This is a genomic window from Massilia aquatica, assembly GCF_011682045.1.
Taxonomy (GTDB): Bacteria; Pseudomonadota; Gammaproteobacteria; order Burkholderiales; family Burkholderiaceae_D; genus Telluria_A; species Telluria_A aquatica.
Genome location: NZ_VVIW01000031.1, coordinates 1 through 57,671, shown reverse-complemented (window position 1 = coordinate 57,671; position 57,671 = coordinate 1). Strand labels below are relative to the sequence as shown.

Genomic DNA, 57,671 nt, shown 5'->3' with positions numbered 1-57,671 from the left:
GCGTGGCCTCGAACGGCGGCGCGATCGGCCTGGAAGCCGGTAACGGCGGGGTCCTGACAATCGGCCCCAGCGGCAGCGTCGCCTCCGGCGCCGGCAATATTGCCCTGGTGGCGGGATCGATCGTCAACAATGGCAGCGTTGCTGCATCTAGCGGCAATATTTCGGTGAGCGCCGCCTCGCTCAGCGGCAGCGGAACGCTCGCCAGTGCCAGCGGCACGGTGAGCGGCGTACCGTCCACCGTGCCGACCATCGACGCCTGTATCGCCACGCCCACCCTGGCAGGCTGCGCGAGCGTGCTGGCCAATGCGGTCAGCGCCTGCAGCGCCAATCCAACACTGAGCTTTTGCGCTTCGGTGTTGCCGAGCCTGGGCGCTTGCACGGCCAATCCCGGCTTGCCGGGCTGCGCTGTGGTGCTGCCGAGCCTGAGCCAATGCGTCGCGGCGCCATCGACCGCCGGTTGCGCCGTCGTGTTGCCGACGCTGGCGTCCTGCACCGCCGCGCCCGCCACGGCGGGATGCAGCGCCGTGCTGCCAAGCCTGGCGCAGTGCACCAGCCTCCCGGCGAGCGCCGGCTGCAGTGCGGTCCTGCCGACCCTGGCACAGTGCACGAGTGCGCCCGGCACGCCAGGTTGCAGTGTGGTGTTGCCTGGCCTGGCGCAGTGCACCAGCAATCCGGCGAGTGCCGGTTGCAGTGCCGTCCTGCCGACCCTGGCGCAGTGCGCAAGTGCGCCGGGCACGCCCGGTTGCAGCGCGGTCCTGCCGACCCTGGCCCAGTGCAGCGCCAACCCTGCCCAGGCGGGCTGCTCGGCAGTGTTGCCGAGCCTGGCGTCGTGCATTGCCGCGCCGTCCACCAGCGGATGCAGCGCGGTGCTGCCAACCCTGAACGCCTGCCTGGCGACGCCGTCGCGCGCCGGTTGCGCGGTGGTCTTGCCGAGCCTGGCCGTGTGCGTGAGCAATCCGGGCCAGGCCGGTTGCGCCGTCGTGCTGCCTTCGCTGGCCGCTTGCAGCGCCAGCCCGGGCGTGCCGGGTTGCGCGGTGGTGCTGCCGGGCGTGGCCCAATGCGTGGCGGCGCCCACCCAGGCCGGCTGCGCGGTGGTGCTGCCGACCCTGGCGCAGTGCATTTCCTCGGCCAGCCTGCCCGGTTGCGCCGTGGTCTTGCCGAGCGTGGCCCGCTGCCTGGCCAATCCGGCCACCCCCGGCTGCGCGGCGGTGCTGCCGTCGCTGGGCCAGTGCCTGGCCAATCCGGGCGCCAGCGGCTGCGCGGTGGTACTGCCATCGCTTGCGCAATGCGCGGCCAATGCCGCCGTGCCGGGCTGCGCCGTTGTGCTTCCGAGCGTGAACCAGTGCGTCGGCAATGCCAGCCTGCCCGGCTGCGGCGCTGTCTTGCCGAGCTTGCAGGGATGCATAGCAAATCCGGCCGCAGCGGGCTGCTCGGTGGTGTTGCCGACCCTTGGGCAGTGCACAGCCGCGCCAGGCCTGGCCGGTTGCGGCGTGGTCTTGCCGGCCTTGGCCCAGTGCCTTGCCACGCCATCGGCGGCCGGTTGCGCGGTGGTGCTGCCAGGCCTGGGCCAGTGCGTGGCGACGCCGGCGCTGGCCGGATGCGCCGCCGTCTTGCCGACCGTGAGCGAGTGCGTGGCCAGCCCGACCCTGCAGGGCTGCTCCGTGGTACTGCCGCCAGTGAGCGCCTGCGCGGCCGATCCGGGCGCACCCGGCTGCACCGTGGTGGCCCCGCCGCAGCAGGCGAGCGCTGCGCTGCTCAAGGAGGTCATCGTCAACACGGTCAATGCGGTCAACAGCGTCACCCCGGCCAACGAGGAAACAGCGGGCATCAAGGACGACGGCGCCAATACCGTCGCGACAAGGACTGTTCAAGGAGACGCGAGTGAACTGCGCAAAAAGACGTATTGCAATTAAGGCGTTCGCCGCTCTCCTGCTGGCCGCTTCAGGCGCGATGGCGTGGGCGGCCCAGGTGGTCGGCACCATCGTCAACCTGAACGGGCCGCTGATGGTCAGGAAGGCGGACGGCAGCGTGAAGGTGCTGGGCCTCAAGTCGGAAGTGGCGCAGGGCGATACGCTGGTGTCCGAAAAGAACACCTACGCCCGGATCCGCTTCATCGACAACAGCGAAATCACCTTGCGCCCGGGCACAACCTTCAAGATCGAGGCCTTCGCCTATGAAAGCGGCAAGCCGGAAGCCGACAGCGCCAGTTTCAGCCTGCTCCAGGGCGGACTGCGCTCGCTGACCGGGCTGCTGGGCAAGCGCAACAAGGAAAAGTTCGAGCTCAAGACGCCGATTGCCACGATCGGCGTGCGCGGCACGACCTTCGTTGCGCAGTTTGTGCCGCCGCCGGGTGGGGCGCCGCCGGCGCAAGCGGGCGCGGGCGCACTGGCGCCCGGCTTGCATGTGTTCGTCGTTGACGGAACGATCATGGTCAGCAATGCCGGGGGCAGCATGAATTTTTCGGCGGGGCAGTTCGGTTTTACGCCGACCAGGCAGCAGCCGCCGCTGATGGTGCCGAACAATCCGGCACTGAGGTTTACCCCGCCGGTGGCATTTAGCTTGTCGCCAGGATCGCAAACGCTCGCCGGGACCGCCAGGCCGCAGGCGGTCGACTGCGAGGTGCGCTAGGAGCCTGCGCGGCAGAAGCAAGGACATTTAGCATTATCGGATCGTGGCACCAGCCTCCATATAATTTTCTTATTGTTACATTTAGTGAATTTTTGTGTTGTGACTCTGTGTAGAGTTGTTGACACATTCTCGCAAGCGACTGCCTTGAGGAGGAGACTTCCGAATCACAGGTCCGGCGCAACAGTGTCCGGCACTGGCGCTGGCAGGCCATATGCCTTTTACTTGGATGGATTGGTGCTACCACCGGCGCCGTCCAAGGGTGTGAGTGATGCGGACCGGGTGGGCGGTCTGCATGAACTGAGTGTTTTGAATTTTCTTTGCCCTGCTGGCGGGCATTCCGACAACCACGTTATGCAGCTTAACGCTACTAAAGGAATATATATGGAAATCAGAATTACACATCAAGGCCGCGTGTTGCACGAAATCGAAATCACCCCGGATGCGCAATTACACGTTCGCATGCAACAACCACCGCCTGCCGCCCAGTACGTCTGGGGATCACAGATTGGGACGCCGGCACCACCTGCGGCTCAGTATGTATGGGGTTCCCAGGGTGGGGGGCCGTCCAACGCGGGCGATGCCAACGCGCACGGGCCGGCAAACTACGTGTGGGCTGCCGTCAATGACCATGGTAGCGGCCGCAGCCAGCAATCCGTGGCGATCGACCGCTGCGACGCCTCCGCGCGCACAAGTGCGCCAGCGGGCAGGCAAGTCACGGATGGTTTGCTGCCGCCCCGGACCTGGTAACTAGCTTGCCGGGGGCGAAGCCCCTTGCGAGGTGAATTCGCTTGGCCGGGCGCCAGGCGCGGGGCAAGTCCCGCGTTTCCCGCCCGGTTATTCCAGCAGGTGAAACGTCGCCCGCGCAGGGCGCACAACTGGATTCCCACATGAACGATACTCCGATTACCCAGTTAAGGCAGAGTGCCATCGCCGCATTCGAGGCGGACGGCGACGAATTGAACACCGTCAAGAAAAATATCCTGTGGTATGCGTCGATCAATATGATGCACGGCGCGCTACGGCCAGAGCCGCCGCCCCCTTTGCCGAGCACGGCGAATGGTCCGATCGATCCCTCGGCGGCGGAAGCCGAGGACCGTCGGCGCCAGCTCGCAGCAACCAAGGAGGGACCAGTTGCGAATGACCCGGCTGCGCTGTCCGGCCTGGCCACCCTGACGGAGCAAGGCCGTTACGATCCGTTCAACCTGCGCCAGAATATCAACAACCAGATCCAGGCCATCGCTGCCATCACCGGGTGCCTGCCGGTGGCGGCGACCTTCAAGCAAAGTTACATCAACAGCCTGAACGCCATTCAAAACACGTCGATTCCCTGCCAGGACGCGCTGATGGTGTCTTTTGACAATCCGCGCCTCCTGGAAGAACTGTGCAGGGAAGGCTTGATATCGCGCTCGCAACCGCAGTTCTATTCAGCTGCCGAACAACAAACCATTACAGGGAGGATTGGAGACGCATTGGCATTCATTAAGGCCGTCGACGGCGACCTGTACACCGCCATCCACGCGATGATCGGCACCATTGCCTGTGTACGGCGCGAGGGCAGTAGCGGCACCGTGTCGTCGATGGTTGGACTGATCTGGATCAATCCGGATGCATCCTGGACCGTTCTCGATTTTGCCGAAAGCATCGTCCACGAATACATCCATAACACCATTTTCCTGGCCGACCTGGTACGAAAGATCTTCACCACGCCGCACTGGTATGCACCCGAGGATGGGCTGGTTATCTCGGCGATAAAAAAATATCCGCGCGGGGTCAACATCGCCTTCCATTCCGTATTCGTGGCCATCGGCCTGGCCATCTTCATGGACAAGGCCAGGCAGCATGTACGCGCCGGGGAACTCACCGCCGGCCTGCGCGACACGCTGGACGGCCTCAGGGAAAAATCGCCGCGCTTCCTGTCCGACTTTGGCAGCGACATGCTGGAGCGGGTCGATATTCACCAGCCACTGGCAGCGTGATCCACCCGGCCCGCAAACCTCAACCGGGCGGTTTGATCAACCGTCCCGCGCCATGCCGATGATGCGGCTTTACGCCGGGCCGGGTGGATTGCCGGCCTGGTACTCGAAGCTGGGGCCTATGATAATTGCCGGGTTCGGAACCCCGCTTGCCATGGCCTTGGCTTGTCCCTTCAGCGACATCATCAAGCCAACCGCCACGTCCAGCTGGCGCGCCGTTTCTTCCCCTCCAAACAGGCAGTGCAGGCAATTGAGCAGCGCCGTATAGGTATAGTTGAACCTGTCGGACGCGTAACGCTGCGCTGAGCCATCCGGATAATCGGCTGATTTGGGGTTGGTCGGCAGTGCATACACGCCGTCCGGGTCGATCGAGATTGGCGCTCCGGAATAGGAATAGCGCTTCTGCGGGGGATTGACGCCTGGATTCTTGACGAGTGCATGGCCTTTACGTATCTGCATGAACCGGTAATAGTGGGCAAATCCGCCCCCGCCGGTTTCCTCCGGCGATGTGCTGGTGCCCTCGCCCTGCTCGACGATCAGATTGATCGCCGCTTGCGCGCTTTTCAAATCGGTCACCACGATACTGCCTGTAAACAGGTCCGGCCCCACCTGGTTGCGCGGCGTATTGCTGAACACCGAAGGGTCGAGGCGCGCCAGCGATGCCGATATGGCCGCATAGAACTCGCCGATGGTCACCCTGCGGTCGTCTTCTCCTGGCACGTGCTTGAACACCAAGGGATTCTCCGGCTGCTCGATGGTCAGAAAAGCGCTCAGCTGGTCTTGCGAAAATGGCGCGAGATGGACAATCAGTTCGCCCTCCACGTCGCCAGGCAGTGGACCGGGATAACGCGGGATAAAACCAGGCGCGGCGATGTCCGGCTGGCCCCCGATGGCGTTGAGGACATTCGCAACGAGCAGCATGTGCAGCATTTCCTCCATCACCACAGACTCGATGATAGCGGCCACGGCGCCGTTCTTGGACGGGTCCAGCGAATACAGCGCGTAGAGATAAACGGGAATGGTTGCGTGTTCCAGTTCGATGGCATCCTGCAGTACCGCGCGCACGTCGGCCAGTTTGGGGGTGGTCGAGCGCAGGCTGCGCAGCCGTTCGCGTTGGAGATGGATCATGGTGTTCTCCTGTAGGGATCGACAATTACTCTGCTTCGCGTACCACAAGCCGGCGTTTTGACGCGGCCGATTTGCCGCCTTCGCCGTCACCGGGGGGCGGTGAAGCGGGTACCGTTTCAAGGAGCGCCTCCACACGCTTTACGGCGGGTGCGGTACCGGGCAACGGGTTGTCCAGCCAGGCGAGGATCGCGGCGCGCTTGGCCGGTGACAGATCACGCGTGACCGGCATGGCGTTCGGATCGGAGGCGGGCAGCCCGAACGCGAGCTTGAGCAGGCGCGCGTTCGCGACCACGTCCTCGTACCTGGACAAGTCGAGAAAGCGCTTCATCACCGGGTACAGGTTGGCGTATTGCAGGAAGATGGGATAAATCGCATCCCAGGTGAGCGGCGCTGGCGCGGCAAACCCGCTCCAGAGCAGGATGCTGATGAAATTGGACGCGTTGACATTCGCATCGATGGATTGATCAGCCAGCTTCGGCCGAATGGCGTACACCTGGCCGTCGATAGCGCAGTCGGGATGGTCGGGAAAGAAGCGCGGGGTGCCAGGATCGGGCGGCGTCATTCTCAGGATCGCTACCCCGTTGCGGTCCGTCGTTGCAGCCGGGTTGCTTGCCGTTGCCCACAGCGGCGGTAAGCCCACCTGCAAGACCTGGACCTGGGCCTGGAGTTGCTGATTGTCTGCGGGGAAGGTGACTTCGGCGTCCGGGTAGGGCACGCCCCACAGGCTCGCGTGCACCGCGATCTCGGCCTGCTCGTGCGGGCACAGGCGAAACACGAAGCGGTCAGCCCGGACGAACTTGCCGTCCAGCGCTTCGGAGATGAATGCCGCGGCAGGCCCATCGCCCGCCAGGGCAAGCGGGCTGGCCGCCACTGCCCGCAGTTGGGCGGCATCGAGCGCAAGAACGACCACGCCGGCCGTCCGGGCGAACCAGTCGGGTTGCTGATACACCGCCGGCGCGATCGTGCCCAGCACCGTGACGTGCCCGGCCGGCGTCCCCGGTGTCATGAGTGGATCGACGATGCCTACCGACAGGGTGCCGAGCGAGGCCGCAGGTCCTCCCGCGACCACGGTGGGCAACGCATTGCCCAGGTCGAGGAACAGGCAAGCGGCGCTGGTGTCGACGCGCGCGGAAAAATGGTTGATCCCTTGCTTGCCGGGATCAGCGGCAATGAACTGTCGCCCGACTACCAGGTGATCCGGTTCGCCGGCCAGGGCCGGTCCGATCGTTCCATACACGCGGCCATAGCTGAAATCCGGCGCGGTCGGGGTCATGTTGTAACCATCGCAATTAAACTTGATCGACAACTTGCCCGAGCCGGCGGCCTGTTGGAGCGCGGTAAGGAAGCGCGAGTGCGACACGTCGCCCCAGCGCAGCTTGGTCAGCACGGACTGCCACATGGCGCCGGCCCCCATGTCCCCGCTTTTGCCCTGTGACCGGCCAAACCAGATATCGGTAAACGCCGCCGGCGTGAAGTCGCCCACGACAAGCGTATTGCCGTTGGCGTCGGCGATGCGCACCTGCAGGCCCCAGATTTCCGATACCAGCTGCTGCTCGGGATCGAGATCGACGATCTTGGCGCAGACCTGTTCGTTCGAATCGGCAATGCTGTATCCCAGGATGGGGTCGTCCGCGCCGACCGGGCCCGCCGCCGTGAATGCGCAGGTGACCTTGCAACCGGACAAGCGCCATGCCGCATCGCCACCCGGATTCCACAGTTTGTCGGCATCCGCAACGAAGGCGTCGCTGTCGAAGTTGGCCACCGTGTTGTTGACCGTCGAAGGATTGGCCTGGAAGCGGCCGCAGAAGTGCAGGCGCAAAGGGTTCAGGTAGCTCATGTTGTTCTTTCAGCGTTGACAAAAGAGGCAGCAAGATGCGGTACGCGGCCCGGGCAGGGCCGTCCTAACCAAGAAACGATGGCGGCGCCGGCGCGTTCCGCCAGTGGCGCCCGGCAGCGCACTACTGGGTTGCCACTGTCGAGCTTGCGCTGGTCGATCGGCAGCGGGGCGCGCCAGTGTGCGGTTTCTTTGTTACTCAGTGAGAAAGAAACGCGATGCATCCACACGATCGCCGGCACACTCATGACGATGACTATACACATGAACGGCCGAAAAATTCGACATGCCTACCTGTCGAAAAATAAATAGTATTAAGGCTACTTTCTTAACTATTGACCATTCATTTCGGCTAATCTGGAAAGGCGACCCGTGGGGCGCCATCTGGCGCCACGCAAGGTGCGCGTTTCGCCCTGATGGGTGTGGGTATCGGTGACCGGCGGCTGGCCCGGCAACTGTGACCTGCTTGCCGGCGTCACCCGCCTGCGCCGGTCGCCAGCGCAAGCGTGACAGTAAAGGTGACCCGGCCCTGCGCGTGCGCATAGGCCAGGGTGCCGCCGTGCTCCGTGACGATGCGTTCGGCAATGTACAGGCCCAGTCCCATGCCGCCGCGGTTATGCGCGTTGTGCAGGGAGGCTGCCTTGAATGGCTGGTACAGGCTGCGCACGGCGGCTTGGTCGAGTGCCTCGGCAACGTTACTGACCGAGAAAGTCGCTTCCTTGGCACCGGCCGCGACCACGATATCGATCGGTGCCGTGCGCTCGCCATGACTGCGCGCATTGCTCAGCAGGTTGGAGGCCAGCTGCGCCAGGCGGTCGGCGTCGCCCTCGACCAGCGCGCCAGCGTCGGCAACGAGGCGATAGCACACGTCGGGATGGCCGGTCATCGCTTCATCGACCACGTCGCCGATTACCGTTGCCAGGTCGAGCCTGCGCATCTGCGCGCCCAGGCCGACGCCCATCTGGATCTTGCTCATATCGAGCACCTGGCTGATCAGCCGGTTCATGCGGCTGCTCGACCTCTGGATCCGCAGCCCGATGGGCGCCGCGGCGCCGCCTTGTTGCAGCACGGCGGCGGCCATCTGGATCGCCTGCAGCGGCTCGCGCAAGTCGTGTCCCAGCATGGCCATCAGCTGGGCGCGCGCCAGGTCGGTCTCGGTCTGCCTGGCGATGCTGGCGCGGTGCAGCTCATCCTGCATTTGCCGGGCGATCGCCAGGTGCGTGGCGGACCAGCCTTCGGCCCGCCCGCGCACCGTTTCGAGCCACTCGTCGAACGATCCGCGCGGGGTCAGGCGCCCGCCCAGGGGGCCCACCCGGAGAATTTTCTCCGGTTTTCCGGCCCAGCGGATCGAGGCGATCTGCTCCGGGCGCAGGGCCATGATCCAGCCGTCGCGAGGTGGATCGAAACAGATCGCCAGCATGCCGGGCCAGTGCGCGATGTGCGCGCGCGCGGACTCGGGCCAGTCGCTGACCTGGCGCCGCTCCAGCAGCAAGTCGCCCGCCAGCGGATGGGCGCGGGCAATCACCGCCGCCGTCAGCGCATCGATCGCGCCATGCGCGACGTGGCGTCCGGACTGGGTGACGATCAGCGCCGGGCACTGGAGGGCGTCGCACATGGCCCCCGCGTGCACGGCGACGTCGCGCAGCGTGTCTTCGCCCATCAGCAGCGACTGCATCAGGTTCGAGCGCATGTCGGCGGCGAGCGCAATGGTTTCCGTGCGGCGCTGGGCTTCCAGGGTCTGAACCGTGGCCGCCAGCACTTGGGCGATCACATCGGCTGTCATGCGGATGGCGTACGGAACGCGGCGCGCGCTCATGTGGTGACAGGCGATCAGGCCCCACAGGCAACCGTCAACGATGATGGACACGCTCATGGATGCGCCCACGCCCATGTTGTTCAAGTATTCAATATGCACCGGCGAGACGCTGCGCAGCACGCAATGGCTCATGTCGACCGCCGCGCTGCCGTCGCGCCCGAGCACGGGCACCACGGCCGCCTTGACGTCGGGAATCAAGCGCAGGGTATTGATCACATACAAGCGCCGTGCCTGGGCCGGGATGTCGCTGGCCGGGTAGCGCATGCCCAGCAATGGCGCAAGGCTGGCGCTGCGCGACTCGGCAATGACGTCGCCGCTGCCGTCTTGGGCGAAGCGGTAGCCCATTACCCGGTCGAAACCGGTAATCTCCCTTACCTGGTCGGTGGCCATCTGCAGCAAGGAGGTCACTGTGGTCTGGCGCTTCAGGCGGTCCAGTGCACTGTGCGCTTTCAGCGCAAAGATGCCGACCTCGTCGAGCGAGACATCGCGCAGTTCGAATTCGACGATGACGCGGCCCAGATGCGCATGCGCCACGCAATCGAACTCGCGCCCGCCAATGTGCACCGCCAGCATCCACGGTATGGCGTCGCCGGCGCACAGCGCCAGGCATTCCTGGACCATCTGCGCAATCGGCGCAGGCAGGCCGACTGCTTGCAGGGGCATGCCCATGCCGGGCTCCATGAGGAGCAAGGTGCCGACGTTGGCGCTCCACGCTTCCAGGCGCGCGCCGGCGTCGAACACCAGCATCGCGCCATGCGCCTGCACGTTGCCAGGCACATGGATCGGTTCGTCCGCACAATTTTGCAGTGTGACGATGGCCGTCTGCGGCGCCGTGTCGGCGCTCATGCGCGCACACCGGGCGTCAAGCCGGCCTGGCGACCGGCCACACCGCGCTCACTGATTTTTTTCACTGTGTCTTTCGTTCTCTGTGACGGAAATGATGACGAACGCACCTTTCCGCGCCGAAGCCCGAACTGCGGACCGGCGACCTGCAAAGCGGTCGCGGGGAAAGCGCGGAAAGTGGTGCGATGGCGTTTGTGGCGGCAGCTGTGTTCGTCGCAAGATGAATGGCGGTATCGTAACATAGTGCCCGCCGCCGGTCTTGGCGATCGGGGGCGGGTACCTCAGCCTGTATGTCGGGCCAGTTGAACCGCATTGAAAACACGATTACTCGCCAGTTCGGCCGCGTGCAAGCGCCTCGGCCTGGCGCCGTGCCGCGCGCCAGCGCTGTAGCGGCGACGGGTGAGTCGCGCTGCCGATGTGGCTCATGGTGGCGGCCTGCTCGAGTTTCCGAAAATAGGCGGCCAGTTCGCTGGCCCGCCAGCCCGCGCGCCAGGCCATCGCCATTCCCTCCCGGTCGGCCTCGACTTCCTGCTCGCGGTTAAGCTCTGCCAGTTGCCCCATCAGGCGTGCGTCATTGTCGACCGCCGCTTCCAGCGCGGAAAACGGACGCGCCAGCCAGGCCGGATCGAGGCGCACCGCCTCGTGGTATTCCTTCAGGTTGTGCAGCAAGATAGCGTGCTGCATCTCATGACTGAGCACCATCGCCAGTTCGGCATCGGTCAATGCCAATTGCTCGACATAGGGCTGGCTGACCAGGATTTTGCCGCCGGCCATGCATGAGGCATTGTCGTCCGGATCGCTGCTGGTGTGGATTTCCCACGACACCACCTGGGCGGCCGGGTCGTCGTGCCGGGCCTGCTCGCTCAAGCGCTGCGCAATGCGCGCGACCCGCGCCACGAACAATGCGTCGCGGTCGAGCATGCCGGCCTGCGCCAGCGCGTCTATCCGGACGCGATACAGCCTGGCGGCGCCCGCCACCACTTCCTCTTCGGTGACGGCGCTCGCGCCCCCGCTTGACAGCAGGAGGCAAATGGCCAGCAGGGCAGCGATGCAATGGAAGTACATTGCTCCATCATACCAACTGCGCGCGGTGAATCGACCGGGAAAAGGCGATCCTCCGGGGCCTTTGCCGACTGACTCCTGATGAGGCGGCTTACGCCTCGTTGTCCTCGTCTTCTTTCCAGCTCACCATGCTCTCGATGACCTCATCGACCGCGTTGGAAAACAGGCTGTCGAAGCTCGCGCCGCCGGCGTGCGGGGGCGTGAGCATGTCCTCGAACGAGGAGTACGCGTCATCCCAGTCATCCTGGTGGTAGTACAGCGCGCCGCAGCCGCCGTTTTTGTTGAAGTACAAATGCGTGTACGAATTGTCGTCATGGTGAATATGGCCGAAGACGACGTAGTGCGCATTCAAGTAGCCGAGCTCCTCTTCTGAAAAACTGTCGTCGAATTCCGGGCGTCCGCCCCACAGCGAATCGATGCCGTCCATCAGGCCCGACAGCGGCGGCGTGCGCGGCTCGTGCTCGCTGCCGTACACGGCCAGGGTGCCCCACATGCCGTCCTCGCGCATCTGCAAGGCACCGTGTTCCAGATACAACTGGCGCAAGGCGGCGGGGATGGTGCAGGCAAGTTGCAGTTCCAGCTGGCTCAGCGCCGCTTCGGTTTCCGGCGGCGATACCGTCAGCTCGTTGAAGCTGGCCTGGTAGTCATCGAACCCGAGCAGCTCGGCCACGTCGGCGAAGCGCTTGATGGCGTCCTTCCAGGTGTCGCCGGCGTTACGGCGCATGAGTTTTTGCAGCGGCGTATTTTGCTGGTAGGCCAGGAAGTCGGGGTCGGCGAACAGCGCCTTCGGCCTGGCCGACGCCACCGTCCTGTAATGCTCGACTTCCTTCTTTTGCAGGGTGTTCAAGGCGCTGAACAGGCGCTCGCGGTATGTTTCCGGATCGGTGTCGGCGGCCTGGCAATACACCTGGGCGCGGATGTCGTACAGCGCTTCGAACGGATCGAGATACTCGCCCAGGCCGGCCTTGATCTTGAAGGCGGCTTCGATCAGCGCGATGGCGTGGGTTGTGTCCTGGCGCGCCAGGCAATCGAGCGCAAGGATCCCGTGCGCCTGGCGCAGCACCTCGCGAAACGAGACCAGATCGTTGCCGAACAGGGTGTCGTCGGACAAGCGGAACTTGTCGGTCAGCTCGGTCGCCACCGCGATCATGTCGGCCGGCCTGCCGAGTGCCTCCAGCGCCGCCAGTTCCACCTCGAACAGCTTGCCCCAGACGGGATAGTGTGCGACTTTCGCCTCTCCCGCAGTGATGCGGTTCAGCGCCGCGCGCGCCGTGCCGGCCAGCGCCAGGGCTTGCTCGAAATGGTGTTCTTGCTGCTGCTTGTTCGCTGCGTGCAGCAATTCCCACGCCGTCGATTCCGGGGTACTTTTTGCGCTCATGCGGGACTATCCTTGTCAGTGATCATCGTGGTGTTGTCGAATTGTCCACGATGATACACGATGGCGCCGCTACGCCGTGCCTTGCGCCGGCCCGTGCAGGCAGGCCGTCTCGATCCATCCTGGCTCCCCGGCGTTGGCGCCGTCGAGCGCCGCCAGCACCGAGTCGAGCGGGGCCAGCAGGCTTGTCACGATGCGCGCCTGGTTGCGGCCGTTCTCCTTGCCGTGATACAACGCCCAGTCGGCCAGGCGCATGCCGCGTTCCCAGTCGCTGCCATCGTCCGCGGCGCCGGGCAGGGGCAGGGTGACCACGCCGGCGGTCAGCGTGACCGGGATCTTGCCCGCGCCGGCCTCGAGCGGCGTGGCGCCGATGCCGTCCAGCACGCGCGCGACGATGGCGGCCACGTGGGCCGGGTCGGCGTCCGGGGCGTAGATCAGGAATTCTTCGCCGCCCCAGCGCATCACCATGTCGGAATCGCGCACTGCCGCGCACAGGCGCCGCGCCACCTCGACCAGCACCGCGTCGCCCGCGCCGTGACCCCAGCGGTCGTTGATGTGCTTGAAGTGGTCGATGTCGATCAGCATGATGCAATCGACGCCGGGCGGCTCGTCCTTGCGCGGCGCCGGCGTGCCGCGCGCGGCCATCTTGTCGAGGAACGAGCGCCGGTTGTACAGGCCCGTCAGGGCGTCGTGCCGGGAGTGATAGGTGAGCTGGGTGTTGAGCTGGTTCAGGCGCACGTTGGTGCCGGCCGAGCGCCGGTACAGCACCAGCACCACCGCGCCGGCGGCGACGATCAGCAAGGCCCCGACCGTGGTCAGCAGTTGCAGCAGGCGGCGGCTGCGCAGGTCGGCGTCCTTGACCTGGTTTTCGCGGCGCAGCAGGTCGATCTGGCGGGTGCGCTGGCCGGCTTCGTATTCTTCCTGCAAGGCGGCCACGGCGCGGTCGCCGCTGTGCTGCACGGCCTGATGCCGGCGCGCAGTCGCCAGCGCTTCCTTGTACAGGCCGGCCCGCTCCTGCATGCGGCCCTTTTCATCGAGCATGGCGGCCACGTCGGTGCTGGCGCCGGCCTGCTCCATGCTGGCGATCACGGCATCGACATAGGCAAGCCCTTCGGCAACGCGCTGTTGCCCCATCAGCGCGAAGCCGAGGTTGGCCTTGGCCATGAGCACCATGTTCTCGTCCTCGACCCGCTCCGAGGCGTCCAGGGCCAGGCGCGCTTCCTGTTCGGCGCGCCGGTAGTCGTGCTGGCGTAGGAAATAGTCGGCGATGTTGCCGCGCACTTGCGCTTCCAGCCTGCCCAGAGCGCCGCGGGTGGCGGTGTCGAGGGCGTGCTGGAAGGCGGCGATGCCATCCTTGTCGCGCTGTAGCTTGAGCAGGGCGATGCCCTCGGTGAACTGGAGCCGCCCCAAGGTGCGCGCCGGCAGCACGCGCTCGCGTAGCGCCTCGCGGGTGGTCTCGATCGCCTTGGCCGGGTTGTCGATGTTGATGTACACGCGCGCGATCTGCGCCAGCAGCATGGCGCGGCTTTCACCGGCGTCCGGATCGTCCTGTTCCAGCTTGAGTGCCTGCAAATAGGCCGCCAGCGCCTGGTCGAAGCGGGCCCTGGCATTGAAGGCGTCGCCCTCGGCGCGGCCCAGGGCCACGCGCAGCATGCGCGGCGGATGGTCCGGCAAGCCGGCCCGGATTTCCGCCAGCGCCTCCTGGGCTTCGCGCGCGCGGTTCTGGTCAAGCAACTGGTGCACCGCGCCCAGCCTGGCCAGTGCCGCGAACACGGGATCGTTGTTGTCGATCGCCAGCAGCAGCGCCTCGCGTTCGAGCGCATAGGCGCGCTCGAGCTGGCCGGCATCTTCGCGCAGCGCCACTTCGGTGCGCAGCAGGTCGCGCCGCAGCGGGTAGGGCGCGTCCTGGCCGGTGCGCGAGCGCAGCGCCTCCAGCCGGACCAGGGCGTCCACGGTCGAGGTTTGCGACAGGGTGCGGATCGCCGCCAGTTCGGCGGCGGCCGGCGCGCCCGCCGGGGCTGCGGCCAGCAAGGGCGCGCCCGGCAGGCAGGCGCCGAGGGCGAGGCACAGCAGCAGGCGAGAGGAGAGGGGCATGACAATCCGAAGGTCGTGAGTGGCCGGTCCAGCGGGAACGTGTCCGCACGGCTGTCGCGCCCGCCGGACACTGGAGCGTCGATTATGGATCAAATTGCCTGCAAGGCAGGAAGTCCTGTTGCGTGCGTACCCGTGTCGTGATGCTCATTTGCAACAGGCTCGGTCGATCAGGCGAGCACGACGTTGACGCGGGCGAAGCGCAGGTTCTCGTAGACCTTGATACGTCCCTTCAAGGGCCACCAGTCGTACAGGAAGATCTGCACCGGGCGCCACATTGCCACCCAGCCGATGATGGTCAGGCTTTCGTGGGCGATCTTGGCGGCCGGGCCGGGGATCAGGCTGGTAATGGCTTCGGCCAGCAGCAGGCAGGCGGCGACGAAGACCAGGCCGATGACGAGGCTGAGCCGGCCCACGCGCAGTAGCTGGCTGAGCTCGCCTCGTACCAGGCCAATCTTGTAGCTGTAATAGTTGTGGATGGCGTCGGCCACCAGCTCGCCGGCTTCCTTGGCCGCCGTCGGCTCCTCGATATGGATGGTCAGGTGCAGGTGGCAATCGCTCGGCAGCGCCAGCGCCCAGTTCTCGATGTACGCTTCGCAGGCGCGGTCGAGATCCTTGTTCAAGAACGGCGTCGGGTCCAGCGAGTTGAACAGCTGGCGCAATTCGCGCACGCGCAGGTCGAGGTTGTGGGTCGGATGCTGGCTGATGTGCATGGCGCTCGTCTTTCCGCTTGGCGCGTAGTGACATCGTCGGCCCGTGCCGGGGAGCAAGCGCCGTGTCTGTTGCCGCCATTCTAACGCGCCGCCGGTGGCGTGGAGCCCGGTGCGCGCGGTGTGCGCCGATCAACGCCGCCCTGGCCACGCGGATGGTCGGCGCGTTTGCCTCTGCCGCCCGCGCCGGCCGCACCCCGGAAAAATTGCATTCAATGCAAAATGTGGAAATTGACATTGTTGGCAAAATGAATGATGATCCCGGCGCGGTCCACGCTCACTCTTTCTTTCGACCTTGCCATGACGTTGACCAATTTGTCCCGGCTTTTCAGTCCACCAGTATTCGCCGCCATGGCGCTGTGCGGCCAGGCCCATGCGCAGGACGCGCCGCCTGCCGCGCCGCCGGCAACATCAGCAACACCGGCGCCCGTATCAGCCGTGCCGGCAGCGCTGCCGCAGGTCGAGATCGGCGCCAGCCGCGTCGACGAGCGGCGCGCATCGGGCACGTTCCGCCAGACTGTCGGCGCGGCCGAGCTGGTGCGCTATGGGGACGGCAGCGTGCTCGACGTGCTGCGGCGCCAGCCCGGCATTGTCGTCAATGGCGTTCCGGGCCGCAAAGGCGGCGAAGTGAGCATGCGCGGCCTGGGCAGCGGCTATGTGCGCATTCTGCTCGATGGCGAGCCGGCCCCCCCCAATTTCATGCTCGAGAACCTCGCGCCGGACCTGGTCGAACGCATCGAGATCCTCGCCGTTCCCACGGTCGAGATGGGGACGCAGGCGATTGCCGGCACCATCAACATCATCCTCAAACGCAGCAACGGCAAGCAGCAGCGGCAACTGCGCGCCGGCATCTATCACGACAACGACCGCACCAAGCCGCAACTGTCAAGCACTTGGAGCGGCCAGGACGATACGCTCAACTGGCTGGTGACGGCCGCCACGCGCCAGCTGAGCGGCGATGAAACCTACCTGACCCGGACCGAAGGCGCGGACGAGGAGGGGGCGATCCTGCGCGAGATGACGCAGTTCAACGAGGATCGTGGCTGGAACTGGAGCCTGGCGCCGCGCATCAGCAAAAAATTGGGGGGCGACGATTCGCTGGCGCTGCAAAGCTATCTGTCCGGCATCAAGTACGACAGCGCGGGCTTCGGGCGCACCGATTTTTTGCGCGGGGCGCAGACGCCGTTCGCCAACGAGAACTACACCAGCGCCGGTTCGTCGCTGACCATCCGCAACAACCTGACGTGGATCAAGACGCTGGACGCCAGTAGCAAGCTGGAGGCAAAAACCGGCGCGACCTACGCGCGCTCGGAGGCGTCGAGCGGGATCGATTTCGTCGACCGCGAGCAGCGCCTGCGCAACCGCCAGGATACCGCGCGCGACGAGCACAACCGCAGCGTGACGGCCTCGGCCAAGCTGCGCACGGCGTACACCGACAAGCACGCGTTGGTGAGCGGCATCGAGCTCCAGCGCGACCGTAACCAGTCTCAGCGCAGCGACGTGATCGATGGGCGCTCGCGGCTGGACCAGGCCGGCAACAGTTTTCGGGTCGACAGCCGCCGCTATGCCTTGTACGCCCAGGATGAGTGGGACGTCACGGCGCGCGTGGCGCTGTACTTCGGCCTGCGCTGGGAGCGGGTGGAGCTGCACAGTGCCAACAATCTCGGGGAGCGGGTGGATTTTGCCAGGGGCATGTTCAGTCCCGTGCTGCAGAGCGTGTGGCGCCTGCCCGGCAGCAAAGCGGACCAGGTGCGCCTGGGGCTGGCGCGCACCTGGCGCGTGCCGGCGAGCGAGCGCCTGATCGCCGGACGCAGCGTGTCGGTGCTTAACATGGTGACGCGGCCCGATACCAGCGGCAATCCCGGTCTGCGGCCCGAGCGCGCGCTGGGGCTCGACCTGGCCTACGAACATTATCTGAGCCAGGATGGCATGCTCAGCGTGGGCCTGTTCACACGCCGCATCGACGATGTGACCTTGACCCGCACCGTGCGCGATGGCGGGCGCTGGGTGGCGCGCCCGTTCAACAGCGGCCGGGCGCTGGCGCGCGGGATCACGCTCGAGACCAAATTCAAGTTGCCGCAGTTGCTTGCCGGCGCCCCGGCGCTGGAGATGCGCGCCGCGCTCGCGCGCACGTGGTCGACGATCGACGCAGTGCCGGGGCCGGACAACCGGATCGGCAACCAGGCGCCGCTGTCGGTGAATGTTGGCGCCGACTACAACTTCAGCTCGGCGCCGGTATCGGCCGGGGCGACGGTCGGGTTTGTGAAGAACGGGACGGTGCGCCGGTCGGGCTATGAAACAGCCAGCGACTCGAACAAGCGCGTGCTTGAAGGCTATGTGCTGTGGAAGTTCACGCCCAAGGTGCACCTGCGCCTGAGTGCGTCGAACTTGCTGCATGAGGATGATCGCAAGGGGTCAAGCTATGCAGGGGAGGGGCTGTGGCAAACCAAGACCGTGACGGCGCCGACCTACACGGTGCTGCGGGCGATTGCTGAATTGAAGTTTTGATGCTTCAGGCGTGTTGCAGGCGGAGCGCTTCAGACTGCTGTCGCGCTGTTCCTGCATCACCTGCAAGCCATTCCACAGGAATACAGTCAAGCCGAACGCGTCGGTCTTCCTTATCCTGCGTCCCAGCGCGTCGTCATCTAAATCAATTGGCTTTTCACCGATAACCAGCTGGCGGTCGCCAGTGAGGTCCTAATTGTAAATAGCTCCCAGTCGGCACTGCTTGTCGAAGGAATTTGCGCGTCTTCCGATGTTAATTACACTAGTGCTGGTTGCGCGCATTGCTTGAATGCTCCCATTCGCTATATTTTTCGCTGATCATATGGGACACTAAGCCAAAATTTTCCCATGTGTCTTGCACGTGGTAAATTGTGGGCAAACCGACCGCAATATATTTTATATAGTCGGGTAAATACCCGGTTGAAGTATCTTGATAATATGCGTCCGCAAACGCGTTTCCTTCATCGTTCAGATCCTCGCTTGTCAATTTGCCATCGCACATGGCAAAGAGTATCTCCGCTGGAGACATTTTCTGGCTTTCCACGGCATCATTGAACTCATCCATAAATTCCTCAAAAGATTCCCCTCCAAGCCCATTTAGCCAAGCCCATATCAAAAACATGGCGATGTGTGTCCCTCCCGCTTCTGGCGGGAAATTTGCTGGAAAATCGCCTTCGCTGTGCCAGCTGGCATCGTCGTATTTCAGGTTAAATTGATGAGTTTTCATAGCGCATCTTTTCAAGTGATTTATTCAGGATGCTGATGTCGTTTGTGTCTCCGCCACTTTCTACGAAAGACCACCACTTTGCCACCGGCTCGTTTAAAATCGCAACACCCTTTGGAGTAAGGTTTGAAATGCAAGCGACCAAATCATCTTTTAATTCTCCATTTTCCTTAAAAGGATCAATTAGAATAAGTCCATTGTTCGACAAAAACGTCATTAATGCCTTTGCTCTCATTGTGACTGCCTCTCGGTAGGCTGTTTTTTTGCTCCTATTTAGAAAGTCGAAATAGCTATATCTGACGTGGTCAATCATTATTGCTCCTATTTTAGTCTAACTTCTGTCGATAAATTCACTACCTCTATTAACTCCTTTTTTCCTGGGCGCCGTACATAGGTGCCCCCAGCATTTCTGATGTTTGTTTCTTTTTGTATTTGTACTTCCTTGTTTGCTGTTTTGCTGGTGACTTCAAACGCAGTTCCCTTGTTATTCTTGCCAACCACTACGAAATCGACACGGCGCGCCTCATTGTTGCTATCTCTAACGATTTTTCCTTTGGAGTCACGTAAATAGCGTTCCGGCATTACATTCTCTTCTCCGAATTTTCGACGCAATCTATTGCCAAACTTAATCTCCCGCTTAGTTCCATCCACCTTGTTTTGGATGCAGGCCCATGCCCAAGGGTCGATCCACGATATCGGGTTTGGCGCATAAGCCGTCAGGTTGATTCCGCCAGCCAGACGGATCGGATCTGGCGAAACAAACCGCCCAACATCCGGATCGTAAAACCGGAACGTGTTGTAGTGCAGCCCCGTTTCCCGATCGAGATACTGCCCCTGGAAGCGCAGGTTCTGGGGCAACGGGTCAGCGGCGCTCGACGTTGAATCCTGCCGCGCCTGCACCCAGCTTTCGCTGACCGTGTTTCCCCAGATTTTGTACTGCGCCTGCCAGGCAATTTCTCCTGCCGGCCCCGTCAGTTCCTCCGGAAGACCCGATACATCGTTATGAAAATAGTACACGCGGCCCGCGCCGTCGTCACGCGAGCTCGTCCCAATCCATGCGTCGTCGGACACAGCAGTGCGCGTGTCCGCGCCCCTGGCAACGCTGTCGATCCTGGCCAGCGGCACATAGCTGTCCGGTTCATACACATACGTCGCCACATTGCTGCCGCGCTGCTCCTGCATCATCTGCAAGCCGTCCCACAGAAATGCGGTCGACCCGAACGCGTCGGTCTTCCTGATCCTGCGTCCCAGCGCGTCATAGTCAAAATAGACCAGCTGCCGCACGCCCGCGCGCACTGTTTCGACCTTGCGCAGCCGGTGCTCGCCGTCGTACCCGAAATGCTGCTCGGTGTGCGCGCCGATGCACTTGCGTTCCAGCCGTCCGTGCACGTCGTAATCGAAGCGCTTGTCTTCGAACACCAGCAAGCGGTTGTGCCGCACATAGCCGCCAGGCCGCGAACTGTCGACCAGATTGGCCGCCGCGTCCCAACTGAACAGCTCTCGCCGCGCCTCGCTCACGCTGCTCTTGATGCGCCCCAGCGGATCGTACGTGAACTCCGTCACGCCGTGCCGTGAATGACGCTTCTGGCGCACCTCGCCAGCCGCGTCGTACAGCCACGCCTTGCGCAGCACGGGTTCGGTCAGCATCGCGCGCGTCGCGTGTTCTGCAGTCTTGCGACCCAGGCTGTCGTAGTCAAAACGGGTGGATAGCTGCCCCTGGCTGCGCATCACTTCCCGATGCAAATCGTCGCGTTCCATGTCGCTCACAATCGCGCCGTCGATATTGACCTGGTGCAGATGCCCCGAACCGTAATACAGGCTGTTGATGACGCGTCCGTCCGGCAGGGTGGTGGCCACCCGGTTGCCCAGTTCATCGTACTGGTGGCTCAGCATTCCCATATGCCCGGTCTCGCTCAGCACTTCTCCGCGTTTGCTGTAAGCGAACTGCAGGTCGTCGTGGATCGTGCGCGCACCGCCATGGTCTGTGTATTGCTGCGCCTGCAGCAGCTGGCCAACCTGGTCGTATCGATACCCGGTGCTGCGTCCGCGCGCATGCTTTGCGCTCAGGCGCCCGAGGGCGTCGCGCTGCATGCTCAAGGTCAGCGCGTCCGCTTCGCCCACGGCGTCGGTCACGCTCACCGGCAGCCCGCGCGCATCGTGTTCGATGCGCCTGACCACGCCATCGAGCCCGATCTCTTCGACCACGTTGTCGTTGCGGTCGTAGACAAAGCGGTACGCTTCGCCGTTTTCGTTGATCAGGCGCTCCAGCCGGTGCGCGCTGTCGTACGCAAAATGGACCGTGCGCCCGAGCGCGTCGGTGCGGCGCAGCAGCTGTCCGCGGGCGTTGCGCTGGTACCCGGTCCGGTAGCCGGCGGCATCGATGCTCGCGTCCATGCGGCCGCACTGGTCGTACGTGAATGTCTCCACGCCGCCGTCGGCGCGCTCGATCGCCTCGACCCGGCCGGCGGCGTCATGGCGGTACAGCGTATCGTTTCCAAGGGCGTCGGTCAGGCGCGCCAGTTCGCCGCGCGCGTCGTAGCCGATGCTGGTGCGCTTGCCGGAGCAGTCGATGTACGCCACCATCTGCGCGCGCAGATTCCATTCCATGTGCTGGTAGCCGCCGCGCGCATCGCGCACAGTGTGGGGAAGTCCGCGGCTGTCGTAGAACTGCTCGGTGTCGTAGCCTTCGGGATCGGTGACGGTCAGCAGATTGCCACGCTCGTCGTACCGATACGCCCAGCGGTTGCCTGCGGCGTCGGTATCGGCCGTGGGCAGGTCAAGGTCCGCATCCCATTCCGTCTCTTCGATCTGGTCGAGCGCATTGATGGTGGCGCTCAGACGACCCGCCTCGTCGTATTCCCAGCGCGTCACCGCGCCGGCCGGATCGCTCAGCGCCACCAGTTGCCGGTTCTCGTCCCATGCGTAGCACCAGACATGGCCTTCCGGGTCGGTGTAGGCGGTGGGCTGCTTGTCTTCGCTCCAGGTCCACCGGTAAACGCGCCCGGTCTGGTCGGTCACCGTGGTCCGGCGCGCCGCCAGGTCGTAGTCGAACCGGTACGCTTCGCCGTCGTCGGTCCAGTGCCTGATGACGCGCGCAGCGGCGCCTTCGCCGCTCCACTCGTACTGGCAGCGCAGGCCAGCGGGGACGTGGTGCTCGCTCATCAAGCCGTGGCGATAGCCGAACTGGCGGCACGCGCGGCCGCTGCGCTCAAGCACGTGCGCCAGTTCGCCGTGCGCCGTGTAGCGGTAGCGCACCAGCGTCTCGGGCAGTTCGCCGTCGGCCCCTTTGGCCAGGCGCACCTCGGCCACGCGCAGGGGATGGATGGCGTCGTGGACGATCTCCAGGCTGCGCCCGCAACCATCGTTGATCTCGTATAGCCGGCCGGCGTCGTCATAGCGGAACGCCTGCCAGTTGCCGTTGCGGTCTTCCAGGCGCTGCAATCTCAGGATGCCGGCATGGTCGGCACCGGGCACCCCAAAGTCGCGAAACAGCCCGTCGATATCCTGCACCAGATACTGCCCGAGTCGGGTGCGGATCAGGTAGTAGCCCTCGGCCGTGCTGAAATGGCACTCGCCCGGCGCGACCGGCGGAAACGTCATGCCGCGTCCCTGATCATCGCAGTAGTGCAGGCCGCTCACGGCGCCTTGCGCGTCGCGCTCCACTGTCAACTGCACTTCGCACGGCAAACTCCAACCTACGCCCAGCAGGCCGCCGTCGCGCCGGTCATGGCTGCTGTAAAAACGCTCCCATGCAATCGGCAGCGGGCCGGCCAGGATGAAGTCCGGCTCCTCGCGCAGGATTTTGCCGCCCGTGATGACGTTGACCGGGTGGCCCATCGTGGTCCTGATCGAATGCCCCGCCGCGCTGCCCAGCATGGATGCGCCGATACCTGCCAGGCATGGCCAGGCCGACTTGAGCGAGGACAGGTTGATCCTGCCCTTGCCGCACAGTGTCAGCGCCACGCCGATGGCGACGCCGGCCGCGGCTACATACCACGGCCGCTCGTCCTTGATCGCGCGTACCGTTTTGGTGCCGCCGCCAATGAACACGTCGCCCGAGCCCTCGGCGATGGTGCCGCCGCAGGTGGTCATGTCGCCCTTGCGCGCCGCCGGCTGGTCGTTGATGAAGACGTTGTCCGACCCTTGCGCGAGCATCGGCGGCGGCCCCGCGCCGTGCTTGGCGCACGTGACCTGGTCATGGCTGCCGGGTGAAGCGGCGCGTGCCGCCGGGCGCGAGTTGGTCAGTACATTGCGCGAGCCGCTGATGATCATTCCTTCGATCGGCTTGGGTATGAAACTGTCGACCGCATGGCTGACTCCCCGGTCGATGAATGCGTTCGCTCCACTCGCCTCCAGCGCCAGGCTGACGGCGAAGCCGACCGCCAGGTTGATCGCCAGCGCGGCGACCCAGCCGACCGGCCCCGTCACCACCAGGCCCACCACGAGCATCACGCGCGCCGTCAGCGCCGCGCCGACCAGCACGCTCACGATCAGCGAGCTACCCATCTTGGCGATCATGCCGATGAGGGAGGTGTGGGCAATCGGATCATGCAGGCGGGCAGCGGCTGGGCACATGAACAGGCTCCGGCAGGTGAGGGAAGGTGCGGCGCGGGCTTACTGCGCGGGGCCGGACGCCGGCACAAAACTGTCGAGCAGCTGGCGCGCATACGCGTCCTGCTCGGCGTTCAGCGGCGCTGCGCAGGTCATGGTCAGCACCAGCACCGCGCTGCCGGCCAGGCGGATGACGGTCAGGCGCTGGTGCATGCTGGCGCCGTTCTGCTTGAACGAGCTGGCCAGCTGCATTCCCGGCAACTGCGCGCTGCCGACGGTGAGCGCGGCGCGCTCGTGCTCCTTGAAGCCCTTGACCTGCGAGGCCAGCACGCGCAGCTGGCGCGTGACGAAGCCGTCCAGGTCTTCGCCTTGCTGCACCTGGTCGCGCGTGGCGACCAGGGTCAGGCCGCCGGGGCCGAGGTTCAGCAGCAGCATGTTGACGCTGCGGTCTTGCGCATTGGCCGGAATCGTAAAGCTGCCTTCATTGATCTGATAGTCCATGCTGGTCCTGTCATGAAAGTGGAGAGAGGCTTACTTCGCAGGGGGCGGCGGCGCAAACTGGGCGTCGACATCGGCGATGATCGCGCCGCCGCCTTTCGGCTTGGGCGTGACGGCCGCGCCGCCACCGCCCGGATTGAGGTCGACCTTCTTGCCGTTGATTTGCAGCGGGCCGCTCGAGGTGATGTTGATGTTCGCGCCGGTAATGGCGACGTTGCCCTTCTTGTCCATGAAGAAGGTGCCCTTGCCGCAGGTGATCTCGAAGCTGTCGCCCGCTTCGATCTTGAAGTGCTTGCCGACCAGGGTGTGCTTGTTGCCGCCGACCTGTTGCAGGGTGTGGCTCTTGACCGTTTCCGTCAGCGTTTTCTTGACCCGGTTGATTTCGTCCTTGCCCACGAACCTGGTGCGGTCGCCCCCGACCGAAATCGCCTGGTTGTTCCCCACGCTGAGACTCTGGTCGTTGCCCACGGTGCGGGTTTCGTCGTGGCGCACGGTGTAGGTCTGGTCGTTCTTGACCAGCCCATCGAGATTGCGTTCGGCCTGCATCCACAGCTGCTCGGCGCCTTTTTTGTCTTCGAAGCGCATGCCGTTGGCGTTGTCCGGGCCGCCCTTGGGCGTGCTGCGCGAAAGCACGCCGCTCTGGGTTTTGTTGTCGGGCAGCTTCCACGGAGGCATGGTGTCCTGGTTCGGCACCATGCCAGTCACCAGCGGACGGTCCGGGTTCCCGTTCAGGAACTGGACCACGACTTCGGTGCCCACCCGGGGAATCGAAGTCATGCCGAAACCGGGGCCGCTCCAAGCGGTCGCCACGCGGATCCAGGCCGAACTCTTATCGTCGTAGCTGCCGATGCGATCCCAGTGGAACTGCACGCGCACGCGGCCGTATTCGTCGGTGTGGATTTCTTCGCCCGGCGGGCCGGTCACGATCGCCGTCTGCAGGCCGTACACCTTGGTGGCAGTGCTGTTGAAACCGCGCCCCGGCCGCCACGGGATCTTCTTGCGGATGCAGCCGATCCGGTTTTCGTAGTGCGACAACCCCATGTCGCGGTTGACCTGGTAGTTGTTGGTGGCCGTGTGGACCACCTCGATGATGAGGAAGGTGTCGGCCCCGTCGTAGTGTTCGGTCAGCTCGAAGCTGCGTCCCGGCTGGGCGTAGCGGTCGTTGCCGGCGCCTTCGAAGTGCTTGCCGGAGGCTTCGATTTCTTCCAGCCGCAGGCGGGTGTGGGCGTCGCCTTCGCCGGCATCCCTGAAGCCGTACGCGCCGCTGTATTCGTACACTTCCTTTTTTAGAACGTCGCCTTGCTGGTTGGTGGTCGGCAGGTCGACCCTGACTGGCTTGGGCTTCTTGAAGTCGAAGCTGGCCAGCGCCACGTGGGCCGGAACCAGGTTGCGCACCGGCGTCCATTCGCGCAGGCCATCGTCTTCTTCGCTGCCGGCTTCGGCCTGGAACGGAATGTCGCTGCGCCCGTCGATCGGCGCGGCGCTGGTGGAGTCGTCCGCCAGCACCAGGGTGTGGCCGCCGGCCGTGTGCTCGTACCAGTAGAACCAGCCTTTCGCCTCCCAGCGCCGGTGCACGTAGTTGTAGTCGGTTTCGTCGAACTGGCAGGCGTCGGTCATGGCCGGGTCGGGGCCGCCGATGCGCATCTCGCTCTTGCGCACCGCGTACTCGCCGAAGATATCGTCGGTCTGGTCGCGCACGCTCATGTTGTGATACAGGTAGTTGTCGCGGCGCAGGCGCAGGTAGGCCAGCCAGGGCAGCAGGACCATCTCGTAATACACGTAGCCGCCGTCGGCGCGCACGCGCCGGAACTCGAACACGTGACCGTTGAAATAACGCAGGCTGCCGTCTTCGCGCACCAGTTCGACCGTGGCCAGTTTTCCCTGCACATCCTTGAGCGCGATCGACGGATTGTCGGACAAGACCTCGACCGTAAAATTGAAATCGCGCGACAGGCCTTCGACGGCGTCGAGCCGGTTGGCCAGCATCAGGCCGGACGGTCCGCCAGCGGGAAACGTCAGGCGCAGCAGGCGCGTACTCTGGCGCTCGCCGCCGATGGCGTGGGAAGGCACGGTCGGTAAAGTACTCATGCGGATGTCCTTTGACTGGCTGGGGAGGGCATGCAATGTTGATTTATATGCAACAAGAGCTTACCCAGCGTGGATCGCGGGAGCAACCAAACATCGGTCATTTAGATGGACTGGAAAATGCGTTTTGATTTGCCGTAACGTGGCAGGCGAGCGTGAGCTGGATCAATCGGCGCGCGCCGCAGCGCCGCGATGTTTGTCATCAAGCGGTCATATTCCGGCGCTAGAGTGCAACCCATAACAACAACAATCAAGGCGGTCAACATGGCCGGTAACACCACAAAGAACACCACACCGCGCACCCGCACCATGCGCACGCGCCCGGCGCCGGGCAGTCCCCCTTCCGGCGCGCGCAGCTTCACTACCCTGCGCAATATCGATATCAAAAGGCATCCCCTCGGATGCCTTTTTTTTCGTCCCCACTACCTGTCGCAGACACCCGCTTTCCACCAACAAGGAGCCCGCATGAGCATCCCCGACAACAAAGAAACGTTCACGTTCAATCTCAGCGGCCGCCAGCAGGTGTGGGCCTTGCGCGTGGCGGCCGGCGCCGGCGCCGTGGTCACGCTGGGGGCGCTGGCGCCGCTTATCTGGGGCGCGGTCAGCGGCGGACTGGGGCTGCTCGCCCTGATGCTGGTCGGCGCGCTCGGGGTGGGCCTGTTCCAGGCCTTGCCGCTGCTCGGGCAAAAGCTTGAAAACCGCCTGCTGGCGGCGCGCAAGGCCGAAGCGCGCGCCAACCCGATCGAGCAGTTGCAGAACTTCCTGCTGCAAAAGCGCGAGCGGGTGGTGGCCTTCAAGCAGTCGGTGGTGCGCATCGGGGCGCAAATCAAAAGCATGACCGACATGATCGAGGAACGAAAGCGCCAGAAGCCCGGCTACGACGCCAGCCGCCAGGAAAACGCGATCAACGCGATGCGCGAGGCGCACGTGCTGCTGGTGGCCAAGTACAAGAACGCCGAACTGGCGCTGGTGCAGCTGGGCGAGGTGGTCGAGGACAAGAAATTCGAATGGCGCTTCGGCCAGGCCGGCCAGGCCGCGCTGCACAACCTGAACGCCACCAGCGGCCAGGAACTGCTGAACCAGATGCTGGCCGACGAAGCCTTCGACAGCGTGCGCGACAACTTCAACCAGGTGTTCTCGGAGCTCGACATGGAAGCCGAAAAACTCAGCAACGCACAAGCGCTGTCGTTCGACGACGGCATGGCGATCGACCTGGCGTCGATCCGGATGAGCAGCATGGAAAAGGCAAGGAGCTAATCATGTTCTGGAAACTCATACGCTGGGGTGGCACTGCGGCGGTGGTGGTGCTGGTCCTCGCCGCAGGTACTTTATCAATGCAGCACGAATCAACGCAGCACGAGCAAAGCGCCACGCCGGTGCAACCGGCCGACGTGCAGCAGCAGACCAACAAGAACTTCAATTTCTGACCATGCATTCATATAAAAACAAGGAAACCACCATGAAAACCAAGATGATCCCACTGTCGCTGATCCTGGCCCTGGCCTTCTGCGCAGCGTCAACCCACGCCGCCCGCGTCGACGGCGCCCCAGCCCCCGCCTGCGAGGGCCTGAAGGTCGCCACCGGCCCCGCCGGCAAAGGCTACTCCAAGCTCTACGCCGACCTGGTGCGGGTGTCGAAAAACAGCGTGCCGCTGTGCGAAGTGAACACCGAAGGCGGACTCGATAACCTGACCACGCTGTCGATCAAGAAGGCCGACGTCGGCATCGTGCCGATGGATGCGCTCAAGAAAATGGCGGAAGGCGACGCCAGCATCGCTTCGCTGCTGGTGGTCGCTTCGCTCAACAGCAACTACCTGCACATCGTCACCGCCGCCAACGGCTTCACCGTCGAAGGACCGAAAAAATACGGCGTGCTCAAGGGCGACACGCGCACCGTGCGCATCACCAAGATGTCGGAGCTGCGCGGCGCGCCGGTGGTGCTGGTCGGCTCGGCCCAGCTGATGGTGCGTCAGCTCGACAAGGTCCTCGGCTACAACATGCGCTACATCGACGTCGACACCGATGCCGCCGCGTTCCAGAAAGTGCGCTCCGGCGAAGCTTACGCGGCATTCTCGGTGGCCGGCTGGCCGCACGGCCAGATCAGCCGCCTGGCGCAGAACAGCGGCCTGACCCTGGCCAGCTTCGACGTGCCGACCAGCAGCCCGTACAGCGTGCGCCCGTTCAGCTACAAGAATATCGGCGTCTACAACGTGCAGGCGCTGGCGGTGCAGAACGTGCTGGTGACGCGTCCCTTTAGCGGCAGCAAGACCGGCGACGTGGCCGCCCTGCGCCAACTGCTGGACCGTGAACTGCTGGAACTGAAGGATGGCGACTTCGAACCGGGCTGGAACGAGATCAAGTCCTTCGACGGCAACGTCGAGTGGACGCGCTTCGCGGGCGTGGCGGCCAAACGCAAGTGAGCCAGATCATGCCAATGCTGTCAGGCCGCTTCCAGCCCGGCCAGCAGGCGCTGCACGGCCGCGAACTCGACCGGCTTGGACAGGTGATGGTCGAATCCGGCGGCGATGGCGGCATCCACATCCGACGGCTGGCCCCAGCCGGTCAGCGCGATCAGGACCGGCTGTTTTTCGAGCGGCATGGCGCGGATGCGGCGCGCCAGTTCGTAGCCGTCGATGTCGGGCAGGCCGATATCGAGGATGCACGCCTGCGCCGCATGCGCGCGCAGGTAGCCGGTGGCCTGCTCGCCGCAATAGGCGACGGCGGTGCGATAGCCGTTCAGGTCGAGCACCGCGGTGAGCATTTCGGCCGCATCGCGGTTGTCGTCCACCACCAGCACCTGGAGCGGGGCGGCGTTGCGCGGCGCCTGCTCCTGCCCCTGGTGCGCGCTACTGGCCGCGTGCGGCGCCAGCGGCAGGCGCACCGTGAAGGTGCTGCCCTGGCCCGCACCGGCACTGTCGGCGCGCACGCTGCCCTGATGCAGTGCCACCAGGCCCTTGACCAGCGCCAGGCCGATCCCCAGGCCGCCGTGGGCGCGCTTGAGCGCCGGTTCGAGCTGCGAGAACATCTCGAACACGCTTTCCAGCGCCTCGGGCGGAATGCCGATGCCGCTGTCGCTGATCGCGATCACGGCCTCGCCATCTTCCTCGCGCAGCGCGAGCGCGATGCGCCCGCCCGGCGGCGTGTATTTGCAGGCGTTGGTGAGCAGGTTGACCAGCATCTGGGTCAGCCTGGTCGGGTCGCCCCGCACGCTCACGGGCGTGGCCGGCAAGGCCAGCGTGAGCGCATGGCCGGCGGCGCCGATCTGCGCCTGCAAGTCGGCCACCGCCGCCCGCACGATCTCGCCCAGGCACACCGGCTCGATGCGCAGCACCAGCTTGCCCTGGCTGATGCGCGCCACTTCCATCAGGTCGTCGACCAGGTGCGACATCTGGCGCAGCTGGCGGTCGAACATGTCGACGATGCGCTGGTGCGGCGCGTTGGCGCCCATGGTCATCTTGAGCAGGTCGGCGCCGCTGCGCATGGGCGCGAGCGGGTTTCTCAGTTCATGGGCCAGGGTGGCCAGGAATTCGTCCTTGCGCCGGTCCGCCAGCGATAATTGCTGGTTCGCCTCGCGCAGCTTCGCTTCGGCCCCGCTCTGCGCCGCCAGCGCCGCTTCGGCCGCCGCGCGCGCGCGCAGCAGTTCGCGCTCGTAGGCGCGGCGGTCGTTGGCGATGAACACCGCCACCTGGTCCACGAAGCCGACCCCGGCGCGGCGCCGGGCGATATTGAGCAGGGCCGGGACCCGGCTGCGGTCCTTGCACACCAGGTCGACCTGGACCTCGCTGACCGATCCTTGCAGCTGCAATAGCGGCGCGCAATGGGTCTGGTGAAACACGCGCCCGCCCACGCTGAGCAAGTCCTGCAGGCGCATGCCGGCCGTCATCTCGGCTTCGGTGTAGCCGAGCCAAGCCAGGATGGTGCGGTTGGCGCGCAGAATGCGCCCGCCCGTATCGGTTGTCATCAGGCCGCACGCCGCCTCGGCGAACGTGTCTTCCGACGAGGGCAGTGCGAGTGCCGGCATCATGTTCAGCGCAGCGTCCGCGCCAGAAAGGACTTGATCGCGTCCGTGCTGGCGCCCGGCGCGCTCATGTGGGGACAGTGGCCGATATTGTCGATCAGGGCCAACTGTGCCGACGGCAGCGTGCGCTGCATGTATTCACCCACGCTGACCGGCGCGATCATGTCGTCGGTGCACTGCAGGATCAGCGCCGGCGTGGCCGACCTGGGCAGGTCGGCGCGGTGGTCCGACAGGAACGTGACGCGCGCGAAATGGGCGGCGATGTCCGGGTCGTTGCGGCAGAAGCTGTTGGTCAGTTCGTGGCCCAGTTCGGGCTGGTCGGGCGCGCCCATGATGGCCGGCGCCATATTGCTCGACCAGCCGAGATAGTTGTCTTGCAGGGTCTGCAGCAGTTCGTCGATATCGTCGCGGGTAAAACCGCCGACGTAGTCGCCGTCGTTGATGTAGGAGGGCGACGGACTGACCATGACCTGGGCGGCGAACAGCTCGGGCGCCTCGATGGTGGCCAGCACGCCGACCATGGCCGCCACCGAATGGCCGACGAAGACGGCCGGCCCGCGCGCGTATCCGGCGACGATCTCGAGCAGATCCTGGGCATAGCCGTGCAGGCTGTCGTACCTGGCGCGGTCGTACGCTGCCGCGTCCGATGCGCCGCTGCCGACTGAATCGAACAGCACGATCCGGTAGCGGTCTTGGAACGAAGGCACGAGGAAACGCCACATCGACTGGTCACAGCCGAAGCCATGCGCAAACACCAGCGTGGTTTCACCTTGTCCGCATACCTTGACGTTATTGCGGCGTTCAATACCCATGCAAGATCTTTCAGATGGAAGGGCGCCAGCTTGTACAGCGCGAACGCCGATTATAGCAATGACACGCTTATTGCGCGACTGCGCACGCGGCGCTAGCGGACGGCGGGCTGTTCGCGCCAGGCGGCGTCGATGGCGGCCGCCGCGTCGTCCACGCTGTACGGTTTGGCCAGCGCGCGCACGGCGTCGAGGTCGATGCGCTTGTCGGTGTAGCCGCTGGCCAGCACCACCGCCGTGGCCGGAAAGCGCGCGCGCACGATGCGCGCCAGCGCGATGCCGTCGACCGCGCCCGGCATGACGATGTCGGACAGGACCACGTCGAACGCCGTTCCCGTTTCCAGGGCCGCCACGGCGTCGTCGCCGCTGGTGGCCACCCGCACCCGGTAGCCGCGCTCGCTCAGCGCGGGTACCATCATTTCGCGGATCAGGGCGTCGTCGTCGACGAACAGCACGCTGCAGCGGACCGGCGCCGGCGCGTCGCGCTGCGCCATGGCGGCCGGCGGCGCGGCCGCCCGCGCGGACGGTGCCTCGGCGCGCGGCAGGTAGATCGTGACCGTGGTGCCGTGGCCCGGCACGCTGTCGATGTGCAGCAAGCCCTGCGACTGCTCGGCGAATCCGTACGCCTGCGACAAGCCCAGGCCGGAGCCGCTGCCGGGCCCCTTGGTGGTGAAGAACGGCTCGGTGGCGCGCGCCAGCACGTCGGCGCTCATGCCGCTGCCATCGTCGGCGACGCGTACGCGCACGAAGTCGGCGGCGGCGAGCGTGTCCAGCGGCGCGCCGGGCGCCGCGTTGGCAATCGACAGGCGCACCTTGCCGCTGGCGCCGATCGCATCCCTGGCGTTGATCAGCAAGTTGAGCAAGGCCATTTCGAATTGCAGGACGTCGATCCGCACCGGATAGACCGCCTGGTCGATGGCAATGTCGAGCGTAATGCTGTCCGGCAGCGCGCTGGTGAGCAGCGGACTGACCGTGGCCACCACCCGGTTCAGGTCGACCAGTTCCAGGTTCACTTCCTGCACCCGCCCGAACGAGCGCATCTGGGCGGTCAGGGCGGCGGCGCGGTCGATCGCTTTCTGGCAGGTGGCCGCGATCCAGGCCAGGCGCTGCGGATCGCTGGTGCGCTGGAGCAGTTGCACCGCGGCCGACAAGGTTTGCAGCACGTTGTTGAAATCGTGGGCGATGCCGCCCGTCAGGCGTCCCAGCGCTTCGAGCTTCTGGCCTTGCAGCAGGGCGCGCTGGGCCCGTTCGGCACTGGTGACGGCGTCGCGCACGCGGCCTTCGAGCTCGCGTTTGTTGCGCGCGATTTCGGCGCTGGCGTTACTCAGGGCAAGGCCGACCGCATCCGTTTCCATCAGTCCGAACGGGGTGTGCGCTACCGTTTCACCGCGCGCCATGCGCTGCGCCGCCAGCAGCAGGGCTTCGATCGGCGCGGCGGTGCGTTTCGCGTAACGCTGGGCAACGGCGAGCACCACGCCCAGCACCAGTACCAGGATCGCCGCCAGGAAGATCGCGGCATTGACCGCCGGGCGCCGCAGTTCGGCCAGCGGCACGTTGAGCACCACGGTCCAGCCGGACGTGTCGCTGCGCGTGAAATACCCGGCCGTGTGCACGCCGTCGAGCGTGACGCCGAAGTGAATTCCGGTCTTTTGTCGGGCCAGGATGCGCGCCAGAAGCGCCTCGCCAACGGTTTTGCCGACGAACCTGTCGGCATGCTGCGTGCGCGCGATGACCGTTCCGCGCCGGTCGATGATCACGCCGACCCAGCCGGCCGGCAACTGGGTGTTCATCAGCAGCGGTTGCAGGTTGCCGGCGCCCACGCCCATGGCCAGGTACTGGCGCACCTGGCCATCGCGGATCACCGGAACCTGGACCGCGAAATCGTGGCGCTTGCCGATCGGCGCGAAGAACAGGTCGGTGATGACGGTCGCGCGCGCGCCGGCTTGCTGGCGGTAGGCGTGCACCGCGGACGCGGTCCTGGGCAGGTCGGCGCCGAATGGAACGCGGGTGTTCAACGTCCGGATGCCGTCCAGGTCCGACAGCACGATGGTCGAGTTCGGTTTTAGCGGGAGGCTGGCGGCCTGCTGGTGGAACTGCGCCAGGGTCGGCTGGTCCAGCGCGGGCGAGGTCGCCAGGGCGCGCAAGGTGCCTTCGATGGTTTGCAGGTCCTTGTCGATGAGCAAGGACATGACGTGGGCTGCCTCGGCCATGCGCTCACCCTGCTCCACGCGTTGTTTGTCGTAGACGTACCAGACTGCCACGGTGGCGCTGACGAAGGCGGGAATCAGGATCGCCAGGACCAGTTTAAGGAGTCGGTTTCGAATGTTCATCGGTACGAGGGGCCAGAGTGCCATCATGTCCCCGCAAACCGGGCGACACCGGACTTTACCATAACAGGATGTAACAAATCGGCGGCGCTCCTGCTTGCGTGCCGGGGCAAATATTGCATAATTGCAGATTGCTAATGAACGCTATGAATGAACAAGGGGAATCGAGTGAACAAGCGACTTCGACAATGTGGCGCCTTGCTGGCAGTTCTGGTGGCTGGACCGGCATGCGCGGCGAACATGGTGTTGAACTGCGACAGCGGCAAGCCCGGCCTGGAGGCGAAGCGCATCAAGGCCGAGGCCGACGGCGTGGTCAAGCGCCTGTCGAAGCATGTCTTACAGGTGACGGTGGCCGGCAAGACCCACAAGTTTACCGACAAGCCGCCCTACGACGAGCCGCTCGATGGGGTGCGCTACGAATTTTGCCAGCGTAAGGAGGGCTTTATCCTGGTGGCCCATGAAGATGGCGGCGACTTTACGGGCAAGCTGATCAACGAGGCGAACGGCAACATCACGGATGCGGGCGGCACGGTCGAATTTTCGGCCGACCGGCGCGCCTACCTGGCCAGTTCGCAGAGCAATGGTCTGGACGCCACCTCGCTGGCCGTTCATGCGCTCGATGGCCGCGTTTCCTGGGAGGGAAGAGACTACCTGCCGCACCCCACCAAAGCGGATTCGATGGTGGCCACCCTCGGCAAGATACAGTGGGAAGCGAATGGCGAGCTCAGTGCGCAGGCGACCTGCCTGGCCGGCAAGGTGGCGCCGTGGCGCGTCAAGCTGGTCAAGACCGGCGGCGTGTGGGACTGGCAACCCAGGCGCAAGTGTCCGGATGCTTGAACCCGGTTGCCTGGGGCTGCGGGTTCAGCGCGCCAGTTGCGGCTCCGGAACCAGATACACGGCTGGCTGCGCCGTGCTGGCGGCGTCGAGCTCGGCGCACAGGCTGTCGCTGCCGGCGATTAATGCATGCAGGCCGGCGATGGTCGCCTGCGCTGCCAGCAGGCACACCCACGGATCGATGCCGAAGCGCTGGGCCGCATGCCAGTCGACCCAGTCGTATTCCAGGGTCAGCCTGAACAGGTCGCCCGGGCTGGCGTCGGCGCTGATCAGCGGTTCATGGTCGACGATGTACAAGGCCAGCGCCAGCGCCAGCACGCCACCCTCGCGCTGGCGCAGCAGGGTGCATAGCTCGTCGGTCTGAAGCAGCTTGATCGGCTTTGCCTGCGCCGCCCGGACCCGCTGCGCCAGTGGGCTGTGCCCGGATGGCAGGTTTTCCCTGCCGTTGACCGCGTCGAGCGACTGCTCGAGGAAGCTGTCGGGCAGGCAGCGGCTGACGACCGGATAGATGGCCTGGATCATGCCGCCGCCGCGTCTCAGAACGCCAGGCTGCCCGACAGCACCACGGTACGCGGGGTTGCCGCCACCAGGTAGCCGGCATCGAACGAGGAGCCGGTCGAGGCCCAGTAGTTGCGGTTGGCGACATTGTCGATGCGCGCGCGCAGGGTCAGGGTGCGTGCGCCGATGCTGGTCAGGTAGCGCGCACCGAGGTCGAAGCGGGTCCAGGCCGGGACCTGCTTGGTATTGGCCAGGTCGGCATACTGGGTCGAGGTGTACAGCGAGCGCAGATTGACGCTCAGGCCGGACACGCCGGGCACATCCCATTCAAGGCTGGCGTTGAGCTGCGTTTTTGGCGCGCCGATGGCGTGCTTGCCATTGTTGGTGGCGATGCTGGTGTCGCTTTGCTCGGTATCGAGCAGGGTCAGGCCGCCCAGCAGCCGCACGCCGCGCAGCGGGGCGCCGAAGAGCGACAGTTCCACGCCCTGGTTGGTTTGTTCGCCGAACAGGCCGGCCAGTTCGCCCTGGATCGCCAGCAGCGGTTTGGCGGTCGTGAATACCGCCGCGCTCATGCCGAGCTTGCCGCCGTCAACCTTGACGCCGGCTTCTTTCTGTTTCGACTTGTACGGCGAAAACACCTCGCCCAGATTAGCCACCTGGCGTCCGGCTGCGGTATTGCCGCTGGCGACAGGTCCCTTGACCAGTGCTTCGATATAGTTGGCATACACCGACACGCTCTTGTTGACCTTGAACACCACGCCGGCCACCGGCGTGTTGGCGCTGCCGTCGTACTGCGAGCTCTGCTGCGCGCTGCCGTAGGCGAAAGCCGCATCCTTGATGGTCTGGCGGCGCAGGCCGAGGGTGATCATCAACTGCTCGTCCAGCAGCGACACCGTATCGGCCACGGCGTAGCTGGTGAGAATGGTTTTTTGGGTGAGGCGCGGGTCGCTCAGCACGCCGCCGGTAAAGAAATCGGGCGTCGGCGCGGCCGCGTCGACCGGATTGTAGATATTGGTCGGCACGCCGGCGAAATTGCTGATGGCGTAGGCGTTTTTTGCCTCGTTCCAGTGGCCGGACCAGCTGGCGACAAGTGCGTGCGTGAGCGCGCCGGTGCGCACCCTGGCGCGCAGGCCGAGTTCGCCGGTACGGATTTCCTGCTTGCGCGCATTGTCGAAGCGATACACGCTGGCATTGCCGTTGGTCGACGACAGCGCCGGCTCGCCCAGGCTGTTCGATTCCTTGGTGGCGCGGTTGCCGAAGGCCGCCCAGGCGGTCATCTCGTTGCCGAGGTCGATTTCGGCGCGCATGGTGCCGAACACATCGCGCTCCCTGGAAAAGCTCCATGGCTGGCCGAAGTTGCGCTTGGCATCAGGCGCGGACGGAATGCTGGCAACGCCGGCCGTGCCAACGCTCGGACGCGGGGCGTCGAGGTCGAAATCCTGATAGCCCACGTCGGCCGACAGGCGCAGGTCGCGCATGCGGTAGTCCAGGCCCACCGACAGCATGCTCACGCCGTGCTCGTCGCGCGCCACGCTGGTCTCGCCGGCGCGCCTGGCGGCATTGACGCGCACGCCGAACTCCTTGTCCGCGCCGAAGCGGCGGCCCAGGTCAATGGCGGCGTAGCCATGGCCGCCGCTCTCGATGCCGGCTGTCACTTCCGTCAGCGCGCTGTTGCCGGCGCGCTTGGGCATCAGGTTGATGGCGCCGCCATTGCCGCTACCGCCCGGCGCGGCCCCGTTCAGGAAGGCGCTGGCGCCACGGAACACTTCCACCCGTTCCAGCAGTTCGGGCGACACATACTGGCGCGGCAGCACGCCGTACAGGCCGTTGTAGCCGACATCGTCCGAGTCGAGCGCGAAGCCGCGGATCATATAGACTTCCTGGAAATTGCCGTAGCCGCGCGACAGGCGCACCGCCGGGTCGCTCTGGAGCAGGTCGCCGACGCTGCGGGCCTGCTGGTCGGCGATGAACTGCTGGGTGTAACTGGTGCTGCTGAACGCCGAATTCATGATGTCCATATTCCCCAGCAGCCCCATGCGCCCGCCGCGCGCCACCTGGCCGCCCGCATACGCGCGCGACAAGCCTTCCGCCGACGCATCGGCCGAGGCGGTCACGGTAACGGTGGGCATGACGGCGTCGGCGGCGTTGTCGGTAGCGGTGGTCTGCGCTTGCGCGCCGGCACTGGCAAGCAGGAAGGCGGCGAGGGCGAACGGGGTAGGGCAGAAGCGGGGAGTATGCATGGCGGGTAGGCGAGAAGTCAGATGGAAACGATTCTCATTATAATCTGTCCGACCGACAAGGGTTCTGGCAAACGAGAATGATCTGCATTATGATTCGCGTTTATCCAATGCACGAGCCTGCCCGGCGCGCCCCTGTCATGACACCCACCACCGTCCGCCGCTGGGCCTGGATTCACAAGTGGACCAGCCTGGTCTGCACGATCTTCATGCTGCTCTTGTGCCTGACCGGCCTGCCGCTGATCTTCCATCACGAGATCGGGGAGCTGCTGGGCAACGAGATCGTCGCGCCCGAGATGGCGCCCGGCACGCCCAGGGCCAGTGTCGACACCGTCATCGCGGCCGGCCTGGCCATGTACCCGGACCTGGTGATGCAATACATGTCGCAGGAAGCCGGCGACGACAAGATCTGGCATCTCACCGTGGGCAAGACCCGGCTCGATCCGGACTTCAAGTCGATCGCGGTCGATGCGCGCAGCGGCAAGGTGATCCAGGAGAACAAGTTCGAAGGCACCTTCATGAACATCATGCTGCGCCTGCACGCCGACCTGTTCGCCGGGCTGTGGGGCATGCTGTTCCTGGGGTTCATGGGTTTGCTGTTCCTGGTCGCCACCGTGTCCGGCGTGGTGCTGTACGCGCCGTTCATGCGCAAGCTGCAATTCGGCACGGTGCGGCGCGAGCGCGCCAGCCGCCTCAAGTGGCTCGACATGCACAATCTGCTCGGCATCGTCACCCTGGTGTGGGCGCTGGTGGTGGGCGCCACCGGCATGATCAATACCTGGGCCGATCTGCTGCTCAAGTACTGGCAAAACGACCAGCTGGCGGAAATGATCGCTCCCTACAGGGCACTGCCCGCGCCGGCCGCGCTGGGGCTATTGCAGCCGGGCGTGGACGCGTCGCTCAAGCTCGAGCCGGGCATGCAGGTCGGCTTCATCGCGTGGCCGGGGACGGCGTTTTCCAGTCCCCATCACTACGGCATCTTCATGCACGGCAAGGAAGCGCTGACCTCGCGCCTGTACAAGCCGGTGCTGGTTGACGCCGTCACCAGCCGGGTGACCGACAGCCGCGACCTGCCGTGGTACCTGACCGGCTTGCTGATTTCGCAGCCGCTGCATTTTGGCGATTACGGAGGCATCTGGATGCAGCTCTGGTGGGCCTTGCTCGATATCGCCACCATCGTGGTGCTGGGCAGCGGGCTGTATCTGTGGCGCAAACGTGGGCGCACCGGGAGCGTTTCGTGAAAGCGCCGTTCCTGACCCTGTGGGGCTGGCCCATCGTCTTTGGCGTGCTCACCTGCATCGGCCTGATCGCGGCCCTGCTCGGCGATGGCTGGTGGGATCTGGTGTCGGCCGTGACCCTGGGCGCGCCGGTGCTGGCGTGCGGGTGGTATTCGTTCAAGCGCCGGCGCGGATAGTCATCTGGCGGCATTTCGGACATTGACGGTATGATATCGTTTTGTCAGCGGAAAGCGCCCCATGCAGGAAGAAGAGCAGACCCCAAAGCCACGCCGTCACTTGCCGATAAACGTGATGATCGGCCTCTTGAGCATGCTGCCGGCCGTGCTGGTGATATTCGGCGCAGCCCTTTGCGCGGCGGGCGGCTACGTGAGCGGCCTGCTGGTGGCCGCCTTGTCGCGCAGCCATCCCGACTGGTTCGACGGCAGCCGGGCGCCCGAGATCGGCGCCGCGATCGGCGCGGTGTTCTTCGTCTTCGCTTTTACTTTCCAGTACCTGCGTCAGCGGAAGTAACTGCGCGCTCGACCCAGTCCAGGGTGGCGCCATCGGCGTTGTGAATGTACAGGCGCCCGCCGATGCCGGTGGCGCCGGTCGTCAGCGGCGAAGCGCCGCCGGGGTCTTGCAGGTCGTCGATCACCTTGCCGTCTTCGCTGAATGCCATGACGTGCCCGTACGGCTTGGGCTTGGCCCACGAAAAGCGCGGGATGCGCAGCACCATGCTGCGCATGAAGGGTGTGCGCGCCATCTTGTCCAAATCGTTTCTCTGGCCGCCGAAACCCAGCCACAGCGTGCCGTCGGGCGCGCGCGTCAGGTTGTCCGGATAGCCGGGCAGGTTGTCGAACAGGATTTGTGCCTGCGCGGACGGCTGGCCCACATCAAGCCGATCGGCGTCGAGCGCGATCTTCCACACCCGGTAACGCCCGCTTTCGCTGACGAACAGGCTCGCTTCATCGGTACTGAGGGCGATGCCGTTGGCCAGCGAGAAGCCGCGAGCGACTTCGCGTAGCGCCTTGCTCGCCGGGTCGTATTCCAGCACCCGCCCAGTGGCCGACTGCTCCATCACGTCGAGCATGGCCGCTTCCACCGTGCCGCCATGGCGGGCAGGGGTGAAGCGGGTGGACGATTCGGTCACGTAGATCTTGCCGCTGGCGGCAATCGCCACCGCGTTGAGAAAGCGCGCCTGGCCGTCACCCAGGGACGACACCTGGCCGTTTGGCGCGACAGACAGCAAGCCCTTGATGCCGTCGGCCACCACCAGGCTGCCATCGGCGGCAAAGGCCATGCCGAGCGGACGCCCGCCGGTGGCGGCGAACACTTCCTGGCCGCTGCCATCGGGCTGCATGCGCACGATCTTGCCGCTTTTTAGGCCCGTGTACAGCCTGCCATCCGGCCCGGCGACAACGTGTTCCGGGCCGACTTCACCGTGCAGGTCGATGCGCTGCACGCCAGCCAGTTTGTTGTTGGCGGCGTGTACGCCTGTATAGCCGGGCGCGCTGGGCGCGTCCCAGCTGACCGGTGCGATCGGCACCGGCCACAGGCCGAGGTACGAGGCCAGCATCACCGTGCCGGCCACAGGCACCCACAACATCCGCACTTACTTAGCGGAAGGCGTAGTTCACGCTGCCATAAAAGCGCCGTCCGCGCGGGTCGGTGTAGGTCGGGTCGTAGCCGGAGATGAAGAAGTTGGCCTGGTTCGAGTACGGCGGCGCCTTGTCGAACAGGTTTTGCACGCCGGCGCGCAGTTTCAGGCTTTTGCCGAATTCATAGGCCAGCGACATGTCCCACAGCGAGTACGCCTTGACGCGGTTGGCCGCGACCACGGTGCCGTTGTCGACGTTGATGGCCGAGTTCTGGTCGTCGTAGCCGGCCGAAAAACTGTTCGACACGGTGGCCGACAGCGGACCCTGGTCCCAGTCCAGGCTGACGGTATGGCGCCAGCGCTGCACCACGCTGTCGGTGACGAACTTGCCCAGGTTGCTGATGTAGGGATCGCCGTTGCCGGTCTGGATCTTGGAATCGAGCACGTAGGTGCCGTTCAGGCGCGCACCGAAGCGGCCGAGGCTGGTATTGGCGCTGCGCAGGTTCATCACCAGGTCCAGGCCGCTGGCGATCTGGGCGCCACGGTTTTCCTTGTGCAGTTCGATGTACTCGATCACGCCGTCTTCATCACGGTGCACCAGCTCGCCATACTTGCCCAGGTTGCCGAGGATGATGTCGTCGCCGATTTCGCTGATCAGGTCGGTGCGCTTGATCTTCCAGTAGTCCAGGCTGGCGTTCCAGTGCTTGCTCGGCTCGAGCACGATGCCGGCCGAGACCTGGCGGCTGCTCTCCGGTTTCAGGTTGACGTTGCTGTAGCGGCGCGTGTCCCAGTTGGTGGCGCAGTCCGAATAGTTGTTATCCACGGTGGCGCAGTAGACCGGGTCGGGCAGGGTGGCGGTGCTGCTGTAGACGGTCGGGCGGTACAGGTCGGACATCGACGGCGCGCGGAAACCCTTGCCGGCCGACGCGCGTACGGTGAGCGACTTGTTCGGGGTGAACGCCAGGCCGATTTTCGGGCTCAGGGCGCCGCCGACCTTCTGGTAGCGGTCGTAGCGCGCCGAAAACTGGCCCTGCCATTCTTTGGTGAAAGGTGCCAGCACTTCGCCGAACACCGCGTACACCTTGCGCTGGTCGCTGGTGGCCTTGCCGCCTTCCGGCGCGGCATCGTTGTTGATGTTGTCGCTCATGAGCAGGGCGGACGGATTGAAATCGGTGCGCTCGCGCCGCGCTTCGGCACCCACCGCCACGCCCAGGTCGCCGCCGGCCAGGGTCATCAAGGAACGCGAGGCCTTGAAGTCGAGTGAGTCCATGGTGCCGCGCGCGCGCCGCACCACATCGTTGACCTGAATGCTGTCGAGCAGCGCCAGGCCTTCGGCGCCGGAAGGGCCGAACGGGTTGATCCTGCCGTCCGCCACGGCGGCCAGCAACTTGTCGAGCAGCACGTAACCGTGGGTATCCTTGTCCTTGACCGTGTTCACGCTGTGGTTAAAGCCCACGTCGTAATCCCAGCCGGCCGCGATGCCGGTCACGCCGGCCACGTAACGCTGGCTTTCGCTGGTCAGTTCGCTGGTGCGCATGCCGGCTTCATTGAGACGCATGCGCAGCTGGAGTTCGCCCGGCGTGTCGTCGTCGAGCTGGTCCAGGCCGCTGTTGGCCAAGGCCGGAATCTTGCGGTAATCGATGTAGGCGGTCACGCGCGCCGACGAGCCGACGTAGTTGGTGCGCGAGCGGCTCAGGGCCACTTCGGCGTAGGCCTGGGTGTCGGCGCCGAGCTTGAACACGCCGCGGCTGAGCAGGTTCTGCTTGTTCGACTTGGGGTACAGCTCGGTGTCGCCCATGTAGTTGTAGGTGCAGGCATCGACGCCGCCGGTGCCGTCCGGCAGGTACAGATTGGCCGGCGCCGCACAGGTCGGGATCGACAGGTTGATCTGGCGGTTGGTGATGGTGCGGCCGTCCAGCAGGAAGCCGGTTTCCTGCAGGTAGTCGCGCTGGCTTGACGAGAGGCGGATGTTGGCCGGGCTGGTGTAGCTCGACAGCAAATGGCCGAGGCGCTGTGGAATCCGCAGGTCGTTGATGAAGCTGCGCTGCGAGGTGTTCAGTCGCTCGGTGGTTTGCAGGTCGAGCACGGCGAACACGTTGTAGCCGTCCTTTTCCAGTTCGCCCGTTCCCATGCTGAGGGACGCGGCGCGTTTGCCGGCGCCGCCTTCCCTGGTGCCGAGCGCGTAGGCGTTCAATTCCACGCCGCGGAAATCCTTGCGCGTAATGAAGTTGATCACGCCGCCGACCGCATCGGTGCCGTACAGGGCCGAGGCGCCGTCAAGCAGCACTTCAACGCGCGCAATCGCCGCCGCCGGAATATTGTTCAGGTCCACGCCGGAATCGTCGCCGGGCGAGGCGAAGTTGGCCATGCGCCGGCCGTTGAGCAGCACCAGGGTCGACGAGGTGCCGATGCCGCGCAGGTTGGCGCTGTTGAAGCCGCGCTGGTCGCCGCCGACGTTGATGCTGGCGCCGTCGGTCAGGCCGCCCACGTTCGACGAGATGCGCGCCATCAGTTCGGCGGCGGTGGTCACGCCGGTCTTTTCGATTTCTTCACGCGTGACGATCTGCACCGGCAGCGGGGTTTCGGTGACGATGCGCTTGATGGCCGAACCGGTGATCTCCACCTTCGGCATCGGCGCATCAACGGACTGGGCCGAGGCGGCGCCATGGGCCAGCAGGCCGGCGCAGGCGCTCGCGTGCAGCGCCCCGCGAACGGCGCGGGTCAGGCGCGAAACAGGGAGGAATTGGGGATTCAGACGGTCTTGCTTGCGCATGCTGGTGGCTCCGTGGGGATGAGGAAAGTGCGGTGACGCCAATGGCGTTGATGGAAGCCATGTCGGCCACGATATCCGAAACCGTCTCTGCTGCCGACGGCAGGAAGTTGTTCTTGCGGAGCAGGAAAAGAAGGTTTGTTGGTCAAGGTGATGGCTGTCTGACGCGCATGTGAGTATTTAACAAGCTTTCCACTGTACGCAGTTCGTGGCGAAAGCTCAATAGTTTCATTGGCCAGCTGCCGGCAAGAGGGACTGACGTGCAGGATGGCGCGGCGCCCTGCTGGCGGCGCTTGCATCGCAGCGCGCCCGCAACAGCAGGTGCATGCGCGCTGCATGCGGCGGTCCGCGCGGCTCGCGGCAGGCAAGCGCCGGCGCATCGTACCTGTTGCGTTTTTGCCCGGTATGCATGCGCAGTCAACTTGTCAAATGTGTGGAAAAGCTATCTTATTAGCAGGATTGCAACTATAATTGACTTCCATTTAAAGTAGCAAGGAACCTAACTCATGTTAATGACGAATATCGAAACCATCCCGGGCAAAAACATCATGACCTGCCACGGCGTCGTCTCGGGCAGCACCGTGCGTGCCAAGCACGTGGGGCGCGACATCATGGCCGGCCTGAAGAACATCGTTGGTGGCGAGCTCAAAGGTTACACCGAGCTGCTCAACGAATCGCGCGACAGTGCCATCGAGCGCATGCAGTCCCAGGCCAAGCAGATGGGCGCCAACGCGATCGTCAATGTGCGCTTTTCGACCTCCTCGGTGGCCGCTGGTGCTGCCGAAATCTACGTGTACGGCACCGCCGTCACCGTGGGCTGAGACGATGGCTGAGTTAGCCATCCTCGGGTTCTGGCTGTTGTTGGTCGTGGTCGGCTATTTTTTCGGCCGCGCCGCCGAAACCAAGCATTACGCCTCGATCCACAGCCGCGAAAAAACCTGGCTGCATCTGCCGTCCACCTCGCTCAAGACCTTGCTCGATCCGGCCCGTCCGGTTGAACGCAGTGAACTGGTGTACGGCAACGTGGTCGTCTCGATCGATTACTTCAAGCAGGCTGTGCTGGGCTTGCGCTCGTTCATCGGCGGCGCCGTCACCTCGCACGAAACGCTGATCGACCGGGCCCGCCGCGAAGCCGTGCTGCGCCTGAAGGAAAGCTGCCCGAACGCGCACGAGATCATCAACCTGCGTCTGGAAGCGATGTCGATTTCCGGCAAGCGGCCCGGCAGCGTGACCTCGGTCGAAGTGCTGGCCTACGGCACCGCCATCTACTTCGCCAAGTAACAGCGCGCCATGAAATACCAGCCCTCACTGCCCGAACATAACGACAATATCTCCGACCAGCATCCGCTCAAGGATTTTTTCGTGATCGGGCTGTGGCTGCTGGCGGGCGCGGCCCTGCTGTTCTGGGTGCTGGCGCTGGCGGTCGACACGGCGGTCGAGCACCTCGATCACGACAGCGAAGCGCGCCTGTACGCGCTGTTGCCGTCCAAGCCGATGCCCACCGAACCGGCCGAGCGCGCCCGCCAGGAGCAGGTGCAGGCGCTGGTCGAGAGCATGCGCGCCTGCGCCGGGCTGCGCCTGCCGGCCAATGTGAGCTTGCACAAGTCCGACACGCCCAACGCGGCGGTTCTGCCGGGCGGCAACATCATCGTCTTCACCGGCCTGCTCGACGAAGTGAAATCCGAAAACGGCCTGGCCTTCGTGCTGGCGCATGAGTTGTCGCACATCACCCAGCGCGACCATTTGCGCGCGCTCGGGCGCGGCATTGTGCTGTACGGCATGGCGGCGCTGCTGACCGGCAGCGATTCGGGCTTGAGCGACCTGGTCGCGCCAGTCGGAAAACTGGGCGACGCCACCTATTCGCGCGCGCGCGAAGCGGCGGCCGATGCGGCGGCCTTGCGCATCCTGAACTGCCGCTACGGCCATGCGGGCGGGGCCACCGAGCTGTTTGTTTCGCTGAAAGAAGGCGACGCCGATCCCAGCGGCTTGTCCCATTACGTCGCCTCGCATCCGGCCATGCAGCAGCGCATCGATGCGATCAACGCCGCGATCCGCGCCGGCGCCATGAAAGTGGGGCCGGTCACGCCGCTGGCGCCGGTACCTTGATCACTTTGGGAGATGTGCGATGGTGGCAATCAGAATCGACGTTGACGGAACCGTTCTGGCGACTGTGAACGTGGATGGCATGCATCTGCTTCACGTCAGTGTCCATAGTTCACTGGACGCAGAGACGCCAGCATCGCTTGAGATTCACGGTGGCACCTATGGTGAGCAGGTAAGCGGACATCGGATCTGGGTCAGCGACAACCCGCTCGCAGCGGGACAGTCCGTCAAGGTCAGCTTGATCGAATGCGATGGACCGTTCGATCAGGGCCGGACGCCGGCCGACATGTTCCCGGAAGACGATTCATCGGAAGAATTCGACTTCACCATGACCGAGGCCCGGGCCGCCGAATTGCGGGCAAGACCGCGCCTGAAAGACGCGTTCTCGATGGAAGTCGAAACGAGTTCCGGCGCAAGGTGTTCGGTCAACAGCGATCCTCAGAACGATCGTTTCACCTTCATGGTCCTGTGGGACTTTACGCGCCCATTGCAGGCACGGCTGTCAGTCCGAACGTATTGCGCGGAAGACGTCATTCTACGCAGAGGCGGTACCGATCATCTGCAAGAAACCATGCTGCCTGGCGGATTCGCAAGGTGTCTGATTGGCTGAACAAGCGTTCCAAAACGCTTCATACCTGCTGCCCGAAAAGCACGCAGGTGCACTTTTGTGTTTAGAAGCAAGGACTTAGCACGCGAGCGGCTGGCTTGTTAACAAACTTATCCACAGATTCTGTTTGCAACTTCAGTCTGACCGGCAACTGTCCACAGTGCCCTAAAATCAGGCAGTGCCATTTTCTCCTTTAAAAGCAAGCACTTGCCGACGTCCCGCATGGCTTGTTAACATACTTATCCACAGAATTTGTTTACAACTGTGGACATCATGGCCAACATCGCCCCGGCCCGACGCAAAACTCTTTACAAATACGCCCAGTTCGCTAGACTTCGAGTTCGGATGTTAGCGCTAACTTTTGGGGGCAGGATGGTCGATCAGGGTGACAAGATTCGCTGGGTGGTGATGGGGGTGTCGGGCTGCGGCAAGAGTACGGTGGGGCAAGCCCTTGCACAGGAGCTCGGCGTGCCGTTCGTGGAAGGCGACCAGTTTCACCCGCCCGCCAACGTGGCCAAGATGTCGGCCGGCATGCCGCTCGACGATGACGACCGGGCCGGCTGGCTGCTGGCCCTGCAAGCGCGGATACGGGAGGCGCGCGCAGGCGGGGCCGGCCTGGTGCTGTCGTGCTCGGCGCTCAAGCGGCGCTACCGCGACCTGCTGCGCGAAGGCGATCCGGCGCTGCGCTTCGCCCACCTGGACGGCCCGCGCGAACTGATCGCGGCGCGCATGCAGGCGCGCGCCGGCCACTACATGCCGCCGTCGCTGCTCGAGAGCCAGCTGCGCGACCTCGAAGCGCTTCAGAGCGACGAAGCTGGCGTGCTGCTCGACATCGGCAGCGCGCCCGGCCAACAGGTGGCGCGCATCCTCGGCGCCTGAACATGCTTGCCATTTCCGGCGTCCAGCAGCGGCGCCTTGCCAGTCATCCGCTTCTGTTCGCTATAAATGGCAAGCATTGCTCCGCACTTGCCGCGCACATGCCCGCTCATGTATCATTTTTCCAACTTTACGGGGACATGATGAACAAACTGACACTACTACCAATCATCCTGGCCCTGGCTGCCTGCGGCAAGCCGGCCGTTTCGGACACCCCGCTCGAGGCGGCGGCGCGCCGCACCTGCATGGGCACCATAGAAGCGCGCGCCACCAATCCCAAGTCGATCGCCTATTTCACCGACATGCCCAGCCCTGTCACGCACGGCGCGGGCGGGCAGATGGAGGTCGCGATCAAACTCTCGGCCAAGAATGAAGCTGGCAGCGCGGTAACCATGCTGACCACCTGCAAGGTCAGTGCCGACGGTAAGACACTGGTCGACATCGCGGTCAAGGATAGTCGCTGAGCGGCGGCGCTGCCGGCTCAGTGCAGCGCCGTCAGCCCTGCGCGATGGCCTCGAGTGCCGGCGTGCGCAGCCACAGTGGTCTTCGCCGTCGCCAATGCCGCCGCTCCAGTGCAGCCCGAGCCACAAACGGTTCGCTTGCGGCGCCGCTGCCCGGCACCGCCGCCAGGCCATCGGAACAGTGCTGCCCGCCGGTCCAGCGCGGTGCGATCGCCATGCCGCCGTCAAGGTTCATGTACCCCAGCAGCCCGTCCTTGCGGAACCCCGACAGGCCATCGTGGAAGGGGTGGGTCTTTTCCAGGCCGGGCGCCACCAGCCAGCGGCCGTGCGCATCGATGTAGCCGGCGCCGCCATCGAGTGTGCGGGCGGGGGCGATCAGGCCGCCCTTGCCGTCGTCGCAGAAGGGGCCGGCGGAAAGCAGGGCGGGCGAGGTCGGCATCACGCGGCCTTGGTGAACCAGGAGCACTTCGCGCGGGCCGTCGCCGGCCTGCAGGTGATTGCGGATCAGGATGGGATGGTGGACATGGTCGGAGCTTCTTTCAATCGATCGGTGTTAGTACCCGGCCAAGGTGCACGGTTCGGCCGTTTTCAGTTTTCTCGGGACGAAGTCGAGCGCGTCCGGCGATGCCGTCACGGCGACCTCGGCCATCGCCTGGGTGATGCGGTGCTGCGCAATTCCCGATCTGCGCCGTGCGCCCCGGCGCGCCTGGAGCGTGCCCGCAGCGCCAGCTCCAGCGTCTCGATGGATGGGGCGCAGGTCAGCCACAGGCTGCCCCATTCGTCGCCGTCACCCCGGCCGCCGCTTTGGCTCATGGCGATCCACAGGCGCTTCGCCTCCGGCGCTACGCCAGCGTCGTCCGTCAGCGGGGTCTTCAGCTCGAATGGCCAGGCGGTGTGAAATGTGTTGTCCGTGCGGCCGATGAAGTCCGGATCGGACTCGCCGTCGCCGAACTGTGTGTACAGTTTGCCTTGCAGGTCCTCCCTCACCTCATACAGGTGTTCGTTACGTAACCAACCGAGGCAGCCGTAGCGGTCTCCGGCTTCCTTGTCGTAGTAGAAATGGACGATGCGGCGCCTGGTGCGGATGAATTTTGCGATCCGCAGGTCCGCATCGTCATCTTCATCGTCGGCGTGTTCGTAGTCGTCGTGCGCGCGCTCGGGTTCAGCCTGGTCCTGCCGCGCGCAGGCGTCGATGCCGAACTGCGCATCGTGCGCCAGCCGCTGCAATTTCTGTTCGGTGTCGAACAGCATGGCACGGACTACCTCTGCCAGGTGGCCGGCCGGGCCGAGTTCGTCGTACAAGAACCCGGCGGCAGGATAGAAAAAGCGCTCGGGCGCCTTTAACGTGGCGCTCACGGGACTGGTCCACAGCAGGCGCGCCTGGTCGTCGTACAGCGCGCTGTACTGGCCATCGCCCCCTTGCTCGATGCACAGGCGAAAGGCGATGCGGGCATCGCGGTCGAGCATGAGCAGCTTGTCGTCGTGGCTGACAAAGACGGCCAGCGGCGTGTTCGCCTGCGGGGCCAGGAAGCTGCCATGGCGCGGGTCCAGCGGAAATGGCTCCATGCTTTCCGGCGGCGCGAGCGTGAACCGGCCATCCGTGCGCAGGATGCCCCAACCGGGCATTTCCTGCCCCTCGCGGTCGAGCATGTGCCCGTCCTCCAACGTCAACGCGAGAGCCATGCCATGCTCGTTGAATTCGGTGCCCCAGCCGATGCCGGCCGTTGCCGCAAGTACGCCGTGGCGCGTGAGGTACGTGTCCGCGCCGGCGCGCACCACCCCGTTGACCATGTGACGGGAAAGCCCGGTGCGCAGCGCGAAAACCTGATTGCCGTTGGTGTCGAGGTACGTGTCGCCGTGCGCGCCGGTGCACCACGCAAGGCCGTCGGCATTGAATGGGGCAATGTACCGATGGACCGGCTGCGCAAGCCATGCGCCGGCCGCGTCGATCAGGCCGAACCGGTCGTACTCGCGGGCGGCCGGCGCGACCGGATGCCCGGCAAACGGCATGGCTGCGGCGAAGCACGGTTCGATGACCCAGGCACCGTGGCGGTTCAGGTAACCGAATTTTTCGCTCGAGGCGGGGCGGGCCGCCGCCATGCCGTTGGCACTGAACGCGGTGGCGTTGGCCAATTCGCCGGCGAAGGCGAATTGGCCGCGTTGGTCGATGTAGCGCCAGGTGTCCGGGCCGGTCAGGACGGCGGCCAGGCCGTGCTGGAAATCTTGCGCCAGGCGCCAGCGCGGCGCGATCGCCGGTGTGCCGTAGAGGCCCATGTAGCCCCACAGCCCGTCCTCGCAATAGCGGGCCAGTGTGCCGGCGCCGAAGGAGCGGGCGTCGGCCAGGTCGGGCGCGACCAGCCAGTCGCCGCTGGCGTTGATGTAGCCGGCCCCGCCACCCTGGGTCCTGGCGGCGGCGATCAGGCCGCCCCGGCCGTCCTCGCAAAACGCGCCGGTCACGGTCGCCAGTGGCGGCGAATACGTGATGACGCGGCCCTCGTGGACCATCAGCAGGCCGTAGGAAGAAGGCCCGGTTTCGAGGTGATTTTCGATCAGGATGGGTTGCTTTGGCATGACGCTGGTTGTCTGGTCGGGGGCATTGACGATTAATCAGCGCGCGGCGAGGGCGCGCAGTTCGGGCCTCATCAGCTTTTTCGGCACGAACTCCAGCGCCTCCGATGACGCCATGACGGCCACCTCGGCCATGGCGGGCGTGATGCGGCGCTGCGGGATCTTCGATAGCGCCAGCGGATGCGTGTGCAGGCCGCGCAGCAGGTCGGCCTCGTCCGCTTCTGCCAGGGTGGTCCGGGACTCGGGGCCGAGCCAGCTGGTGTCGACCGCGAACTCGGGCGTGAGGTGGCCCATCTGCAGGACGGTGGCCGCTTCCAGCGCACTGTCGAAGGCATTGCCCAAAGCGCGATGGGCCCAGGCCAGCAGGAAGCGCGCCTGGATCGGATACATCACGTGCTCGCGCGCTGCCGTGGCGTCGGCCAGGGCGCCGCTGAAGTCGTTCGCGTGCATGCGCAGCCAGGCGCGCAAGGCGTGCCAGGAGGTGCCGGTGAGCGCCCGGCCGGCATCGGCGGCCGCTGCCATGGAGTCGTCGATGAGATGCGTGCAGACCTTTTCCTGATAGTGCTCCGGCACCGAGGCGATGGCTTTCCAGTCGTTGCCGACAGCGGCCACGCACATCTCGAACGTGCGCAGCACTGGATGGACAAAGGCAAGTGCCTGTCCGTTGTGCTTTACCGCAGCCAGGCATAACGCGGGCGTGACAAGATGGGGCGGAATTGCGCCCAGCAGACGCGGTGAACCCTCGGACACGGCGCGCGCGGCAATCTCGGCGGTGATCAGTTCCCTGGACACGTAGGGCAGGTTATCGATGTCGGCCCGCAGGGCCAGCGCTTCCATCTGCGCTGTGCGCAGCCATAGCGGAACGTCGAAGATCCTGGCGCCGGCATGCAGGGCGCGCTCGCAAAAGCTGGTATCGATCAGGGCCGCCCAGCGCATCGACAGGGCGTTACGGTCCCAGTCGGTGCATGGCATGGAGTAGAACTCGTCGTGATCGGCCCATTCTTCATCGTCTTTGTAGAGCGAGCGGGCCAGTGCCAGGCCTTGTGCGCTCATGCAGATGGCGGGAATGTCGCTCGCGCAGGAAGCGCTTTGACGGATCAGCGCTTCCAGCCGTTGCGGGGTCTGGAAACGCGCCGGCAGGTATCTCAGCGCGCCGGTATCGGCCGCCACCGCCGCATCGGCCAGTTCATCGGTCACCTGGTCTTGAGGGAGGCGGGCGATGGCGTCGTCGCTCTCGGTTACCATGGCCAGGAGGTCGCCGTGCTCGTGCTCGCCCAGGTCCTCCTCACCCCCTGCATCCTCTTCTTCTTCTTCTTCTTCCTGGCTGTCAGCCGGATCGAGCGCCTCGCGCGCGAGCATCGCCAGTTCCAGCGTTTCAATGCTCGGCGCACAGGTCAGCCACACATTGCCCCATTCGTCGCCGTCGCCGGTGTTGCCGCTCCAGCTGATGGCAAGCCACAGGCGCTTCGCCTCTGGCGCGACGGCGGCATCGTCCGTCAAGGGAGTGTCCAGCGCGACCGACCAGGCGGTGTAATCCATGCCGGGCGGCTGGCCGACGAAGTCGGGCGCGTCGTCGGCGGGGCCGAACAGCGCGCCCATGCGCTCTTCCAGATCGCTTTGGACGTCGCACAGGAGGTCGTGGCGCATGGAACCGAGGCAGCCATACAGGTACGTGACCTCCTCGTCGTTGTAGAAATGGGCGAGGCGGCGCCGGGTGCGGATGAATTTGGCGATCCGCATGTCTTCATCGTCATCGTCGTCGTAGCGCTCATAGTCGTCGTGCTCGCGCTCTGGTTCGTCATCGTCGTCCCCGGCATCGATGTCGAACTGCGGATCGCGGGCCAGCGTGCGCAATTTCTGTTCGGTTTCGCGCAGCATGGCGCGGGCCACGTCAGCCAGTTGGTCGGCCGAGTCGAGTTCGTCGTAGACCCAGTCGGGGTCGGGGAAGAAGAAGCGTTCGGGCGCCCGCAGCGTGTCGCTCACGGGGCCGGTCCACAGCAAGCGCGCCTGGGCGTCGTACAGCGCACTGTACCGGCCTTGGCTGCCTTGCTCGATGCGCAGGCGGAAGGCCACGCGCGCGTCGCGATCGAGCATGAGCAGGTCGTCGTCGTTGCCGATGAATACCGTCAGCGGGGTGTTCGGTTCGGGGGCCAGAAAATCGCCGTGTTGCGGGAAATCCCCGAGCGGCTCGACGGCGTTTTCGGGGGCCACCGTCAACTGGCCATCTGTGCGCAGGATGCCCCAGCCGGGGGGCTGCTCGCCGCGCTGGTTGACCGTGTGCCCATTCGACCAGGTCAATGCCAGGGCGACGCCGTGCTCGGTCCATTCGCCGCCCCAGCAGATGCCGGCCGAGATTTTCAGATTCCCATCGCGCGTCATGTAAGTCTCTTCGCTGGCGCGCACCGCGCCGTCGACCATGAGATGGGAAAACCCATCCCGGCCCTTGAAGACGTTGTCGCCGCTGGTGTCGAGGTAAGCGACGCGGCTCAGGCCCTTGCACCAGGCCAGGCCGTCGGCATTGAAGGGGTGGATGTAGCGATACAGTGGCTTGGCCACCCACACGCCCGCCGCGTTGATCAGGCCGAACTTCTCTGGCTCGAAGGCGACCGGGGCGACGTCTTGTTCCGCAAACGGCAGGGCGCTGACGAAGCGCGGTGCGATGACCCAGGCGCCGTGGCGGTTCAGGTAGCCCAATCTGGCGCCGGCGTCGGGGCTGGCCGCCGCCAGGCCGTTGGCGCTGAACCCGTGCGCGATGAAGAACTCGCCGTCGAAGGCGAACTGGCCGCGTTCATCGATGTAGCGCCAGGTGTCGGGCGCGATCTGTACCGCGGCCAGGCCGTGCTGGAAGGCTTCGGCCAGGCGCCAGCGCGGCGCGAGCGCCGGCTTGCCGTCCAGGCCCATATAACCCCACAGCCCGCCCTCGCAATAGCGCGCCAGCGTGCCGCTGCCAAAGGAGCGGGCGTCGGCCAGGTCGGGCGCGACCAGCCAGTCGCCGCTGGCGTTGATGTAGCCGGCGCCGCCGCCCTGGGTCCTGGCCGCTGCGATCAGGCCGCCCTGGCCGTCGTCGCAAAACGCGCCGGTCACGGTCGCCAGTGGCGGCGAATACGTGATGACGCGGCCTTCGTGGACCATCAGCAGTCCGTAGGGTGAAGACGCGGTTTCGAGGTGGTTTTCGATCAGGACGGGTTGTTTTGGCATGAGGCTGGTTTTCTGGCCGGGGGCATTGAAGATCGGTGGACTGCTTGTTATTCCGACATTTTAACCGCTGGCCTTGACTATTAATCAAGATTGATTTTGCAGCAGCGCCCGGCCGGCGGCCGGGCGCGTCGATGTGTCAGCGCGCGGCGAGGGCACGCAGTTCGGGCGTCATCAGCTTTTTCGGTACGAACTCCAGCGCCTCCGATGACGCTCTGACGGCCACCTCGGCCATGGCGGGCGTGATGCGGCGCTGCGGGATCTTCGACAGCGCCAGCGGATGCGTGTGCAGGCCGTGCAGCAGGTCGGCCTCGTCCGCCTTTGCCAGCGTCGCCTTGGACTCGGGGCCCAGCCAGGCGATGTCGGCCCCGAACTCGGGAGTGAAGTGTCCCATCTGAAGCAAGGTTGCCGCTTCCAGTGCACTGTCGAATGTGTTCCCCAGTTCGCGGTGGCACCAGGCCAGCTGGAAGCGCGCCTGGATCGGATACAGCACATGATCGAGGCCGGCCCTGGCGTCTTCCAGCGCGCCCTCAACGTCGCCAAAGTGCATGCGCAGCCAGGCGCGCAAGCCGTGCCAGCGGGTGCCGCTCACCGGTTTGCCAGCCTTGGCGGCGGCTGCCATCGTGGCATCGATCAGGCTGGTGCAGGTCTGTTCCTGGAGCGCCGACGGTACCCATCCGATGGCTTTCCAGTCGTTCTCGATCGCGGCCATGCACACCTCGGCGCTGCGCAGCGCGGGCGGGACAAATTCCAGGGTGGTTCCTTTGCGCTTTACCGAGCTCAGACATAATGCGTGCGTGACAAGATGGGCCGGAATCAATTGCAACAGGCCCGAACTGGTTTCGGACACGGCGCGGGCTGCGATCTCGGCGGTGATGATGTCCTTGCTCAGGTAAGGCAGGTTGTCGATGTCCGCCTTCAAGGCAAACGCTTCCAGTTGCGGCGTGCGCAGCCAGAGGGGCACGTAAAAATAGCGTGCGCCTCCGAGCAAGGCCCGCTCGCAGTAGGCGGTATCGATCAGCGCCCCCCAGCGCTGTGACAGGGAATTTTGATCCCAGGTGGTGCACTCTGCACTGTGGCGCTGGTCATGCCAGTCCCAGTCGCGGTCGCCGCCGTAGAGGGAGCGCGCCAGTGCCAGGCCCTCGGTGCTCATGCAGCGGGCCGGAACTGCCCTGGCGGTGGAGAGTTTCCGGCGAATCAGTGCTTCCAGACGCTGTTCGGTCTGGAAACGTGCCGGCAGGTATTGCAGCGCGTCGGTATGCGCCGCCACGGCAGCATCGGCCAGTTCGGCGCTCACCTGGTCTTGCGGGATTTGATCGATGCCATGCGCGTAACGGGTGACCAGTTCCAGCAGCGCGTCCGAATTGTCTTGTGGCGCGAGCGCTGCCGGCTGGTCTTCTTCTTCGTCCTCCTCGTCCTCTTCCTCCTCTTCCTCCTCTTCCTCGTCTGCTTCGTCTGCTTCGTCTTCGTCTTCGCCCTCTGCCGCATCAAGCGCGGCGCGCGCCTCCAGCGCCAGCTCCAGCGTTTCGATGCTCGGTGCGCAGGTCAGCCACACATTGCCCCATTCGTCGCCGTCGCCCGTGTCGCCGGTCCAGCTGGTAGCGAGCCACAGGCGGTTCGCCTCGGGTGCAACGGCGTCATCGTCCGTTACGGGCGTATCGAGCTTGAACGACCAGGCGGCGAAGTACATATTGTGCGGCTTGCCGACAAAGTCCGGATCGTTGTCGCTGGGGCCGAACAAGGCCTCCAGCCGCGTGTCGAGATCGCGCTCGACCTCGGTCTGGCGTTCGTTGCGCAGGTAGCCAAGACAGCTGTACAGACCGGCGACCTCTTCGTCATTGTAGAAATGGGAAAGGCGGCGCCGCGTGCGGATGGTTTTTGCGATCCGCATCTCTTCATCGTTGTCGTCATCGTCTTCCCGCTCATAGTCGTCGTGCTCACGCTCCTCTTCTTCTTCGCCGCCATCGATGTCGAAGTGCGGATCGCGCGCCAGCTGGTGCAGCTTGTGCTCGGTCTCGCGCAGCATGGTGCGCGCAAGCTCTTCCAACTGGTCGGCCGAGTCGAGCTCGTCGTAGAACCAGTCGTCGGGCGGGAAGAAAAAGGTGACCGGCATGGCCAGCGTGCCGCTCGCCGGGCTGGTCCACAGCAGGCGCGCCTGGTCGTCGTACAGGGCCGTCACCGGACCGTCGCTGCCTGGTTCGAGGCGCAGGCGGAAAGCGATGCGTGCTTCGCCGTCGAGCATCAGCAGGTCATTGTCGTTGCCGACGAAAACCACCAGCGGCGTATTGGTTTCCGGGTCGAGGAACTCGTCGTATTCCGGGTCGACCGGGAACGGTTCGACGGCGTTCGGCGGCGCCGGCGTGAAGCTGCCATCCGTGCGCACGATGCCCCACCCGGCGAGTTGATCGCCATTGCGGTCGACGCGGTTGCGGCCGGACCAGGTCAGGGCCAGGGCGAAGCCGTATTCATTGAAATCGCCGCCCCAGCACAGGCCGCCATCTACATGCAGTTCGCCGTCGCGCCTCATGTAGGTGTCGAAGCGCGTGCGCACGACGCCGTCGACCATGCGGCCGGACAGGTCGCGCGCCTCCTCGAAGAACCTGTTGCCGCTGGCGTCGAGATAGGCGCCGCCCTTGCGGCCGCTGCAATAGGCCAGGCCATCGGCATTGAACGGGCGGATCTCCTGGTGGACCGGTTGCACGATCCAGTCGCCGCTGGCGTCGATCAGGCCATGCTTGCCCTTCGCCGCGGCAGCCGATGCCACGCCGTGCGCGGAAAATTCCTGCGCCAGCGCGAAGCGCGGCGTGATGGCCCATGCGCCGCTGCGGTCCAGGTAGCCGTACCCGGCGGCCGCACTGATTCTGGCCGGGGCCAGGCCGTTGGCGCCGAACGCGCCCGCATCGGAAAATTTGCCGTCGAACGCGAAGGCGCCATCTTCATCGATGTAGCGCCAGTGTCCTCGTGCGATTTTCACCGCCGCCGGGCCGTGCTGGAAGTGGCCCACCTCGGTCCAGCGCGGCGCGATGGCCGGTTTGCCGTCCAGGCCCATGAATCCCCACAGGCCGTCCTGGCAATAGCGCGCTAGTTTGCCGCTGCCGAAGGTGCGGGCGTCGAGCAGGTCGGGTGCGACCAGCCAGTCGCCGCTGGCGTTGATGTAGCCGAAGCGCTCGCCACGGGTCTTGGCGGCGGCGATCAGGCCACCCTGGCCGTCGTCGCAAAAAGCGCCGATGACATTGACCAGCGGCGGCGAGAAGGTGATCGCGCGGCCTTGGTGAACCATCAGCAGTCCGTAGGGCGATTCCCCGGTTTCAAGATGGTTTTCGATCAGGACGGGTTGTTTTGGCATGGGGCTGGGTCTCGGTCGGCGGTATTGAAAGGTGGTTGACTGCTTGTCATTCCGACATTTTAACCGCTGGCCTTGGTTAATAACCAAGATTGAGTTTGCGACAGCACCATGTGCCGATGGCGCCCCGCAGGTTCAGGGCAACTGCGCCCGCAGTGTCTGAATCGCGAACTCGGCGAACTGGCGCACCCGTGGCGACAGATGCAGCGCATGCGGGTACACCACCTGCAACGGTTCGCCCGGCGCGCTGTACTGCGGCAGCACGCGCACCAGCGTACCGGCGTCGAGATCCTCGCTCACGTCCCACAGCGCCTTGTAGAAAATGCCGCCGCCCGCGCGCGCGATGCCCTGGGCCGCGTCGCCATCGTTGCAGAAAAAAGTCGGCGTGATGGCGGCGGTGACCGCTTTGCCGTCGCGCTCGAACACCCAGTGCCGGGTCGAATCGGCGCGGTACACGATGCAGGCGTGCCGGACCAGATCCTCGGGCGTCATTGGCGCGCCGTGCTGTTCGATATAGCCGGGCGAGGCGCACATGATGCGGTTGCCGGTGGCGATGGGGCGGGCGATCATGCTCGAATCGTTCAGGTTGCCGAAGCGCAGGGCTACGTCGATGGCCGACTCGACCATATCGACGTAGGCGTCGTCCAGGCTCAGCTCGATGCACAGGGCCGGATGCTGGCGCTGGAAGGCGGTCACGATGCCAGTCAAATAGCGGCGCCCGAAGCCGCGCGGCGCCGCCACCCGCAGCAGGCCGGCGATGCTGGTGCGGCTGTCGGTCATGTCGGCCTCGGCATCCTGTACTTCGGCCAGGATGCGGATGCAGCGCTGGTGAAAGCGCGCTCCTTCCTGGGTGAGCGACTGTTTGCGCGTGGTGCGGTTGAGCAGACGCACGCCGAGCCGGTCTTCCAGCGCCGCCATGCGCTTGCTCACTACCGCCAATGACAAGTCGAGCTCGCCGGCGGCGTCGGTCATGCTGCCGGTCTGCACCACGCGCGCAAAAATGCTCAGGTCGAGGATGTTGTCGATCATGCGATTATCAACGTTGGAGAGATAGACATTGTATTTTTAGCCCATGTATCAATGAAAGTGAAATAAATATAATCGATCGCCTGTCCACTTTCAAGGAATAAACATGAACAACACCGTCCTCGCTGGCGCCCTGGCGGCCGCCTTCCTCACATTCGCTGCCGCCGCGCCCGCCGCATGGTCGCAGGCCGCCGCCAGCACCCGCATCAACAAGGTCCAGCCCGGGTATCATCATGTCAAGGTCGGCGATGTGAACGTCATCGCCTTGTCCGACGGCACCCTGGCGATTCCACCGGGCGCGCTGTTGACCAACGTGGCGCCGGCACAGGTCGCGGCGCGCCTGGCGGCCACCTTCCAGGGCACCCATGTTGACGCGTCCGTCAACGCCTACCTGATCGAGAGCGGCGAGCGGCTGTTGCTGGTCGACACCGGTAGCGGCGAACTGTACGGCCCGACCCTGAACAAGCTGGTTGCGACCCTGCACGCGGCCGGCTACCAGCCGGGACAGATCACCGACATCCTGGTCACCCATATCCACACCGACCACACCGGCGGGCTGATGGATGGAAAGCGCATGGTATTCCCCAACGCCACCGTGCACCTCGACCAGCGCGAGCTGGACTATTGGATGAGCGCTGCCAGGCGCAGCGAAGCGCCCGAGTCCAGGCGCGCGCTGTTCGACCAGGCGCTGATGAAGGTGAAGCCCTACCTCGATGCCGGCAAGGTCAAGACCTTCGATGGCGCCACGCAGTTGTTCCCGGGCATCCGCTCGATCCCGAGCTACGGCCACACGCCGGGGCACAGCTTGTATGCGCTGGAAAGCGGCGGGCAGAAGCTGGTGTTCTGGGGCGACCTGCTGCACGTGGCCGAAGTCCAGATGCCGGACCCGTCGGTGACGATCGTGTTCGATGTGGATGCGAAGGCGGCAGCGGCGCAGCGCAAGCGCGCCTTCGCCGACGCGGCCACGGGAAAATACCTGGTGGCGGGCGACCATGTCGCCTTCCCGGGCGTTGGCCGCCTGCGCGCCGAGGGTGATGGCTACCGCTGGGTGCCGATGCCGTATATCAACGACCATGTGGTTCCGGCCCCCAGATAAGCCGGGAGCCGGGAAGGTGTGATGAGGAAACTGGTGCCCGGTGTCGAGGCCACCGGACCAGCCTGTCGCCGCATACAACAGAGGCGGCGTACACCCACAGCCTAAGCGCTTGACGCTCACGCAACACGATCTGCGTCTATCGCGCTAGGAGCCTGCGCGGCAGACAGTTTTTTCGCTGAGCATGCCAAGCGCGTCTTCGCCGCCGTCGATAGCGATTCACTTTCGCGTGCGAAAGTCGAATGAAATAGAAGCTTCCGGCCTCAAATTGGG

Annotated in this window: 44 protein-coding genes (1 of these 44 running past the window's edge); 19 read left to right on the top strand and 25 right to left on the bottom strand. The window is 65.0% G+C overall.

From position 1 onward, the window contains the following. The 4 genes from F1609_RS30330 to F1609_RS30320 all read left to right on the top strand — a co-directional run. On the top strand, positions 1 to 1,913 hold the end of the coding sequence (locus F1609_RS30330) for a two-partner secretion domain-containing protein (protein ID WP_167081046.1). It extends 2,809 nt beyond the left edge of the window; the window shows 1,913 of its 4,722 coding nt (coding positions 2,810-4,722); its start codon lies off the left edge, out of view; its stop codon occupies positions 1,911 to 1,913. Beyond that, positions 1,882 to 2,628 (top strand): FecR family protein, encoded by a 747-nt coding sequence (locus F1609_RS30325; protein WP_370661689.1) that lies wholly within the window; start codon positions 1,882 to 1,884, stop codon positions 2,626 to 2,628. The genes F1609_RS30330 and F1609_RS30325 overlap by 32 nt, the downstream gene beginning before the upstream one ends. 381 nt (positions 2,629 to 3,009) lie before the next feature. Beyond that, entirely contained in the window at positions 3,010 to 3,375 is a 366-nt protein-coding gene (locus F1609_RS34325; RefSeq protein ID WP_206752976.1) for a hypothetical protein, read from the top strand. Positions 3,376 to 3,416: 41 nt separating this feature from the next. Further along, positions 3,417 to 4,604, top strand: a complete 1,188-nt coding sequence (locus tag F1609_RS30320; RefSeq protein ID WP_167081045.1) for an aKG-HExxH-type peptide beta-hydroxylase — start codon at positions 3,417 to 3,419, stop codon at positions 4,602 to 4,604. Positions 4,605 to 4,673: 69 nt separating this feature from the next. On the opposite strand, the gene F1609_RS30315 is transcribed toward F1609_RS30320, so the two are convergent. The 7 genes from F1609_RS30315 to F1609_RS30285 all read right to left on the bottom strand — a co-directional run bounded on the left by F1609_RS30315 (position 4,674) and on the right by F1609_RS30285 (position 15,463). Further along, on the bottom strand, positions 4,674 to 5,729 hold the full coding sequence (locus tag F1609_RS30315) for a ferritin-like domain-containing protein (protein WP_167081044.1): 1,056 nt from the start codon (positions 5,727 to 5,729) through the stop codon (positions 4,674 to 4,676). A gap of 25 nt (positions 5,730 to 5,754) precedes the next feature. Next, positions 5,755 to 7,566: a hypothetical protein gene (locus tag F1609_RS30310; protein ID WP_167081042.1), complete on the bottom strand. Its 1,812-nt coding sequence runs from the start codon at positions 7,564 to 7,566 to the stop codon at positions 5,755 to 5,757. A gap of 472 nt (positions 7,567 to 8,038) precedes the next feature. Continuing rightward, on the bottom strand, positions 8,039 to 10,225 hold the full coding sequence (locus F1609_RS30305) for an ATP-binding protein (RefSeq protein WP_167081040.1): 2,187 nt from the start codon (positions 10,223 to 10,225) through the stop codon (positions 8,039 to 8,041). A 321-nt stretch (positions 10,226 to 10,546) separates the two neighbouring features. Continuing rightward, positions 10,547 to 11,287 carry a M48 family metalloprotease gene (locus tag F1609_RS30300; RefSeq protein WP_167081038.1) on the bottom strand — a complete coding sequence of 247 codons (741 nt, stop codon included), beginning with the start codon at positions 11,285 to 11,287 and terminating at the stop codon, positions 10,547 to 10,549. A gap of 88 nt (positions 11,288 to 11,375) precedes the next feature. After that, complete coding sequence (locus tag F1609_RS30295; protein ID WP_167081036.1) at positions 11,376 to 12,662, bottom strand: SMI1/KNR4 family protein; 1,287 nt, start codon at positions 12,660 to 12,662, stop codon at positions 11,376 to 11,378. Between the two features lie 69 nt (positions 12,663 to 12,731). Continuing rightward, positions 12,732 to 14,753: a diguanylate cyclase gene (locus F1609_RS30290; RefSeq protein ID WP_167081034.1), complete on the bottom strand. Its 2,022-nt coding sequence runs from the start codon at positions 14,751 to 14,753 to the stop codon at positions 12,732 to 12,734. 167 nt (positions 14,754 to 14,920) lie between these two features. Continuing rightward, complete coding sequence (locus tag F1609_RS30285) at positions 14,921 to 15,463, bottom strand: hypothetical protein (protein ID WP_167081032.1); 543 nt, start codon at positions 15,461 to 15,463, stop codon at positions 14,921 to 14,923. Positions 15,464 to 15,760: 297 nt separating this feature from the next. On the opposite strand from F1609_RS30285, the gene F1609_RS30280 reads away from it, so the two are divergent. After that, positions 15,761 to 17,968 (top strand): TonB-dependent receptor plug domain-containing protein, encoded by a 2,208-nt coding sequence (locus F1609_RS30280; RefSeq protein ID WP_167081030.1) that lies wholly within the window; start codon positions 15,761 to 15,763, stop codon positions 17,966 to 17,968. A gap of 259 nt (positions 17,969 to 18,227) precedes the next feature. On the opposite strand, the gene F1609_RS30275 is transcribed toward F1609_RS30280, so the two are convergent. From F1609_RS30275 to F1609_RS30250, 6 genes are all read right to left on the bottom strand, one after another. Then, the gene (locus F1609_RS30275; RefSeq protein ID WP_167081028.1) at positions 18,228 to 18,692 is read right to left on the bottom strand and encodes a DUF7832 domain-containing protein; all 465 of its coding nucleotides are present in this window, start codon (positions 18,690 to 18,692) and stop codon (positions 18,228 to 18,230) included. Further along, entirely contained in the window at positions 18,673 to 19,002 is a 330-nt protein-coding gene (locus F1609_RS30270; protein ID WP_167081026.1) for a hypothetical protein, read from the bottom strand. Before F1609_RS30270 ends, F1609_RS30275 begins: the two co-directional genes overlap by 20 nt. A gap of 8 nt (positions 19,003 to 19,010) precedes the next feature. Beyond that, on the bottom strand, positions 19,011 to 23,264 hold the full coding sequence (locus F1609_RS30265; protein WP_167081024.1) for an RHS repeat-associated core domain-containing protein: 4,254 nt from the start codon (positions 23,262 to 23,264) through the stop codon (positions 19,011 to 19,013). 39 nt (positions 23,265 to 23,303) lie between these two features. Further along, positions 23,304 to 23,741: a DcrB-related protein gene (locus F1609_RS30260; RefSeq protein ID WP_167081022.1), complete on the bottom strand. Its 438-nt coding sequence runs from the start codon at positions 23,739 to 23,741 to the stop codon at positions 23,304 to 23,306. A gap of 30 nt (positions 23,742 to 23,771) precedes the next feature. Next, positions 23,772 to 25,826 (bottom strand): type VI secretion system Vgr family protein, encoded by a 2,055-nt coding sequence (locus F1609_RS30255; RefSeq protein WP_229422143.1) that lies wholly within the window; start codon positions 25,824 to 25,826, stop codon positions 23,772 to 23,774. A 101-nt stretch (positions 25,827 to 25,927) separates the two neighbouring features. Beyond that, positions 25,928 to 26,185, bottom strand: coding sequence for a hypothetical protein (locus F1609_RS30250; protein WP_167081020.1), 258 nt, complete (start codon positions 26,183 to 26,185; stop codon positions 25,928 to 25,930). A gap of 103 nt (positions 26,186 to 26,288) precedes the next feature. Here F1609_RS30250 and F1609_RS30245 point away from each other — a divergent pair, with 103 nt between their 5' ends. From F1609_RS30245 to F1609_RS30235, 3 genes are read left to right on the top strand one after another with little or no spacing between them, the layout of a single operon-like run. After that, positions 26,289 to 27,080, top strand: coding sequence for a hypothetical protein (locus F1609_RS30245; protein WP_167081018.1), 792 nt, complete (start codon positions 26,289 to 26,291; stop codon positions 27,078 to 27,080). 2 nt (positions 27,081 to 27,082) lie between these two features. Then, complete coding sequence (locus F1609_RS30240) at positions 27,083 to 27,250, top strand: hypothetical protein (RefSeq protein ID WP_167081016.1); 168 nt, start codon at positions 27,083 to 27,085, stop codon at positions 27,248 to 27,250. Between the two features lie 32 nt (positions 27,251 to 27,282). Further along, entirely contained in the window at positions 27,283 to 28,242 is a 960-nt protein-coding gene (locus F1609_RS30235) for a TAXI family TRAP transporter solute-binding subunit (protein ID WP_167081014.1), read from the top strand. A gap of 20 nt (positions 28,243 to 28,262) precedes the next feature. Here the strand turns inward: F1609_RS30235 and F1609_RS30230 are convergent, their stop codons facing one another. The 3 genes from F1609_RS30230 to F1609_RS30220 all read right to left on the bottom strand — a co-directional run bounded on the left by F1609_RS30230 (position 28,263) and on the right by F1609_RS30220 (position 32,976). Next, the gene (locus F1609_RS30230) at positions 28,263 to 29,846 is read right to left on the bottom strand and encodes a hybrid sensor histidine kinase/response regulator (RefSeq protein WP_308609583.1); all 1,584 of its coding nucleotides are present in this window, start codon (positions 29,844 to 29,846) and stop codon (positions 28,263 to 28,265) included. 2 nt (positions 29,847 to 29,848) lie between these two features. Further along, positions 29,849 to 30,652 carry an alpha/beta fold hydrolase gene (locus F1609_RS30225; RefSeq protein WP_167081012.1) on the bottom strand — a complete coding sequence of 268 codons (804 nt, stop codon included), beginning with the start codon at positions 30,650 to 30,652 and terminating at the stop codon, positions 29,849 to 29,851. A gap of 92 nt (positions 30,653 to 30,744) precedes the next feature. Beyond that, positions 30,745 to 32,976, bottom strand: a complete 2,232-nt coding sequence (locus F1609_RS30220) for a hybrid sensor histidine kinase/response regulator (RefSeq protein ID WP_167081010.1) — start codon at positions 32,974 to 32,976, stop codon at positions 30,745 to 30,747. Positions 32,977 to 33,186: 210 nt separating this feature from the next. Here F1609_RS30220 and F1609_RS30215 point away from each other — a divergent pair, with 210 nt between their 5' ends. Then, positions 33,187 to 33,810 carry a hypothetical protein gene (locus F1609_RS30215; RefSeq protein WP_167081008.1) on the top strand — a complete coding sequence of 208 codons (624 nt, stop codon included), beginning with the start codon at positions 33,187 to 33,189 and terminating at the stop codon, positions 33,808 to 33,810. A gap of 24 nt (positions 33,811 to 33,834) precedes the next feature. On the opposite strand, the gene F1609_RS30210 is transcribed toward F1609_RS30215, so the two are convergent. Continuing rightward, positions 33,835 to 34,329 carry a contact-dependent growth inhibition system immunity protein gene (locus tag F1609_RS30210; RefSeq protein ID WP_167081006.1) on the bottom strand — a complete coding sequence of 165 codons (495 nt, stop codon included), beginning with the start codon at positions 34,327 to 34,329 and terminating at the stop codon, positions 33,835 to 33,837. Between the two features lie 14 nt (positions 34,330 to 34,343). Continuing rightward, complete coding sequence (locus tag F1609_RS30205; protein WP_167081003.1) at positions 34,344 to 36,545, bottom strand: TonB-dependent receptor; 2,202 nt, start codon at positions 36,543 to 36,545, stop codon at positions 34,344 to 34,346. Positions 36,546 to 36,682: 137 nt separating this feature from the next. On the opposite strand from F1609_RS30205, the gene F1609_RS30200 reads away from it, so the two are divergent. The 3 genes from F1609_RS30200 to F1609_RS30190 all read left to right on the top strand — a co-directional run bounded on the left by F1609_RS30200 (position 36,683) and on the right by F1609_RS30190 (position 38,290). Beyond that, a complete protein-coding gene (locus F1609_RS30200) occupies positions 36,683 to 37,783 on the top strand; it encodes a PepSY-associated TM helix domain-containing protein (protein WP_167081001.1) in 1,101 nt (366 codons plus the stop codon). After that, positions 37,780 to 37,956 carry a hypothetical protein gene (locus tag F1609_RS30195; RefSeq protein ID WP_167080961.1) on the top strand — a complete coding sequence of 59 codons (177 nt, stop codon included), beginning with the start codon at positions 37,780 to 37,782 and terminating at the stop codon, positions 37,954 to 37,956. The genes F1609_RS30200 and F1609_RS30195 overlap by 4 nt, the downstream gene beginning before the upstream one ends. A gap of 61 nt (positions 37,957 to 38,017) precedes the next feature. Next, positions 38,018 to 38,290 (top strand): hypothetical protein, encoded by a 273-nt coding sequence (locus F1609_RS30190; RefSeq protein WP_167081000.1) that lies wholly within the window; start codon positions 38,018 to 38,020, stop codon positions 38,288 to 38,290. On the opposite strand, the gene F1609_RS30185 is transcribed toward F1609_RS30190, so the two are convergent. Both F1609_RS30185 and F1609_RS30180 read right to left on the bottom strand, forming a co-directional pair. Next, complete coding sequence (locus F1609_RS30185) at positions 38,259 to 39,365, bottom strand: SMP-30/gluconolactonase/LRE family protein (RefSeq protein WP_167080998.1); 1,107 nt, start codon at positions 39,363 to 39,365, stop codon at positions 38,259 to 38,261. The two genes, F1609_RS30190 and F1609_RS30185, sit on opposite strands and share 32 nt — an antisense overlap. A gap of 10 nt (positions 39,366 to 39,375) precedes the next feature. Then, on the bottom strand, positions 39,376 to 42,129 hold the full coding sequence (locus F1609_RS30180) for a TonB-dependent receptor (RefSeq protein ID WP_167080996.1): 2,754 nt from the start codon (positions 42,127 to 42,129) through the stop codon (positions 39,376 to 39,378). A 503-nt stretch (positions 42,130 to 42,632) separates the two neighbouring features. Here F1609_RS30180 and F1609_RS30175 point away from each other — a divergent pair. The 6 genes from F1609_RS30175 to F1609_RS30150 all read left to right on the top strand — a co-directional run bounded on the left by F1609_RS30175 (position 42,633) and on the right by F1609_RS30150 (position 46,176). Further along, complete coding sequence (locus tag F1609_RS30175) at positions 42,633 to 42,947, top strand: YbjQ family protein (RefSeq protein ID WP_167080994.1); 315 nt, start codon at positions 42,633 to 42,635, stop codon at positions 42,945 to 42,947. 4 nt (positions 42,948 to 42,951) lie between these two features. Continuing rightward, positions 42,952 to 43,407 (top strand): YbjQ family protein, encoded by a 456-nt coding sequence (locus F1609_RS30170; protein ID WP_167080977.1) that lies wholly within the window; start codon positions 42,952 to 42,954, stop codon positions 43,405 to 43,407. 9 nt (positions 43,408 to 43,416) lie between these two features. Then, complete coding sequence (locus F1609_RS30165) at positions 43,417 to 44,232, top strand: M48 family metallopeptidase (RefSeq protein WP_167080975.1); 816 nt, start codon at positions 43,417 to 43,419, stop codon at positions 44,230 to 44,232. Positions 44,233 to 44,251: 19 nt separating this feature from the next. Beyond that, the gene (locus F1609_RS30160) at positions 44,252 to 44,839 is read left to right on the top strand and encodes a hypothetical protein (protein ID WP_167080973.1); all 588 of its coding nucleotides are present in this window, start codon (positions 44,252 to 44,254) and stop codon (positions 44,837 to 44,839) included. Between the two features lie 369 nt (positions 44,840 to 45,208). Continuing rightward, entirely contained in the window at positions 45,209 to 45,715 is a 507-nt protein-coding gene (locus tag F1609_RS30155; RefSeq protein WP_229422142.1) for a gluconokinase, read from the top strand. 2 nt (positions 45,716 to 45,717) lie between these two features. Next, on the top strand, positions 45,718 to 46,176 hold the full coding sequence (locus F1609_RS30150; protein WP_167080972.1) for a hypothetical protein: 459 nt from the start codon (positions 45,718 to 45,720) through the stop codon (positions 46,174 to 46,176). Positions 46,177 to 46,207: 31 nt separating this feature from the next. On the opposite strand, the gene F1609_RS30145 is transcribed toward F1609_RS30150, so the two are convergent. The 5 genes from F1609_RS30145 to F1609_RS30125 all read right to left on the bottom strand — a co-directional run bounded on the left by F1609_RS30145 (position 46,208) and on the right by F1609_RS30125 (position 56,308). Next, positions 46,208 to 46,612, bottom strand: coding sequence for a WG repeat-containing protein (locus F1609_RS30145; RefSeq protein ID WP_167080970.1), 405 nt, complete (start codon positions 46,610 to 46,612; stop codon positions 46,208 to 46,210). Positions 46,613 to 46,803: 191 nt separating this feature from the next. Then, a complete protein-coding gene (locus F1609_RS30140) occupies positions 46,804 to 48,744 on the bottom strand; it encodes a WG repeat-containing protein (protein WP_167080969.1) in 1,941 nt (646 codons plus the stop codon). Positions 48,745 to 48,780: 36 nt separating this feature from the next. Further along, entirely contained in the window at positions 48,781 to 51,939 is a 3,159-nt protein-coding gene (locus tag F1609_RS30135) for a WG repeat-containing protein (RefSeq protein WP_167080967.1), read from the bottom strand. A gap of 136 nt (positions 51,940 to 52,075) precedes the next feature. Beyond that, positions 52,076 to 55,282: a WG repeat-containing protein gene (locus F1609_RS30130; protein ID WP_167080966.1), complete on the bottom strand. Its 3,207-nt coding sequence runs from the start codon at positions 55,280 to 55,282 to the stop codon at positions 52,076 to 52,078. Between the two features lie 132 nt (positions 55,283 to 55,414). Further along, positions 55,415 to 56,308, bottom strand: a complete 894-nt coding sequence (locus tag F1609_RS30125) for a LysR family transcriptional regulator (protein WP_167080964.1) — start codon at positions 56,306 to 56,308, stop codon at positions 55,415 to 55,417. Positions 56,309 to 56,411: 103 nt separating this feature from the next. Between F1609_RS30125 and F1609_RS30120 the strand changes: the two genes are divergently transcribed. After that, positions 56,412 to 57,401 carry an MBL fold metallo-hydrolase gene (locus tag F1609_RS30120; protein ID WP_167080963.1) on the top strand — a complete coding sequence of 330 codons (990 nt, stop codon included), beginning with the start codon at positions 56,412 to 56,414 and terminating at the stop codon, positions 57,399 to 57,401. Positions 57,402 to 57,671 lie beyond the last annotated feature (270 nt).

Coding starts and splice junctions, on each gene's coding strand:
- F1609_RS30255 (WP_229422143.1), bottom strand. CDS start 25,826: ATGAGTACTTTACCGACCGTGCCTTCCCACGCCATCGGCGGCGAGCGC.
- F1609_RS30180 (WP_167080996.1), bottom strand. CDS start 42,129: ATGCGCAAGCAAGACCGTCTGAATCCCCAATTCCTCCCTGTTTCGCGC.
- F1609_RS30165 (WP_167080975.1), top strand. CDS start 43,417: ATGAAATACCAGCCCTCACTGCCCGAACATAACGACAATATCTCCGAC.
- F1609_RS30175 (WP_167080994.1), top strand. CDS start 42,633: ATGTTAATGACGAATATCGAAACCATCCCGGGCAAAAACATCATGACC.
- F1609_RS30160 (WP_167080973.1), top strand. CDS start 44,252: ATGGTGGCAATCAGAATCGACGTTGACGGAACCGTTCTGGCGACTGTG.
- F1609_RS30220 (WP_167081010.1), bottom strand. CDS start 32,976: ATGAACATTCGAAACCGACTCCTTAAACTGGTCCTGGCGATCCTGATT.
- F1609_RS30280 (WP_167081030.1), top strand. CDS start 15,761: ATGACGTTGACCAATTTGTCCCGGCTTTTCAGTCCACCAGTATTCGCC.
- F1609_RS30150 (WP_167080972.1), top strand. CDS start 45,718: ATGCTTGCCATTTCCGGCGTCCAGCAGCGGCGCCTTGCCAGTCATCCG.
- F1609_RS30145 (WP_167080970.1), bottom strand. CDS start 46,612: ATGCCGACCTCGCCCGCCCTGCTTTCCGCCGGCCCCTTCTGCGACGAC.
- F1609_RS30190 (WP_167081000.1), top strand. CDS start 38,018: ATGCAGGAAGAAGAGCAGACCCCAAAGCCACGCCGTCACTTGCCGATA.
- F1609_RS30210 (WP_167081006.1), bottom strand. CDS start 34,329: ATGATCCAGGCCATCTATCCGGTCGTCAGCCGCTGCCTGCCCGACAGC.
- F1609_RS30130 (WP_167080966.1), bottom strand. CDS start 55,282: ATGCCAAAACAACCCGTCCTGATCGAAAACCATCTTGAAACCGGGGAA.
- F1609_RS30225 (WP_167081012.1), bottom strand. CDS start 30,652: ATGGGTATTGAACGCCGCAATAACGTCAAGGTATGCGGACAAGGTGAA.
- F1609_RS30265 (WP_167081024.1), bottom strand. CDS start 23,264: ATGTGCCCAGCCGCTGCCCGCCTGCATGATCCGATTGCCCACACCTCC.
- F1609_RS30230 (WP_308609583.1), bottom strand. CDS start 29,846: ATGATGCCGGCACTCGCACTGCCCTCGTCGGAAGACACGTTCGCCGAG.
- F1609_RS30290 (WP_167081034.1), bottom strand. CDS start 14,753: ATGCCCCTCTCCTCTCGCCTGCTGCTGTGCCTCGCCCTCGGCGCCTGC.
- F1609_RS30315 (WP_167081044.1), bottom strand. CDS start 5,729: ATGATCCATCTCCAACGCGAACGGCTGCGCAGCCTGCGCTCGACCACC.
- F1609_RS30135 (WP_167080967.1), bottom strand. CDS start 51,939: ATGCCAAAACAACCCGTCCTGATCGAAAACCACCTCGAAACCGCGTCT.
- F1609_RS30310 (WP_167081042.1), bottom strand. CDS start 7,566: ATGAGCTACCTGAACCCTTTGCGCCTGCACTTCTGCGGCCGCTTCCAG.
- F1609_RS30270 (WP_167081026.1), bottom strand. CDS start 19,002: ATGATTGACCACGTCAGATATAGCTATTTCGACTTTCTAAATAGGAGC.
- F1609_RS30170 (WP_167080977.1), top strand. CDS start 42,952: ATGGCTGAGTTAGCCATCCTCGGGTTCTGGCTGTTGTTGGTCGTGGTC.
- F1609_RS30300 (WP_167081038.1), bottom strand. CDS start 11,287: ATGTACTTCCATTGCATCGCTGCCCTGCTGGCCATTTGCCTCCTGCTG.
- F1609_RS30200 (WP_167081001.1), top strand. CDS start 36,683: ATGACACCCACCACCGTCCGCCGCTGGGCCTGGATTCACAAGTGGACC.
- F1609_RS30245 (WP_167081018.1), top strand. CDS start 26,289: ATGAGCATCCCCGACAACAAAGAAACGTTCACGTTCAATCTCAGCGGC.
- F1609_RS30275 (WP_167081028.1), bottom strand. CDS start 18,692: ATGAAAACTCATCAATTTAACCTGAAATACGACGATGCCAGCTGGCAC.
- F1609_RS30185 (WP_167080998.1), bottom strand. CDS start 39,365: ATGTTGTGGGTGCCTGTGGCCGGCACGGTGATGCTGGCCTCGTACCTC.
- F1609_RS30285 (WP_167081032.1), bottom strand. CDS start 15,463: ATGCACATCAGCCAGCATCCGACCCACAACCTCGACCTGCGCGTGCGC.
- F1609_RS30125 (WP_167080964.1), bottom strand. CDS start 56,308: ATGATCGACAACATCCTCGACCTGAGCATTTTTGCGCGCGTGGTGCAG.
- F1609_RS30235 (WP_167081014.1), top strand. CDS start 27,283: ATGAAAACCAAGATGATCCCACTGTCGCTGATCCTGGCCCTGGCCTTC.
- F1609_RS30155 (WP_229422142.1), top strand. CDS start 45,209: ATGGTCGATCAGGGTGACAAGATTCGCTGGGTGGTGATGGGGGTGTCG.
- F1609_RS30260 (WP_167081022.1), bottom strand. CDS start 23,741: ATGGACTATCAGATCAATGAAGGCAGCTTTACGATTCCGGCCAATGCG.
- F1609_RS34325 (WP_206752976.1), top strand. CDS start 3,010: ATGGAAATCAGAATTACACATCAAGGCCGCGTGTTGCACGAAATCGAA.
- F1609_RS30140 (WP_167080969.1), bottom strand. CDS start 48,744: ATGCCAAAGCAACCCATCCTGATCGAAAATCACCTCGAAACCGGGCCT.
- F1609_RS30205 (WP_167081003.1), bottom strand. CDS start 36,545: ATGCATACTCCCCGCTTCTGCCCTACCCCGTTCGCCCTCGCCGCCTTC.
- F1609_RS30120 (WP_167080963.1), top strand. CDS start 56,412: ATGAACAACACCGTCCTCGCTGGCGCCCTGGCGGCCGCCTTCCTCACA.
- F1609_RS30295 (WP_167081036.1), bottom strand. CDS start 12,662: ATGAGCGCAAAAAGTACCCCGGAATCGACGGCGTGGGAATTGCTGCAC.
- F1609_RS30305 (WP_167081040.1), bottom strand. CDS start 10,225: ATGAGCGCCGACACGGCGCCGCAGACGGCCATCGTCACACTGCAAAAT.
- F1609_RS30240 (WP_167081016.1), top strand. CDS start 27,083: ATGTTCTGGAAACTCATACGCTGGGGTGGCACTGCGGCGGTGGTGGTG.